Below are 57,671 nucleotides of genomic sequence, written 5' to 3'. Positions count from 1 at the left end.
CTTCTTGAGCGACTGCGACGCCGTGGCCATGGTGGCCTTGCCCACGCGGGTCGAGCCTGTGAAGGAGACCATGTCGACGCCGGGATGGCTGACCATGGGCGCCCCCACGTCCGGGCCGGTACCCATGAGTATGTTGACCACGCCGGCAGGGAAGCCCGCCTGCATCAGGATCTCTCCGAGCACCACCGTCGATGCCGACGTCATCTCGGACGGCTTCACGACCGCGGTACATCCGGCAGCCAGCGCGAAAGGCAGCTTCTGCGCGATGATCAGGAAGGGGAAGTTCCAGGGGGTGATCAGCGACACCACGCCGATCGGCTCGCGCAGCACCAGCCCCAGCATGTCGTCGCCGAGGTTGGCATAGCTCTCGCCGTGCAGCGTCCTGGCCAGCGCCGCGGCATAGCGCCAGATGTCGGCGGCACCGGCCACCTCGCCCTGCGCCTGGCTGATGGGCTTGCCGGACTCGATGGCGTCCAGCCGGGCAATCTCGTCCCGCCGGCTGTCGATCAGGTCGGCGGCCTTGAGAAGCAGAGCGGCGCGGTCGCCGGCCTTCATGCGCGCCCAGGCTCCCGCCTCGAAGGCCCGGCGCGCGGCGGCCACTGCCAGCTCCACATCAGCGGCGGTCCCGAAGGCATAGCGGCTGACTTCGACGCCATGGCCCGGCGAAACGCGACCGCCCGCCTTACCCTCGACGCCATCGACGAAGCGTCCGTCGATCAACATCCGGTAAGTGGTTGGCCCGGCGGCGGCTTCCTTCAGTCTGCTGAGATCGACATGCACGGTCATCACCTGATCCTCCAAGACCGGACCCTGACTCTCCGCATCAGGATAACGGACATGTTCCAGACTCTTTGTCTCAAGCTCAGCGCGGCTGCCGAAGCAGATTCAAAACAGCAAGTGCCTGAATCCACATGAGAGAGAAGAGAGTTTTATTTTTGATATCAGTTACTTAGTAGACAGACCGGAATCAGCCACACAGGCAGTTGAATCCGGATTTTCACGCCCCGAACCAAAGCTGCACCAGGCTTCACCAAAGGCTTCAACCGAGCGTGAGACCCATGACTTCGTCCCGGAACAGCACCGCAGGCATCTCCCTGAGATCGTCGGCGACCTGCAAGGCGTAGGCGGATTGGCCGAGAATGTCGCGCTCGAGATCGATCCCCGGTGCGATCTCGGTGACCGTCACCCCCTCCGGCTTCAACTTCATCACGCAGCGTTCGGTCACATAGGTGACGTCCTGCCCCTGTGCGGTACCCCGGCGACCGGAGAAGGACACATGATCGACCTCCTCCACCATCTTCAGCACCTTGCCTTCCTTCTCGATCACCACCTTGCCGTCGCGCACGGCAATCTTGGCCCCGGCATTGAAGAAGCCGGAAAAGACGATCTTGCGCGCCCGTGCGGTGATGTCGACAAAGCCGCCCGCCCCCGCCGTCACATGCGGACGCACGGCGAGCTTCGACACATTCACAGAACCATATTTGTCGATCTGCAGGAAGGACAGCAGCGAGCAGTCGAAGCCACCACCCTGGAAATAGTTGAACATGTAAGGGCTTGGCAGGAAGCTCTCAGCATTCGATGCGCAGCCGAACTGGAAATCGAGAAGCGGAACGCCGCCGACGGCGCCCTGCTCGATCACCCAGGTCACCGCGCCATGCAGCCCCTCTTCCAGAAGGATGCGCGGCACATTGGCCGAGATGCCGAAGCCGATGTTGCAGGCCATGCCGTCCTTGAGTTCCATGGCAACGCGCCGGGCGATAACCTTGGAAATGTCGAAAGCTGGCACCTCGAAGCTCGACAACGGCCGGAAGATCTCGCCGGAAATCGCCGGCTCATAGACGGTCTGCGTCGTCTGCTTCTGGTCCGGCGCCACCACTACATAGTCGACGAGGATGCCCGGCACATGCACCTGCTGCGGTTTGAACGACCCCGCCTTCGCCAGCCGCTTCACCTGCGCGATGACGATGCCGCCATTGTTGCGCGCCGCCAGTGCCTGGTCGAGTGGGCCGAGATAGGCGCCTTCGTGTTCATAGGTGAGATTGCCGCGCTCGTCGGCGGTGGTGGCGCGGATGATCGCCACCTGCGGCGCAATGGCCTTGAAGTAGAGCCACTCCTCACCGTCGAATTGCCGCGCCTCGACAATGGGTTGCGCCGCCGCCTTCGCATTCATGGCGCAGCCCTGCCGACGCGGATCGACGAAGGTATCGAGGCCCACCTTGGTGAGCACGCCAGGCCGCTTGGCGGCGGCTTCGCGCGTCATGTCGAACATGATGCCGGAGGGCACATTATAGGCGGCGACGCGGTCGTCGCCGATCATCTTCCAGATCTCCGGCGGCTCTGCCGAGGACGGCCCGGACGGATAGGAGCCGGCCAGAACGGTATCCAGCAAACCGTCGCGGGCGATATGATCGATACCCCGCACACCCCACATGTCGCCGGCGGCGATCGGGTGCAATGTGGTGAGACCACGGGGATGCCCCTCCGCCTCGAAGCGGGCACCAATGGCCGCAAGCACGGCATCGGGACAGCCCAGCGCCGACGACGAGGACACGGTGACCACCGCCCGATCCTGGATAAGTTTCGCCACCTCGGCAGCGGAGACCACACCACGCATGAAGATCGACCCAAGCTGAATCTGAGGATGAATTTGGAACGTTCCAGAACGATAATCGCGACTTCAGACGCCGTCAAGTCACCATCAGACAGCCAGTTGAATCAGATTCACAACATCAAAGGTCGGAATCCAATTTTCAGGATATACGCCTAATTCATTGTTTTATCATAATTTTATGGGTCATCAGACCCCGTTCAAGCGCTTCCACCCCACTTTCCAGACGATCTCATCGTCTTCCAGCAGATTGACAAATTTGGAACGATCCAACATCTTCACGCAAATTCCCGTAGATGGAGACGCCCATGCCGGCCACCATCCGCCTTCCAGATTCAGGCGGTCGCCTCGCAGACTTCACCCTGCCGAAGCCGTCTGCCTTCCCTGCCACCTGTGCCCCCAGTCGCAGCCGCATCGCCTATGCGGCGGCACATGTGGTGGCCGATCCCCTGCGCACCGTCGACCCGTGGCAGACAACCGCGATCAACTGGGACGCCACCATGGCCTTCCGCCATCACCTCTGGGGTCTCGGCTTCCGGATCGCCGAAGCCATGGACACCGCCCAGCGCGGCATGGGCTTCGACTGGGCGGGAGCCAAGGAGCTGATCACCCGGTCCATCGCAGAAGCTCGCACCGTTCCGGGTGCCGACCTCGCCTCGGGAGCCGGCACGGACCACCTAGCCCCCGCCGACGCCAAGACGCTCGCCGACGTCATCGCCGCCTATGAGGAACAGGTCGGATTCATCGAGGGGCTTGGGGGACGGGCCATCGTCATGGCCAGCCGGGCGCTGGCCAAACTCGGGCGCGGGCCGGACGACTATCTGCGCGTCTACGACCGGATCCTCGACCAATGCCGGGGACCGGTGGTGCTGCACTGGCTCGGCGACATGTTCGATCCGGCACTCGCCGGCTATTGGGGATCAAGCGATTTTTCCGAGCAACTTGAGACGGTTGTCTGGCTGATCCAGCGCCACCGTGAGAAGGTGGAAGGCATCAAGATCTCGCTGCTCGACGCCGACAAGGAAGTGGCGCTGCGCGATCGTCTGCCCGAGGGCGTGCGCATGTATACCGGCGACGACTTCAACTACGCCGACCTGATCGCCGGCGATGACCGGCGGCACAGCCACGCGCTGCTCGGCATCTTCGACGCCATCGCCCCGGCGGCCGCTGCGGCGCTGGCCGCCCTGGACCATGGCGACGAAGCGACCTTCCACGCCATCCTCGCCCCCACCGTGCCGCTCTCCCGGCGCATCTTCGAGGCGCCGACCCGCTACTACAAATCCGGAGTGATCTTCATGGCTTGGCTCAACGGCCACCAGGATCACTTCACCATGATCGGCGGCCAGCAGTCGGCCCGTTCGATCCTGCACTATGCGGACATCTTCCGCCTCGCCGCTGGCGCCGGCCTGATCGTCGACCCCGAGCAAGCCGCCGCCCGCATGAGCGCGCTACTGACACTGAATGGCATCAGCCAGGCCTGATTTTGGTGTGACAAGGGCGGCGCCAATGTCGCCCTTTCGTCGCTTCAGCCTCGATGAAGTCGCCCTTCAATGTCGCGCTTGTGTCGCCTGAGGCGTGATCAGCTCCTTGTCGGGCAACAGCGGGGATAACCGACGGCCACGACCGGCGGCAAACTCCACTCAGCCCTCGCCCGCCGGCACCGGCGGCGCATGTCCGCGCAGAGGCTTTTCCTCCATGCGCAGCAGCAGTGCCAGCGACACCAGTTGCGACAGGGCCGCTGCGAAGAACAGCCAGCGGAAGGCTTCCACCGTCTGCAGCCGGGCGGCGTCGACAAGCGCGCCATGCGCCTCGCCGATGTGCGAGGAGACGCCGGCCGTGCCGAGGATGGCGCCGAGCACGGCAATGCCGATCACCGAGCCCAGCGAGCGCAGGAAGCCGAGCGTCGCGGTGGCCACGCCGAGGTCGCGCGGTTCGGCCGCATTCTGCACCGACACCATGACCACCGGGAACAGCGTGCCGAGGCCGAAGCCGGCGGCCGCGACGATCGCCTCGATCACCAGGAAGGGCACCGTATCGGCCAGCACGCCGAGCAGCGCCAGCGACACCGAGGCAATGAAGCTGCCGAGCACGGCTATCCGCTTGTAGTGGGCCGAGCGGCGCATGTGCCGGCCGGAGACGTTGGCACCCGCAACCGTGCCGCCCATCAGCGCCACCAGCGCCAGACCGGACGCCGCCGCCCCCAGCCCCTCGACCAGTTCAAGATAGACGGGGAAGAACACCGACAGGCCGACGAAGCCGGCCATGGAGAAGAAGATGGCCGAGCAGGCCTGCGCCACCACCGGATTGGCCAGCACACGCGGCGGCAGCAACGGCTCCTCGGGCTGCAGCTGGTACCAGCCGAAGAAGCCGAACAGGAAGAGTGACAGCCAGATCAGCACGATGATGACGAGCGAGTTCCACGGATAGACCGTGCCACCCCAGGTGAGCGCCAGGAGCAGCAGCACCGTGGCCACCATCACCATCAGCGCGCCGAGCACGTCGAGCTTGTGCGGCCGCCGCACGTCGGGCAGCTTCTGCAGGGCCCGCGAGCTCATGAGATAGCCGACCAATCCGATCGGCAGGTTGATCCAGAAGATCATCGACCAGTGCACATGCTGCGCCAGCACCCCGCCGAGCACCGGCCCGGCCAGGCTGGACACCGCCCACAGAGTCGAGATGTAGATCATGTAGCGCGCCCGCTCGCGCGGCGGCGCCACGTCGCCGATGATGGTCTGCACCACCGCCATCAGCCCGCCGCCGCCGATCCCCTGGATCGCCCGCCCGCCGATCAGCACGGCCATGGACGGCGCCAGCGCACAGACCACCGACCCCACAAGGAAGATGCCGATCGAGGCATAGAGCACCGGCCGCCGCCCCTTGAGATCGGCCAGCTTGCCGAACAGCGGCGTCACCGCCGTCGAGGTGAGAAAATAGGCCGACACGATCCAGCTCAGCCACAACCCGCCCCCCAGCGCCGCCCCGATGGTGGGCATGGCCGGCGTGACAATGGTCTGGTCCAGCGCCGCCAGGAACATGGCGATCAACACACCAATGACAATGCGCACCCGATCGGGCTCGGTCAGCGCGGCAGACGGGGGAGGAGGAAGAGACGACATGGCAAGACCTGTCCGGAAAACTGCGTGGAACAGGACATAGCGCAGGCGTGGGGATGTGGGAAGGGAGGGGAACTGGTAGGCAGGGAGTCATCGTCACACAACACCCCAACCGTTACCTCAGCTATCCCCGAGAAATAAATCAGAACAGCAGGCTTTCAAATTTGAGCGCCGCTCTGCTGGATATAAGAGGATTTGGCGTTGCCGCCAAAGATCTCAACGTCAATCGCTAGCAGCCTACAATAAATCATAGACTAACACCCAAATATGAGTTAGATTATGTATAGACTAAATTTTAAGCCACATATCAAATATAGTTCAAATATCAATTTTTTCTCGAATTACAAAATAGATAAAAATATGTAAAAGATAAATATTTTCAAGATCGAGCATCAGTTTATTTATATTAAACTATACAAAATCACTAAGAACATAAAGTGAGTGAATACATATTCAAAACAAGTTATACTAAATAAAATCCGCGAAAGACAATTCTCGTTCCTTTGTAAAGACCTTAAATTTTGCATTATACTCTCTCTTTGCTTTTTGCGCAGCAATTTGCGATGTCGTAGTAGCACTCGGAACTTTTGAGCATATTACCAAAAACCCAAGTCTATTACGAATAAACCCCTTCATCTTCTCGTTATTAGCAGTAGCGAATAATTGATCCCGTGCGTGCGCTATGTTTTTACCTTTTAGTTCGATTAAAATAGAAACTTCTTCATTTGATATGAAGAAATCAGACCTTATGCCCTCTGTAATAATACATCCATCTATTCTCCCCTTTGTACACAAGGATCTATCCTCATTGTTAAATATTACCTTTCTGCCGTTTTCTTCGAACCTAATTCGACTTACATTTGTTAATTCAACGCAATTTTTCATTTATCTCACCCTTCAATATCTAAAAGTTTTGAGAAATCTTCGGATATAACATCCGAAATATAGTCCAAAAACCTTGCATCTATGAGCCCCTCCTCTTCGTCAATAATGGAATTTACCTTTCCATTTGAAATACTAAACACAGATATCTCCTCAGTTGTGACCCAAGATTCTTTCGGAATCACGTCTCCTATCTCTTTTATCCGTCGCCTTCTTTTACCGAGCTGCCCCGCTTTAAGTAAAACATTTAGGCGCGACATTATATATGGACTATGTGTCGTGAGAATAAGGCGTCTCTGAGCACCTGCACTTGCTCCAATAACGCGCGCAATTAACATATCAAGCAGCAGAGCTTGAGAAGACGGGAAAAGGTGAGCCTCTGGCTCCTCTATATATATAGTTGACTTCTCCGGTGCGCTATTTTTATTCATCCTTGACGATCTAAGCGCATCTACGGTCATCAGGTTGTCAAGAAAATACCAAATAGGCAGCATCTCTTGCTGTCCGCTCGAGAGAGATGCAAACGGAACCTTCCTTCCATCGGCCATTTCAATATATTCTGCATCCCTTTTATTTTGAATTGTGCCGTTAAACAGACCGAGCATAGCGGACTTTCTGGCTTCGGCTAGGTCCTTTATCCCGGCCGCCCCAAAGTATGTATTGGCATGGTCACGCCAGCCCGCAAAAAGCCGCGCAAACTTCATGGTTGCAGGGTCGAGACTACCGGCATGCTCGATTCCAGCCACTAACCTGCCAATACTAGTGAAAAAGGCTCGACCAGCAGGGATAAAGGTCTGGTTGAAGCCAGCGTATCCATCCACCCGACGCTCCAAATCCCGCTCGATCTTGCTTCGAACACGTAGGGCGAACTCCCACTCGTAAGGTGCCCCCCCCAGTTCCGCCGATTTGAGACCAGTCGCCTGCATGCGAGCATCGTGGAAAGACTCACTTGAGCTGTCGTAGAATTCTTTAACCCAGGCGCTCAGCGTAATTCCAACTTCATCCGAAAGCTTTCCTGTCTTTATTCTTCTCATCACTCTACAGTTGAAGTCTCCATCCATATAGTTGATTAGTAGCTTTTTGCTACCCCACGCTTGAGGCGGGAACCAAGAGCAGAATGATTTTTCCAATGATTTTATGAACTCGTTATAATTCACCTCATCTTCCGTAGAAGATAGTATATTTCTAAGAATATCTGAAAAGAAATATAGTAATTTCGTAATAACACTCTTCCCAGAGCCTTGTGGGCCGATAAACACCGTAAGCCTATTTATTTCAAAATCGGCTTGCTCAATGCATGAAAAATCTTTAACACTCAAGAATTGCATGGCCGTGTATATCCATAATCTGAGTTAGGCAGTCAGTTCTCTTCTTTGAGTCTTCAGGCAGTTACTATATATAGAAATTGTGGATTTATTTGTCCAGTTGCGCATGTTTCTCTTTACCAGACAATTTGCGGCTTGGTCATGTCACAGATTTTTACACGTATAAGATACATTTGTTGTGGATAGTTGATTGACTGGATGCGAGACACGGCATTTTTTGAACTCCGCTGGCTGGCCAGCTTCGTCTGGAACTTACCACGGTCCGCACCTGCGCTGAGTTCTCCCCCATGACGGCTGCTCGTATCTACCATTTCCCATCCTATGCTCCTACCTCACCAATGGCTCCCCTCCTAAAAAACAAGAAAATAGAAGCTCCATAATTTTTCCTTACCCTTCGCATCCTTGGCTAGCCCGTGAAAATCGGGCACTCGACCGGTGTCGGCCGAGCTCCTACGACTTCCTGTGAATGGAACAACGTTCCAGCCAGTCCTGAGGCAAGACATTCACGGCGGCATCTACCGGCAACTCATAGAATGCCATCCTCCCATAACTCCAACCATAGGGCTTGCAGTCCTTCAATGCGGCCGCATGGAGAGCGAACTGGAAGTCGGCCGGTGCATGCAGGAGCGACGAGACGAAGGCATAGGGGACATAGACATCCGGCTGGAACTCAGCGACGGCAATCGCCCTAAGATGGGCGGCGTAGAGGCCGACCGACGTCACCGACAGACACATCCAGAAGGCAACAAACCACGGCAGCCAATTGCGGCCCAAGCCCAAAAGACGACGGATCGTCAGACACCCTACGGCAGCACCCGCCGCACTGGCGACGACGAGCATTTCCCAATGAGGTGCGCCGAGATGGCTGCGATACAGCGTCAGCAACGCGATCGGCATCAGCGGACCGCCGCAAAACAGGAGGGAAAGGATCAGATAGACGAGGGCAGAGGAAACCAAGGATCGCCACATGACTGCTAGCCGATGAAAAAGTCGCCACCTAAGAAATATACGCCATCAAGACTATCATCTTGAATGGCGTCCCAAGCTCACTCCATTCCCTCAAATGGATCAACCACCTTCAGCCCGAACACTTCGAAATGTCTGACATTGCGGGTCAGCAATGTGAGGCCATGCACAGACGCAGTTGCGGCGATTGCTGTGTCGGCAAAGCCGGGGGAACGGCCGGCGGCGCGGGCCAGATCGTGGAACTCGCCAGCGTGACGCGCTTCCCTCAGCCCAAAGGCAAGAATGCGATCGCCGTAGAGATGTTCAACGGTGCGCCACCAGTCGTCGAGACGGCGAGCTTTCGTTGTTGCGCCGTCGCGGCGCGCTTTGGCGATGCCGGCGACAACCTCGGCGGCGGTGACCGACGACAGAAAAAGCACTTCGCTGTGTTGATCCAGCCAGTCGGAGAGATCCGGTCGGGGCTTGGGAGCGACGAGATCCGAGAGAACGTTGGTGTCGACGAGATACATCTCAAGTCTCAAATTCACGGAAAGACGCAGCATCCCGCTCCGGCAAGTCGCCGGGCTCAAGACCCGACGAGGCGAGCAGACGCCCAAAAGACGGCACGGCAGAAAGACGCTGCCAATCTTCCCAGGACAGCAGCACCGCCTCCCGGCGCCCGTGACGGGTGATGATCGCAGGCTCGCCCGCCACGGCCTGATCGACCATCGCCGACAGGCTGGCCTTGGCATCCCGCAGTTGAACTTCGCGCATGACAGACTCCAGCTGTGACTACAGTAGTCATCTTTAGCGCTGGACTTGTGCACGTTCAAGCGAGGACGAGCGACAGACTAATGAGGGCGCCGGCCTTTGCTGTGGCGCCCCTGATGCCGGTGACTGGATAACGCATCATCTGAAGGCACATTCGGTAAAGAAGCCATACAGTGCACAAATGCTATTCGCTATAGATTAAATATAGATAAAAAATGACATAATACGATAAAAGATATTTTCCGATACACAAAATCTATGATTTTCCTCTTCCAAGATATTGAAAAATTACGCTTAGCAAGAAGAAGAATATGCCCGAGAACATCAAACTATACAAATAGAAATGCTCATCAGATGTTAGATACACAATAATACCATGGTTACTCAACGGATACGTCCGACCACCGTCAGGATCCGGCATTCTAGCCCCATGATCAATGAAATAATTCCAGACATAACTAAAGTATAACAAAAAGCACAAAGCCAAAATTCCAGATATAGTCTTAAGAATATTCAATATATTCTTAAACATGATATTTCACCTTATACTCTGGTGGTGCGCTTCCTATTTCACAATGGCCTTACCCAAGTGTATGTATTACCAGCAAATCCAGAAAAGGGAGTGCTCATTCCCCCACCGATATATATCAGCCTTGCGAAGAGCCGGCACCGCCGGCGTTTCCTGCAACCTTTTGCACAGGATACAACGGGGCGATCCGGTTTTCCGTCTCAGGAAGGTGACGGTTACCCCTTCGGGGAAACAGTCACCGGCCTTCGTCTCAACCGCCTTAGCCCATGGGAACTTGCCGCATGCGGAGACCGGCGAACAGCCCCTACCCGCCGTAGCTCAGCTCCATGATCTTGGCCTTCACCCGATCGATCTCGTCATGCGGCAGCACCGGCGGGGTGCCGATCTGCAGGCAGCCGTGGTATTGGCGGGCGAGGGTTTCCACCTCTTCGGCGATCGTGATGGCGCGGCGGATGTTTTCGCCGATGGCGATCAGGCCGTGGTGGCGGAGCAGGCAGGCCTTGCGGCCTTCGAGGGCTTTCAGCGCCATCTTCGACAGCTCCTCGGTGCCGAAGGTGGCATAGTCGGAGACGCGGATGCGGTCGCCGCCGGTCAGCGCGATCATGTAGTGGATGGCCGGGATCTCCATCCCCATGATGGCGAGGATGGTGGCATAGGTGGAATGGGCGTGCACCACGGCATTCTGCTCGGGCCGCGCCTGCAGGATGTCGCGGTGGAAGCGCCATTCGCTCGACGGCTTGCGCTTGCCTTCGGCGCGGCCGTCCATATGCAGGAAGACGATGTCCTCGGGCTGCATCACGTCGTAATCGAGGGAGGTGGGCGTGATCAGCAGGCCATCGCGCCAGCGCAGCGACACATTGCCGGTGGAGCCCTCGTTGAAGCGCTTGGCGGAAAGATCGCGACAGGCGGCGATGATCTCGCGGCGGGCTTCGAGTTCTTCGGGAGCAATCTGCATGGTCGGGCCTCCTCGGCTGGCGGAACCCGTGAGAGGCGCCGTCGTCTGCGGCAATGCTGACAAAGGCGCGGCGGATTTTGAATGCGCTAGGTCAAGGGGTATGGCTTGCGCGCGTGAAAATCATGCCGAGCCCCCTTTCGAAATCGAGAATGAGTGCGATAGGCTGCGGACAACGCGACCGCCGCGACAGGGGAGCCGCCGGCGCCGGAGGAGTTCAGCCTTGACCATCGACCTGACAAACTGGCGCCAGTTCCCGCACAGCCGCTGGGCCTTTTCCAACATCGACCAGCTGCTGCCGGTGGCGACGATCGAACGCGGCCCGTCCGTGAGCCGGCTGGAGCGTGGTGCCGCGCTGGACATCGCCAGCGTGACGCTCGAAGGCCACGGCAACATCTCCGCCGCCGAGGCGCTGGACAGGACGAATGCCGACGCGCTCCTGGTGATGCGCAACGGCTTCATCATTGCCGAGCATTACTGGAACGACTGCACCGACATCTCGCGCCATCTGGTGTTCTCGGTGTCGAAGTCCATCACCTCGGCGCTCGCCGGCATCCTGGTGGGACGCGACCTCCTGTCGCCCACCGACCGCGTCTCGCTGTTCGTGCCGGAAGTGGCCGGCAGCGCCTATGCCGACTGCACGGTCCGCCACCTGCTCGACATGACCGTCGACATCACCTTCGAGGAAGACTATCTCGACCCCAACGGCGACATCGCCCGCTATCGCGCCGCTGTCGGCTGGGATCTGCCCAAGGTGGTGGAGAGCGACGACGGCCTGCGCGACTATCTCTGCCGCCTGCGCCGCAACGACGGCCAGCATGGCGACCGCTTCCACTATGTCTCGCCCAACACCGACATGCTCGGCTGGGTGCTGGAGCGGGCGACCATGGATCAATATGCCGACCTGCTGTCGCGCCATATCTGGCAGCCGATCGGCGCCGAGGCCGACGCCTTCGTCGCCACCGACCCTTACGGCGTGCAGCGCCCGGCCGGCGGCGTCTGCGCCAGCTTGCGCGACCTCGGCCGCTTCGGCGAGATGATGCGCCGCCGCGGCCGCGTCGGCGACCGCCAGGTTGTGCCGGCCGGCTGGATCGACGACATCGTCCAGAATGGCGACCGGCAGGCCTGGGCCAGGGGCGAGTTCTTCGACGGCCTGCCCAAGGGCTGCTACCGGTCGAAATGGTATGTGACGGGCGAAGTGCCAGGCGCCTATTGCGCCATCGGCATCCACGGCCAGTGGATCTACATCGATCCGGCAGCCGGCACGGTGATCGTCAAGCTGTCGTCGCAGCCGATCCCTTCCGACGCCGACGTGGACCGCATGGAGCTCGACATCTTCCGCTCGCTGGCGGCGGCGCGCTGAGGCGATCGCCGCAGCCTGTCCGCGACAGAAGCAGACGCATCCGTGCATTGAGGCGAGGCCGGTTTCTCATGTGCATCCGTGCCGTGGGAAATCGGCACGCGGGATGCCCCGCGGCCGTCTCAAGGCTGCCAGGTCTCAGCCCTTCACCTTGTAGGTGATCACGTCCGACGAGGTGCCGTCGTACCAGTCGATCTGCACCGACACGCGCTTGGTGCCCTTGGGAATGTTGAAATAGGGCTCGAAGTCCTCGGGAATGGCGTTGGGATCGTCCGTGTTGCAGTCGGGCAGCGGGATCGCCTCGGTGGGATCTTCGCCATCGAGGCCGTAGTAGACATTCTCGATGGCGCAATTGTAGCTCGCCAGCGTGGTGGAATAGACCAGCAGCTTGCCGCCCGAATTCTTGGTCTCGATCCAGGCATTGCGCAGCTGTTCCAGCGTCTTCTTCTGCTGGGCGTAGAGTTCGTCATCGGGCTTGAAGTCGATGTCGAACGGGCCGACGCTGATGCCGGCGGCATCACGATAGCTCACCTCGATCTGGCTCTCGGCAAAATCGCCGGGCAGCTCGATATTGCTGTTGGGCATCGGCTTGCCGGTCTGCGGATCCTTGGTATCGGAGAGGCCGAGATCGGTCATCTCGCCGGTGTCGGGATTGCGCCAGTAGATGGCCGTCGCCGGTTCCGGCGTCTGCACGGTGACCGTCCAGCCGGCATTGGAGCGCATGAAGGAGGCGGTCACCCCGTCGGTGCCGGCGTCGACGATCGCCTTGACGGCGGTCTGCTGGCCGCGCGCCGTGTCGATCCACTCGCCCAGCATAGACTGATCGAGGAAATGGCCGGTCAGCTTGCCGTCCGCTTCGTCCTGCAGGAAGCCGTCGAGCAATTCGAGCTGGCGCTGGCGCTCGCTATAGGTGGGCGCCCGGCCGAGACGGTCCTCACCATATTCCTGCGCCGCAAGATAGAGCGCCGGGCCATAGCCGGCATGGGCCTTGAGGAAGTCGCGCAGGCGGTTCGCCCGCTCGCGCCCGTCGAACTGCAGCGCATAGGCAAGCTCCAGCGCCGGCGACTTCAGCCGCCCGATCAGCGCCGACAGCACCTCGCGCGCGCCCGACTGCCCGTCCTGCACGCGCAACAGCGTGGCAAAGCGCAGATAGGGATCGATCACATCGAGATCGGCCTCGGCGACAGCGAGATAGGCCTTGCGTGCGCCGAGCGCATCGCCCTTGGCTTCCAGCTGGCGCGCATTCTGATAGGCCGTGCGCGCCGCATCGAGCTTGTCGGCGCCCGACAAGAGGTTCGGCGGCAGCGACAGCGAGGCATAGAGGCTCTGGTTGTCCTGCGGCTTGTCGGCGGGCGGCGCCGTGTTCGCGGGGACGTTGGTGGCCACCGGAACCTGTTGCGCCGGGGCAGTCGGCTCGGGATTGAGCACGATGTCGCCGACGATCTGGTCGTAATAGGCCGGCGTCTGCTCATGGCCCACCTGCAGGGCGAGCGAGCGAACGGCCAGCTGGGTCTCCTTGGCGAGCCGCACCAGCGTCAGGCCGGGCGTATCCAGCGTCTTCAGGAGCACGCGGGTGAAGACCGAGTTGGTGGCCGGCTCCTCGTCCGACAGGCGATCGAGTGCCGTCTGCCCCACACCGGCCGAATAGAGCACGAAGACGCCCTGCGGCGCATCCATGCGCACGAGGCCGCGCTGGCCCGGCAGGCTGCGCTTGCCCTCCTGCTCGAAGGGATTGTCGCGGCAGGCGTCGATCACCAGGATGGCCGAGCCGACGCCGCGCCGCTGCAGCCGCTCGATGATGCGCGACATGGGGAAGGAGGCGTCGCGGATCAGTTCGGAATCGTCGGGGCCGGGCTCGGGCACGTCGGTGGGCAGGAGATAATTCTCGCCGTCGATGGCAAAGCCGTGGCCGGAATAGAAGAACAGCGCCGTATCGCCCGGCTCGAGCGAGGCTTCGAAGCGCGACATGGCCTTGCTCATCTGCGGCCGATTCTGGTCGACCGCGCGGAACACCTTGAAGCCCAGCCGCTCGAGCTCGTCGCCCATGGACTGGGCGTCGCCCACCGCCTTCATCAGCTTGGGCACTTCCTCGTAATCATTGTTGCCGATGACCAGCGCCACCGACTTCGCTTCGGCGGCAACAGGCAAGACGACAAACACAAAGACAGCCAGCCAACGCAGCAGCATCTGAAAATGCCCTAGAGAAAATATGAGCCTACCCCGCACTTACGGGATCATTTGAGGCCATGTTTAGCGGATATTGGCAAGGAGAGCGAGAGCAAGGCTTGGGCAGACGCAGGCCCAAGCCGATCGTCCATGGCCGACCAACCCACTGAAGCGCAAATCCTTCTGCCGGGAGCGAGCCAGCAGGACCGCCCTGCCCTGCCGAAAGGCGCAAATTCTGTCGCCGCCACCAACCGGACCGGCGCAGACAGGCGGCTAGCTATCCTTCCTCTCACATTCCCCAAAAAGCCGCCTTCGAAAAAATCCCGCAATTCCGCCATATTTTCAAAGACCTGCGAGATTTTTCACAAAAATTCCAAAAGGGGCTTGCGCAGCTCCCGCCCCGTGGTTATAAGCCCGCCATCCCAAGCGGACGGCGCCACTGCCGAACGCTGTGAGGGGCGCGTAGCTCAGTCGGTAGAGCAGCTGACTCTTAATCAGCGGGTCACAGGTTCGATCCCTGTCGCGCCCACCACTTCTCTAAATAAAATCAACGATTTAGATATTTGCACACCTCATGTTTATGAGGTGTTTGAGGCGGCAGTGCCTCACATGATGCGTGCGTTGTCGGCTCGCAGCCTGAGGCCGAGCCTCTCGCAACTCCCCTCGTGATGCCTCATCCCCACGCCCCGCCTCCAGCGGCGGCATCGACATCACCTGGGCCATTTCCAATCTACTTTGCTGCTGTAGGCATTTTCCTTGAATGGCTGTAAATGCTCACGCACGACCCCAACCAACAGCCGAGGCAAAAGTAAAATTAGTTAAAAATTCGTTAAATATTTTGCATTCGATATTGAAAGTTTCAAAAATGAGAATAAAATTTGTATTTATATTATGAGTAAGCAGATCAAAAATAAAGAATGACAGAATGCACCCACGTATTGAGTGCAAATGAACTTGCCTGCTTCGTATAATTACATATATGGGAGGCTATCTTGTCAAATGGAACGATAGTCAGATTGGCGATGTTGGCCGCGATCCTGATCGCGCCCTTCCCGGCTGCTGCCGCTCAGCAGCCCGCTGCAACAGCGACGGTGACGATCAAGACCTATTACGACGCCGTATCGGACCCTGCGGGGGCAGGTCTGCAGATTCTGGTCGATGACAAGGCGGTAGGCGTCACCAACGCCAGTGGGCAGCGGAAGGTGACAGTTCCCGTCGGGGAGCACCGCTTCTCGGTGTTCGACCCCAGTCTGGCAGGCGCCAGCAAGACCACGACAATCAAGGCCGGCAGTACATCATTGCCCTTGATGATGACAGGCGAGGGTCTGGATGATGTCATCAAGGTCAAGCTGGTTCCCAAGTTCGGAATGGTCCTGTCGTCCACGGCCAGCACCTTTCCGGTGACTTTCCTGGATCGGGCCAACAAGAAGATCCCGCTGGCTGCGGTTCGCGCCGCGATGCTGACACAGGTCAACCTCGGAACGACGCTCGACATCACCGATCGGCTGACGACCAATGCCGCCGGGGACATAAAGCTTGTGTCCGGAGCGTCGATTGGCGACGTGCAGGCGATGGACGGCGTGCAGACCCTGGAAATTTGGGCCGACTCGCCGAAAGGATATGGCGTTTGGGGCAAGACCGACTTCGTTGTCGGGCGCTATGCCGTGACCGGCAAGCTGAAGGCGCCTCCCTCCATGGCGTCGCTGCCGGTCGGGTCCCTGACGGTCAAGGTGTCGCTGCTCGGCACCAGTTTCAGCCGCTCTGTGAAGGCAAACGCCTCCGGCAGCTTCAGCTTTGCGGATGTACCCAAGGGAAACATCAAGTTCGAAGCGTCCACCAAGCTGAACGGCAAGGCCTATTCGCTGGCCGGGTCGGTGTTCGTGGACGGCACAACCAATGTCAACGCCTTCCTGCTGGGCTCCGCTGACGTGTTGAATGGCGTGCCCTCGATCGTCGTTCTGTCCCAGGCGGTCGCCAAGCAAGAGGTGGCGGCGTCCGTTGCTGCAGACCGCGTTGCCCGCAATGCCGGCCTCCGCAACCGTGCTCCGACCTTGCAGTCGGACACGGCCGGCCCGTCGGCTATCGCTCCCGTCACGATCTCGGCCACCGCAGCCGCTCAGGATATGCCGCAGACAGCGTCTGAAGATCTCGTGATCCCCAAGGGAACCAAGAAGGTCCGCCTCGTCTACGAGGTTCACTCCTTCGAGTATCCCTACTACGTACTTCAGAACTCGATCTTCAATGATGTCTGGTCTTTGAAGATCGTGACCTCGACCAAGGTGCTCTTTGACATCACCAACAACGTCAATGCACAGGTCAGCGTCCCGCCGATCTGGCAAAGCGACGGTTCCACAGGTGAAATCGTCGAAGTGCTGGACGTGTCTGCGCTGACAAAGACCGGTGCCGTGACGCTTGCCTTGTTTGGTTCGACCACAAACATCGGCGATTCTCTTCTGGCGACTTCGTTCACCGCTTCGCTCGGGCCGATCGACTCCGACTTTTCAGTCAGCTACGTGGGCGTGACGAGCGCCACCAGTGGCCCGAAGGATGTCGTTTCGATCCCGCGCCCGACCAAGAAGAACGCGTTCGAAAAGCTGGCGGTATTCGACATTGATTCACCGGCCGCCGCCAAGACGTCGGATATCACGAACGTCAAGGTGCAACTGTTGCTTGGCGCATCCGCCACTTCCGGAACTGAGATCTATTCCGGCGCGGTCAAGAAGATCTCCGACAGGCGCTTTGCTGTACCGGTCACCTTCACGCGTTCGGAAGCCTCTACGGTTGGCTCAACTCCGCCGGCCTATGGACGCGTGGGCTATCTGGTCAATGTCACGGCGAAGATTGCCAGTGTGACGACGACCACCACATCCCAACCGGCGCTGGATCTGCCGCTGTGGCGCATGCCGGACGCGATCCCTCGTTTTGGCTGGCGCGAGGCCGGGGGAGATAGTTGGCTTGCCAGGGGGACCTACACCTGGCTGGAGACCAACGCATCTGCCATCACGCGTGTGGATGACATCTCGGGCGAACATGGCAGCAACCTCGGGCATGTCACGCACCAGCGCGGGACGGATATCGATATCTTCCAGTTCTACAGCCTGAACTCGAGCCGCGGCCTGAGCAACTACATTGCCCTGGAAGCCGCTGCCCGCAAGGCCGTGACGGGCACTCCGTCCGAGGTGACGGCCGCCGTTGCCAAACTGACGACAGCAATCACCGCCGAGCGCACCGGCCTGACGACGCTGGCGTCCAACTGGTCGGTCACCCAGTTGTTCACCGGCATGGGCCGCAAGGTACCCAACGTGTTGCCGGCCGGCTGGCTGAAGGCCCTGATGACCACCGGAACCTTCACCGGGGCCAACACGGCACACACGGTCGTCACCATCGACAGTGGCGCAACGATAAGCTCCAAGGTGCATTTCAACGACAGCCACAACAGCCTTGACCATATCACGCTCAATGCGGCGTCAATGACCATGCCCTGACGGCCCATGCCGGAGCACAGCTGCCTGTGCGCATCGCCAGCACCTGCACATCCTCTTCGGTGCCCCTTCCAAGGGGCACCGTTGTCTTGTGCTCTTCTCCGCCTGCCCGGAGCCATGACTTGCCAACCGCCGATCGCCAACATGGTCCATGGCACATTCAGCCTTGGCCGCGTTCGCCCCCCCTGCCCTCCAGTGCGCAAAGGCCAGACTCAAGCCCCCTCACGTGCGGGGCGGGGCAGACGGGGATTGAGCGGCGCCGGTCCGCAGTGGCCAGGGGCGAGGCGTTCCGGCCGGGACCATAGGCGGCGGGCCTCTTCCGACAGCACAAGTCCGTGGCCCGATCGGTCGGGGGCGTAGGCGTAGCCGTTACGGATCTCGATGGGCTTCTCGACCAGGTGGTCGAAGTTCTGGAAGGAATATTCGAGCCACTCCACCTCGGGCAGTGCGACGGCCATGTGGACGCCGATCTCCAGGAAGGTGTTGCCGAGGCTGACGGGGACGCCGAGCTCGCTCGCCAGCCAGCCGATGCGCATGACGTCGGTGACCTGGCCGTGGACGTTGAGAATGTCGGTGCCATGGGCGTCCAGCAAGGCGCGCTTGCCTGGGAGATCGAGATACTCGCCGCTGTTGATCATCGTCCAGTTGATTGCCGCGCGCAGGCTGCGCAGACCCTCGAAGTCGCTGCGCAGGATGGGATCCTCGACCCAGAGAAGCTTGAAGCCGGCGTCGCGGATGGCGGTAAGCTTGACGATGGCCTCTTTCGGCGACCAGGCCTCGTTGGCGTCGATCATCACCTGCGAGCCGGCGGGTATGCAGCCCTGCAGCAGGTCCAGGCGGCGCAGGTCACGGTCAAAGTCCGGATGGCCGACCTTGATCTTGAAGGCGGTGTAGCCGAGTGAAGCGGCATGGGTGAACAGCGCGACATAGTCGTCGTCGCTCAGATGAAAATCGAGCCCGCTGGCATAGGCGCGCACGCGATCGCGACGACTGCCGAGCAGGCGATGCAAGGGCAAGCCGACCTGCTTGGCAGCAAGATCCCACAACGCCACCTGCACCGCCTCGTGGAACGGCAGCGAGTAGGGGCGCTGGTTGCCGCCACGCGGCCGGCTGACCCGGTGCACGAGACCGATGGCCGGCTGGCCATCGAGTTGCGCCCAGACTTCGCGCGCAAAGACGGCGGTGATTTCGCGCTCGTCGGGCAACGGCTCGAACAGGGTCTGGACAAAGCCGAGCCCGACATGACCGTCGCCGGACATAAGTTCAAGGGCGGCAACATTCACCTCGTCGCTGCGCACCTGGCTGTCCCCCACGGTCCGGTCGCGCGCGAACTGGAAACGTGTGAGGCGGAAGCCGGCCAGGGACTGGCGGGAGCTATCGTCAGCGCTGGACATGGGCACGGTCTCCCTCGGCAGGGCTGGCAGACGGGGGACTGGTCAACGACGCGCCGCTGGCCAGGAAGAGATGCGCCCTGTGCAGATCGAAGGTCAGGCCGACCTCCTCGCCATGGCGGACGTCGATATCGCCTTGCAGGAGGGCCATGGCCGTCGCACCCGATGGCAGACGAACATGGAGGACGGTTTCGTCGCCGAGATGCTCGACGACCTCGACGGTCCCGGCAAGACGACCGTTGATCGGCGGACAGAGCGTGATCTGCTGCGGCCGAATGCCGAGAACGAGGTCGCGTTCGGCAATCGGACCGCCGGCAAACGGCAGGGCAAGTTCGCGGACATCCAGCGAACCGATGCGGACTTCACCGGCCGCGCTGGACTTCAGCTCCACCGGCAGAAGGTTCATCTTCGGCGCCCCGATGAAGCCCGCGACAAACAGGTTGCCCGGGTGGCCGTAGAGCTCCAGCGGCGCGCCGATCTGCTGCACGACACCGCCATCGAGAACGACGATCTTGTCCGCCAGCGTCATTGCCTCGACCTGATCATGGGTGACGTAGACCATGGTGGCGCCCAGTTCGTGATGCAGCCGGGCAATTTCCATGCGCATCTCGCCGCGCAAGGCGGCGTCGAGATTGCTGAGCGGTTCGTCGAACAGGAAGACGTCCGGCTGGCGGACGATGGCACGACCGATGGCGACGCGCTGACGCTGACCGCCGGAGAGCTGGGCTGGCTTGCGGTCGAGCAGTTGTTCCATCTTCAGAATGCGGGCGGCCTCGCGGATCTTCCGGTCGCGCAGGTTCCGGTCGACCTTTGCCAGCTTCAGCGAAAAGCCGACGTTGTCGTAGACGGTCATGTGCGGATAAAGCGCGTAGGACTGGAACACCATCGCGATGCCCCGGTCGCGCGGCGCGACATCGTTGCAGAGGCGGCCGGCGATGTGGATCTCGCCGGAACTGATCGGTTCGAGCCCGGCGATCATGCGCAGCAAGGTCGACTTGCCGCAGCCGGATGGGCCGACGAAGACGACGAACTCGCCATGGGCGATCTCAAGGTCGATCCCCTTGATGATCTGCAACGCGCCAAAGCGTTTGGTGACCCCTCGTAGCTCCAGACGCGCCATCGTTTTCCTCCCGAATGTCGCATTGTAAGCGCTTACATAGCCTTTACGGGGTGAAGTTGCAACTGGCCCCGTTCGGCTGGCGGACCGCAATGCAGTCTGCCGGAGCCGCAGGATGGGGCATGCGCGGCACGGGAAAGCTGTGAGGAGGGAAAAGCTGCAGAGCGGGAAAGTTCTGAAGCGGGCGCAAGGCTTCTCAAGCACGGATGCTGAGCGGCGCCCGTTGGAAGGGTGGGAGCGGCGCGTTGGAGCACGGGGAATCGGCTTCCCCAGCGATGACGAGCGGTGGCTTCTTCCCTGCGGCCGACTTGTCTGCACTGTCGCGCTCAACCGTCAGACATGGACCGCTAGCCGATGCGCGGCCCGTCGCTCTTGCCGGGCACGAGGGTCAAGGGCATGCGCTGCTGCACATGCTCGACCGGTTCGCGCCGCGCAGAAGACGGGAGCTGGGCAAGCAGCGCCCGCGCTGCCGCCGAACCAAGGTCTTGCAGCGACAGGTGAAAACAGGTGATTTCCGGCGCGAGGAAGCGGACGGCATCTTCGGAGCGGCAGCCGATGATCGACAAGTCCCGGCCCGGCTGAAGGCGGAGCTGGTCCAGTCGGCGATAAACCCCGATGGCGGTGACTTCGTGGAACAGGATCACGGCAGTGGCCGGATCGGGCCGGCTGAGCAGATGATCGACGATGGCGTCGCCCTCGTCTTCACGGCGGCCGGCTTTCAGCACGATATCGGGATCGTAGGGCAACCCGTGCCGGGCAAGATTGTCGCGATAGGCCTGTTCGAAGATCGGTCCGTAGTTGGCGTCGCCGGTCGGTACCGTCACGGCGATGCGCCGATGCCCGAAGCCCACAAGGCGGTCGACCGCCGTGGCAACAACGCCTTCGAAGTCGAGGTCGATCCAGGAATAGTCCCGGCCGCTGTCGCTCCGCCCCAGCGTCACGAAGGGGATATGGGAGGATTGCAGGAGCTCGATGCGCTGGTCGATGCGCCGGGTTTCCGCCAGAATCATGCCGTCGACGACGCCGCGCGAGGCAATGCGCTGCAGGAAGACGAAGTTGTCCTGCGCCCGGGCGCAAGGCAGGACGAACAGATCGAGACCCTGCCCGACAAGGACATTCTGCATGCCTTCCAGCACGCCCATGAAGAAATAGTCGGTGCCGGCGGTATTCTCCGGATCCAGCTCGATCATGAAGCCGACCGAGCGGGTGACGCCCTGGGCAAGCGACCGCGCCGCCTGGTTGGGTGCATATCCTTGCCGGTGCGCCGCCTCGAGAACCTTCTGCCGCGTTTCCGCGTTGACGTTGGGGTTGCCGTTGAGGGCCCGGGAAACGGTTGCCGTGGATACGCCGAGTTCACGCGCCAGTCGGGCGATGCCTCTCATGTTTTTCTCCGTCGCTTCCATCTACCCATTGACAGACCGTCGTCAACGAAACTAGCATTGTAAGCGCTTACAACATTGCGATAGCTATCTCAAGTCCGGCCAAAGAGGAGCACGTGGGAGGACTGAATTTAGGTGCTACCGCAATTGTAAGCGCTTACAGTAGCCGGACACCGGTCGAGGGAGGACTCGAACGGGGCCGCATATGGCGAGGAATGCGCGGTCTCACGCGAGACGCTGCCATCGGGGCAAGGAGCCGGCGCAACGAGGATTTCAGACGGTCGCAATGCGACAGGCGCTCGAACCGGGCGCACAAGCGAGGGAGGAAACTAAAAATGACGATACGTGTCAAAGGCGCGTCTATCCCCGGCGCCCTGCGCCTCATGGGTCTGGCCGGCGCTTCGTCCTTGGCGCTGGTGATGGCAAGCGATGCCAGCCTTGCCGCACCCAAGCTGACACTGACCTACATGGCCAGCCAGGAATGGGTGAAGGATGCCGAACAGGATCTCGCCAAGAAATTCGAGGAGAAGACCGGAATCGCCATCGACTTCCAGATCCTCCCCTCCGACCAGTATTTCAACGTTCTGCAGACCAAGCTGAACTCCGGCGAGGGTCCCGACCTCTTTGGCGGGCAGAGCGGCGTCACGGACTTGAAGCTGCAGTACAATGTCGAGAAGAATGCCGTCGACCTCTCCAAGGAACCCTGGGCCAGCAAGGAAGACCCGCTGGTTGCCGCGCAGTCGACGGTCAATGGCAAGCTCTACGGCATGACCTATTGGGACATCGTCGGGAACACCTGGGTGGTCAGCTACAACAAGAAGCTGTTCGCTCAATATGGTCTCAGCGTTCCCACGACCTATGCCGAGTTCAAGGCCGATTGCCAGAAGCTCAAGGATGCCGGCGTCCAGCCGCTGTTCGAGCCGGTAGCCCCCGGATGGCACCATGTCCTGTGGTTCCTGGAACTCGGACCGCGTTATGAGGAGCTGACGCCAGGTCTCGCCGATAGCCTCAACGCCAACACGGCGACCTTTGCCGGCAACGCGGCCATGACGTCGGCCGTCACGCAGCTCAAGGAAGTGTTCGACAACGGCTACATGGGGCAAAACGCCCTCGCCGACGTCTATACGGACGCCTCGAAGGCCATGGCCAGCGGCAAGGTCGGCATGGTGCTGGCCAACACGGGCTTCGCCTCGCTGGTGGAACACGACTATCCCGACATGAAGGCCTCGGACATCGGCGTGTTCCTGATGCCGCTCGCCGACAATCAGAGGGTCAACATCAACCCGGCCGGGCCGACCCATTTCATCTACTCGGGGTCGCCCAACATCGATGCCGCCAAGCAGTATCTGGACTTCCTGGCCCAGCCGGAGAACATGGACTACTTCATCGATCACACGCCGACGGCCATGACGCTGCCGTTCGAGGGCACCAAGACCAAGTTCAGCGCCGACGCACAGGCGATGTTTGATACCCACAAGGATGCCCGTGGCACCGTCTATCAAACGGCGGTGACTTACGTGAACCCGCAATGGATGGACATCGGCGCCGACCTGACCGCGATGTTCACCGGCGCGCTGACGCCGGAAAAGGTGCTGTCCAACATCGACAAGCGTCGTGCCGATCTTGCCAAGGCCGCCAAGGACCCGGCCTGGAAGAAGTGACAAGCAAGCCGGAGCCGCGGCGCCCTTTTCGGGGACAGCGGCTCCGGCATCGCATGAGAGGATCGACCAGGCGGCAACACTCAGAACAAAGAGCCGCAGCGCCAGGATTTCAGACTGCAACCGATCAGCCCCATGCGGCGTGGAACAGCAGCGCGAGACGGATACGGACAATGAAGCCCATGAAACCATACCCGTTCTATTTCGTGATCGCCGCGCTCGCTCTCTATGTGACGTTCTTCATCATTCCGAGCCTTGCGGGTATCGCCTATTCCTTCACCGACTGGAGCAGCTATTCCGAAGAGGTGTCCTTCGTCGGGCTCGACAACTTCAGGACCATCCTGTCGCCTGATGAAAGCTACCTCTCCTTCATCGGCAACACGCTCGTCTTCACGTTCTGGACCATCATCCTGAAGACCGCCTTCGGCCTCGGACTGGCCCTGCTGCTCAACCGCGGCGTCCGCAGCTTCGTCAACGGCTACCGGGTGCTGATCTACCTGCCGGCGATCCTGCCGACCCTGGTGGTGGCGCTGATCTTCCGCTCGATCCTCAACCCGGCGACGGGCCTGCTCAACAGCCTGCTGCGGTCCGTCGGGCTGGATGGACTGGCCTTGTCCTGGCTTACCGATCCCGCCATCGCACTCTATGCCGTCATCGGCGTCGATAGCTGGAAGGGCATCGGCTACATCATGGTGATCCTGCTGGCCGGGTTGCAGACCATTCCGCGCGACTATTACGAGGCCGCCGAAATCGACGGCGCAGGGGCCTGGGCGAAGTTCCGCTACATCACCCTGCCCATGCTGGCACCGGCGCTGATGATCGTCACCGTGCTCAACGTCCTCTACGGGCTGCGCATCTTCGACATCGTCTATGCCCTGACCAACGGCGGGCCGGGATATGCCACCGAAGTCCTGTCGACGGAGATCTTCAAGGCCTTCTCCAAGGGGCAGTTCGGGCTCGGAACCGCCATTTCCAGCATCCTGTTCCTCATCCTGGTCGTGACCGGCTACCTGGTCATCCGGGTCATGGAACGCCAACCGGACCGCCAGTAGGGAGTGACTGCAATGTTCCGTGCACTGCGCGCGCCGCTGGCCCATATCGCCGCTTTCATCGCCAGCCTGGTGATGATCCTGCCGGTCTACCTCATCACCATCAACGCCTTGAAATCCTCACCGGAGGCAAGCTCGATGAGCGTTGAATGGCCGAGCGAGCTGCATTTTGAGAATTTCCTGATCGCCATCGAGAAAGGCAAGCTGGTCACAAGTTTCCTCAACAGCCTGCTCTATGCGTCGACAGCGACCGTCATTGCCACACTGGTGTCGGCGATGGCCGCCTTCGTGATGTCGCGGCACAGGACGAGGTTCAACCGCTTCCTCTACCTGTTCCTGATCATGGGCATTGCCCTGCCCGTCAATTTCTTCACGTTGACAACGATGATGCAGGTCACGCACCTCATCAACACCAAGATCGGCATCATCATCCTCTACGCCGCGCTGCAGGTGCCCTTCTCGGTGTTTCTGATCTACGGCTTCATCGAGACCATTCCGCGCGAGCTGGACGAAGCGGCGACGATCGACGGCTGCCGTCCGCTCCAGCTGTTCTTTCTGGTGGTGCTCCCGCTGCTGAAACCAGTGCTCGTCACCGCTGGCATCCTGAATTTCCTGAACATCTGGAATGATTTCATGATGCCGCTCTACTATCTCAACAGCAGCGCCAACTGGCCGATGACGCTCTCGGTCTACAATTTCTTCGGGCAATACCAGAGCAGTTGGAACCTGGTCTCGGCGGATATCCTGCTGACCATCATCCCGGTCATCGTCATCTACCTCCTCGGGCAGCGGTTCATCATCGCCGGCATGACCTCCGGTTCGGTGAAGGGGTGATCCATCAACGCGCCTGTCCCAACAACCAACCCAGTGCAGCAACGTATCATGACCCAGGGACTACCAGCGACCACAGGCACCCGGCCTGACCTTGCCCGCGCCACCGCGCAAGGCTTGCTCTGCATATCGGCCGTATCCGACCGCGCCTTCCGGGTGCGGATCACACCCGAAGGCACCGAAGACGAGCTGCCGGAAAGCGAGATCCTGCAACGAGGGCGACCGGCCGCTCCAGCGCCGCGCATCCAGGCGGCCGACGGCGTCATTCGTCTGGACCTGCCGCACATTCGCTGCGAGTTCAGCGAAGGGACGGGTCGTCTGCGCTTCTTTGATCGCAACGGTACCCTCCTGCTTGCCGAAGCCGAAGATGGCCGGCGGCTGGTCGCGGCCAAGCTGGGCGACGAGGATGTTCACGTGGCCGAGCAGGCGTTCGAGTCCCCGGTCGACGAGCGCCTCTATGGCACGGGCTGCTTCCAGGATGGCGCGCTCGACTTGCGCGGCCTGCCGCGCCGCCTGACGCAGGTCAACACCCAGATCAGCCTGCCCTTCCTCCTGTCGAGCCGCGGTTACGGCCTCCTCTGGCACCATCGCGGCCGCGCCGAACTCAACCCGCCTCCCGAGCAGGTCGTGCTGGCGAAGCGCTCGGTGGTGCGGGCAGAGGTGGCCACCGTCTCCACAACGTCCGGCGGCATCGAGGTCAAGCGGCAGATGGCCCTCTTCGAAGCGGAGATCGACGTTGCCGTTGCCGGCCGTCACGCACTGCTGCTCGATATCGGCAAGAAGATGGGGACCTTCTATCGGGTCGAGATCGATGGGCAGACGCTGGCCCATCACGACAATTTCTGGCTCCCGCCGACCACCAGCTTCCTCGCCGATCTGACTGCCGGCAAGCATGTGGTGAAAGTGGAGGCAAACGACACCGACGAGCCGGTGCTGCACTTTGGATTGGCGCATGACCGGACGGTCTGGCGCTCGCCGGTCGCGGCGGCCATCGACTATATGGTTATCGCCGGACCGAGTGCCGGCGAGGTCATGGGCGGCTATCGCGCGCTTCTGGGCACCACGCCGATGCTGCCGCTCTGGGCCTTCGGCTACATCCACTGCCGCGAGCGCTTCCATTCCTCCGCCGAGATTCTCGAGACGCTCGACGAGTTCCGCAAGCGCGACCTGCCTCTCGATGTCATCGTGCAGGACTGGCAATATTGGGGCGATCACGGCTGGAACGCGATGCGCTTCGATGAGGCGATGTATCCGGACCCGAAGGGGCTGCTTGACGAGGTTCACCGACGGGACGCCCGCCTGATGCTGTCTGTCTGGGCGCGCATCGATCCGAGTTCCGAGCTGGGCCAGGAGTTCGGGCGCCGGGGCTACTATATTGCAGGCACCGAATGGGTGGACTTCTTCAATCCGGAAGCGGCCGAATTCTATGCCAGCGAACAGGAAACGCGCCTGCGGCGCTTCGGCATCGATGCCTGGTGGCAGGACGCGACCGAACCGGAGAACGACGATCTGGCTGGCCGCATGACGGCCGTGGGACGCGGCGAGCATGTGCAGCTCGCCTATCCTCTTGAAGTGACGAAGGCCGTCGCCCGATCCTGGCGAGCCTCGGTGCCCGACCGGCGTGGTCTCATCCTGACCCGCAGCGCCTTTCCCGGACAGCAGCAATATCCGGCCATCACATGGTCTGGCGACATCGGCAACGACTGGGTGACTCTCCGAAACCAGATTCCGGCGGGTCTCAACATGGCCGCCGCCGGCTATGCCTATTGGACCGTCGACGCCGGCGGCTTCTTCCGCCCCGGCGCAGGGCAATATGCCAGTCCGGACTATTGGGAACGCCTGATCCGCTGGTTCCAATACGCGACCTTCCTGCCGATCCAGCGCGTCCACGGGTTCGAGAGCGACACCGAATTCTGGCGCTACGGTGTGCTGGTGGAGACCATTTGCCGGTCCTATCTCGAGCTGCGCTATCGCCTCCTGCCCTATATCTACAGCCTGGCGGCAGAGACAACCGCCACCGGCCTGCCGATGATGCGCCCTCTCGTCTTTGACTTCCCCGATGACGCGAAGGCCCTAGACGTAGCGCATAGCTACATGTTCGGAAGTTGCCTGCACATCGCCCCGGTATTCGCCCCGAGAACGGAATCCTGGCCGGTCTATCTGCCTGTCAGCGCGGGCGGTTGGATCGACCTGTGGAGCGGAGAGCGGCGCGCAGGCGGCGACGTCCACAAGGTGGCCTGCCCGATCGATCGCATCCCGGTTCATGTGAAGGCCGGCAGCATCCTGCCCTTCGGTCCCATCCGGCAATCGACGCAAGGGCAGTGCACCGATCAGATCGCGCTCTTCCTGTTCCCCGGCGACGACGGCCACTTTGATCTTTATGAAGATGACGGCGTCAGCCCGGCCTACGAGAACGGCGCGTGTACCCGGATTGCCTTGCACTGGGACGATGCGGCGCGGTGCCTGACGATCGGCGACCGCCAGGGCAGCTACCCGGACATGCCCCCGTCGCGCCGGTTCACTGTCATCTGCTGCGAAGGCGACGTGACGCCCTTCAGCGGCAGCACAGGCATCGTGGTTGACTATGCCGGCAAGGCCGTTACCCTTTTGCTCCGCTGACGGATTGTGCTGACGCGCCCGGCCTCGGCGGGGCGGGCAAAGGAGCCCCAAAGGCACGGCCAACACCATGGCGGTGCCGGTCTTTGCCTGCCCTGCAACAAGGGCGCAATCCGAGCCGGCGCGAGCCTCTTGTGAGGCGTCGGTCTTCAGACTGTCATCTTGCGGCCTCGGCCCCGCCAAAGTTACCTAGGAAATACGCTGTCTGGGCGTGAGTCTTCTGGCTGGGCCCAGTCCTGATCGAACCAGCAAGGCCGACCCTTTCATCGGTCGCCCAGTGACGTGATGCACCGGAGGCGGAGATGATCGCCTGCCTCCCTGCAGATCTCGGAAAGGCACAATGGCAGCGGACTCCAAAGCAAACATCCTCACGGTTCGGACTGTGATCACCGTAAGTGCAATTCTGATTGCGCTTTGCAGCCCCTGGACAACTGCGCAGGCGCAGGACGGCAAGCAACCTCCAAAGACCGGCACCCAAGCCTCGAAAGGGACGGGGACTCTCACCCCCAAGCCAGTTCCCGTTGCCGACGACAGTGTGGAAGCGGCGCTCAAGGCCGCGGGCTATCGGCAGCTTACTTTCGACACCACCGGATTGACGCCCGACCAGATCAACTTGGTCACACCGCAAAGATCCGGCAAGAAGTTGTATCTCAACAACTTTCTTTTCTACACCACGGACGCCACAAAGATTGGCCTGTCCAACGGCGAGCTGACCATCAACGGTTCGGCAAATCCCGGAAACTCGAACGCCCAGATCGCCAGCGCAGCACTGGAAGGGGACAGTTTTGTCGGCACCGTCTTTGGGGGCGGCGCCTATATCGAAGCCAAGATCAGGATGCCGCCGTCAACACTGGCAGCGCAATCCGATTGGGATGGCAGCGGTTCGCTGCGCCGCGGATGGCCTTCCTTTTGGCTGGAGCCGATCGAACTGATGTTGCTGCGCGCCAAGCAGAATGGCCCGCTCGCAGACGCGGCCCTGTGGCAGGGCGAAGGCAATGACTTCGTGCATTTCGTTGAGCCAGACATTTTCGAAATGTCCTACCCCCACGAGACCAACGACTTCGCCACCGAAATTCACGAATGGTACGGACCTCCGGCCAACGGCTGGTACACGCAGGCCCCGAGGCCCGGCATCGGACACAGGCACCCCGAACCGGCGGTGGACTGGGGCCAGTATCAAACGGTGGGCATGCTCTGGATTCCCGCCACCGATACGACCCCAGGCAGTCTGACCCGCTTCTTCAACGGTCGACGCGTGGGCCAGACCTTGACGTGGAAGAAGTACGAAAACGAGGCTCCGATCCCGGACAGGCAACCGTGGGCGTTTGGCGTCATGGACAGACACCACTATGTCCTGCTGCTCGGAACCGGCGACAACCTTCCCTTCAAGGTTCGCGACGTGAAGGTGTGGCAGGCAAGCGCGCGGGGAAACATCACCAAGTGAGGGCAGACCTGGAATGTCTCCTGCCGCGGCGAGGCATAGCCCCCGCAGGAGGCAGATCCCTCACATACCCGCGTGCACGCATCCCGTCTGCGCCGGCAGAGGCCGTCGCGGCCCCAGGCCGAGCGACGTCCACCAACGCTCCAAGGCGTTCGTCGACGGACACAGCCGCACGGCCATGCCGGCGGTGGTTTGGGTCCAGTGCGGGAACAGGGCCTCGGGGACGGCGATCAGGGTGGGGATGCCGGTGTCGGCCACGTGGGACAACAGGTCGATGAGGCCCTCGCCGCGGGTCTCGGCGCGGCCATAACGGCTCATCAGCAGAAGATCGGGGCGGCGGGGCAGCAGGTCGGCCAGACGACGGCCCAACTCGGGCAGAAGCGTCGAGGCGGGGCGGTCGTCCCGCAGCGCCGGCGCCGGTTCATCCCATTCGAAGGCAGGCATCAGGCGGAAGTCGACCTTGCCGGGGCCTGGACTGCTCCTATCGCGGCGGCGCTGCAGCAGGCCGAGCACATCATAGCCCTCGCCAAGGCGCAAACGGGCGAAATGGGCAAGCAATCCGTCCGGATCGTCACCCGGCTGGTAGACCACAGCGGCGATGTCGGTTTCAGAGGAGAAGAGTGGCGACGTCTCACACATGGCGCCTCGCAGGCAGTCGCGCCTATCGTTATGTAGCAAGGTATATAGCGATAGGCGATTGGACAAGGGCAAAATTTCGGCAATCGCGGTTGGAGGAGCCCTTCAGATGAGGCCAGGCGCAGGCCGAAAGTATCGTGGCCGGACTTCCCTGCGCATATTCCGAGCCTGCCCCGCGGCGCATTTCAGGAGCACAGTTGGAAACCGCTCCCACCCTCCCGAAAGGCCGTCACAATGACCATCGAAGAGCCGAAGTTCAGCCTTGTCCTCAAGGAGGGGGCCTTTGAGTTGCGCGATTACGCTCCGTGCATCGTTGCCGAGGTGGCCGTGACGGGAGATCAGCAGGCTGCCGGGGGCAAGGGATTCCGACCGTTGGCGAACTATATCTTCGGCGCCAACGCCAAGAGCCCGCATGTTGCGATGGCTACCCCGGTCGGCAACGGCGCGGGGGGCGAAAAGATCGCCATGACAGCGCCTGTGACGCTGATCGGCGCGCCAACCGGCCACTGGCTGGTGCGCTTTACCATGCCGAGCGCCTATGCGCTGGCCGACTTGCCGATCCCCAACGATCCGCAGGTGCAGTTGCGATCGATGCCCGCCGCCCGCTATGCGGTCTTGCGCTTCTCCGGCCTGACCAGCGTGGCGAAAGTGTCCGAACAGGCCTCCAAGCTGACGGCTCTGGTCCGGGCGCGCGGGCTGGTGCCGAGCGGGCGGGTTTCGCTTGCGCGCTACAATCCGCCATGGACGCTCTGGTTCATGCGCCGCAACGAGGTGATGTTTCCAGTGAAGCTGGGCTGATCACCATGCCGCGCGCTCATGGCGAAACGCATCTCGTAACCCGGATCGGCTGGCTGCGCGCTGCCGTGCTGGGGGCCAACGACGGCATTCTCTCGACCGCCAGCCTGATGATCGGCGTAGCCGCCGCGGCCCCCGACAAGGGCGCGGTCATGGTGGCCGGCATTGCCGGGCTCGTGGCCGGCGCCATGTCGATGGCGGCAGGAGAGTATGTCTACGTCAGCAGCCAGGCAGATACGGAAGCTGCAGACATGGCGCGGGAAGCGGCTGAACTCAAGGCAGATCCGCCCGGCGAGCTGGCAGAACTGGCGCAGATCTATCAAGACCGGGGCCTGTCGCCCGGACTGGCGCTGCAGGTGGCGCAGGAGATGATGGCCGGAGACGCTCTGACTGCCCACGCCCGCAACGAACTGGGCATCACCCCGTCCATGGCCGCGCGGCCAATCCAGGCCGGGCTGGTCTCGGCCGGCACGTTTGCCATCGGCGCAGCGCTGCCACTCATCGTGGCCGCCGTGATCCCGGCAACGGATCTGGTGATCGGCGTCGGGCTGGCAACCCTGCTGGCCCTGGTGGCACTCGGCGCCACAGGCGCGCGGATCGGCGGCGCTCCGATGGCGCGCGGTGCGCTTCGGGTGACCGTGTGGGGCGCGATCGCCATGCTGGCCACAGCCCTCGTCGGCTGGATCTTCGGGACAGTGGCCTGAGCTCCTGAGGCCGACCCACGCCGAAAGCGGCGGATCAGTGCCGCACGCAGGCCAAGCCGAGAGACGCCAGGGTTGCCGGCTTAGCCACTCAGGTCATTGTATCCGCCGATCCGCAGGTTTATGTAAGGGGTATGACGCACTGTCGCCACACCGCCGGGAGAGCGGCGGCGCAGGGCGCCAAAGCACATGGAGGACCGGCAGTCCGCTTGTCGCCGGCTCGGAGGACGCGGACAGCCAAACAGGCCAATCACGACCAACGCTTCTTGGGGAGGAAAGCGTGGACAAGTCAGATGGTCATCACGTCCAGCGCGTCATTGACGCCCTGCGCACCGGCGGCTCGGCCCGCTCTGCGCTGACCGCGTCCTGGCAACGCTCGTCCGCCCTGCACAAGCTCGACCCGGCAGCGCCGCGCGCGCCGGTCTGGCGGTTGACGGAAGAAGAGTTCAAGCAAGCCCGCCAGCGGATGGAACCGCTGATCGCCTGCGCCGAGACCGCCATGGACCGCCTGCATGCGGCCGTCGGAGGTGTCGGCTGCTGCGTACTGCTGGCCGATCGCAATGGCGTGCCGATCGAACGGCGCGGTGCAGCGGGCGACGACGCCACCTTCCGCGACTGGGGCCTCTGGGTCGGGACCCAATGGAGCGAGAGCGCCGAGGGGACCAACGGCATAGGCACGGCGCTGGCCGAACAGCGGCCGGTGACCATCCACCGCGACCAGCATTTCTTCAGCCGCAACGCGCTCCTGAGCTGCACCTCGTCGCCCATTCATGACGCCGATGGGCAACTGGCGGCGGTGATCGACGTTTCCTCCTGCCGCGCCGACCTGACGGAAGGCTTCCTGACGCTGATCGCCCAGTCGGTGACCGACGCGGCGCGCCGTATCGAATGCGACCTGTTCCGCCACGCCTTCCCCAAGGCGCGCGTGCTGCTGGCCCCCTCGCCCGAGGCGCGCGCCGATGCGCTGGTGGCCGTCGACAGCCACGACCTGATCGTCGGCGCCACCCGCGCCGCCCGGCAGCTGCTCGGCCTCACCGGCGCCGATCTCGACGGGCGCATTCCCGTCGGCGATCTGATCGCACAACAGCGGGAAGTGGAAGATCTGGCCGCCGGCGAGCGGGCCGTGGTGCAGCGGGCGCTGGCCCGCGCCAAGGGCAATGTTTCGCAAGCCGCTGAGCTGCTCGGCATCAGCCGCGCCACGCTGCACCGCAAGATCAACAAGCTCGGTCTGCACGGCCGGGCAGGCGCTACATCAATCGATTGAAATCGACATATGCAGTGTCGCAGATCTGCGACAGTGGGCACCGCAAAACCTGAGTGACGGACTAGAGTTCGGTTTTCACTTACGCAATCCTCCGGTCATCGCGATGAGGACGCGACACATCCGGGAGGACAACACCATGACTTACCAGAGCCCCATCAAGGCCACCGATCTGCCGTTCCGCACCAAGTATGGCAACTACATCAACGGCGACTGGCATGACGCCAAGAGCGGCAAGACCTTCGACAACATCTCGCCGATCAACGGCCAGAAGATTTGCGAAGTGGCCCGCTCGGAAGCCGCCGACATCGAATTCGCGCTCGACGCTGCCCATGCCGCCAAGGAGAAGTGGGGCAAGACCAACGTCGCCCAGCGCGCCTACATCCTGAACAAGATCGCCGACCGCATGGAAGAGAATCTCGCGGTTCTCGCCCTGGCCGAGACCTGGGACAACGGCAAGCCGATCCGTGAGACGACCGCCGCCGACCTGCCGCTGGCCATCGACCACTTCCGCTATTTCGCCGGCTGCGTCCGTGCCCAGGAAGGTACGCTGTCCGAGATCGACCACGACACCATCGCCTATCACTTCCATGAGCCGCTCGGCGTCGTCGGCCAGATCATTCCGTGGAACTTCCCGCTGCTGATGGCCGTGTGGAAGCTCGCCCCGGCGCTGGCCGCCGGCAACTGCATCGTGCTCAAGCCCGCCGAGCAGACCCCGGCCTCGATCCTGGTGCTGATGGACATCATCGGCGACCTCTTGCCGCCCGGCGTGCTCAACGTGGTCAACGGCTTCGGCCTCGAAGCGGGCAAGCCGCTCGCCTCCTCGCCGCGCATCGCCAAGATCGCCTTCACCGGCGAGACCTCGACCGGCCGGCTGATCATGCAGTATGCGTCTCAGAACCTGATCCCGGTGACGCTGGAACTCGGCGGCAAGTCGCCCAACATCTTCTTCTCGGACGTGCTGGCCGATGACGACGAGTTCTTCGACAAGGCGATCGAAGGCTTCGTGATGTTCGCCCTCAACCAGGGTGAAGTCTGCACCTGCCCGAGCCGCGCGCTGATCCAGGAGAACATCTACGACAAGTTCATGGACCGGGCTCTGGCCCGCGTGAAGGCGATCAAGCAGGGCAGCCCGCTCGATCCCTCCACCATGATCGGCGCCCAGGCCTCCGAAGAGCAGCTCAACAAGATCCTGAGCTACATCGACATCGGCCGCGGCGAAGGCGCCGAAGTGCTGACCGGCGGCTCGCGCGCCCATCTCGGCGGCGACCTCGAAGGCGGCTTCTACATCAACCCGACCGTCTTCCACGGCAACAACAAGATGCGCGTGTTCCAGGAAGAGATCTTCGGGCCGGTGGTGTCCGTTACCACCTTCAAGGACGAGGACGAGGCCCTGCACATCGCCAACGACACGCTCTACGGCCTCGGCGCCGGCGTGTGGAGCCGCGATGCCAACCGCCTCTACCGCTTCGGCCGCAACATCCAGGCCGGCCGCGTCTGGACCAACTGCTACCACGCCTACCCGGCCCACGCGGCCTTCGGTGGCTACAAGCAGTCCGGCATCGGCCGCGAGACCCACTCGATGATGCTCGACCACTATCAGCAGACCAAGAATCTCCTGGTCTCCTATAACCCGAAGAAGCTCGGCTTCTTCTGAGAACCTGACCGGAAATTCTGCTGGCGCGGGCGTCTGGCTCAGGTTTGCGCCGCACGCCAGCGAATTTCAAGGCAGGTTCCGATAACCCTGCTCCTCCCAACTTGCCGCCGGCTCCCCTCCGGCGGCATTTTCGTTTCCAAAGTTGAGCAAAGGCGTGAACTTCACCAGCCCATCGCCAAACCACCTCGGATTATACATTTCAGTTTCGTTTGCATTCGTATTCGAACCAAATAGACAAATTATCGCGCATCAACAGATATAGGGGCAGGACCGATCCGCGGGAGCGAACGCGGAGTCCAATAGGGACGGAACCGGCCATGGCCCAGAGCATTTCCCCTCGCACCTTGCCGGCTGAAGCCGATGTCGTCGTCATCGGCGGCGGCGTGGTCGGTGCGGCCATCCTGCGCGAGCTGACCAAATACCGCCTGTCGGCGGTGCTGATCGAAAAGGCGCCCGACGTGGCGACCGGCACCTCCAAGGCCAACAGCGGCATCCTGCACGCCGGCTTCGACGCAGAACCCGGCACCTGGAAGGCACGACTCAACGTGCGCGGCTCCAGGCTCTACAAGGATATCGCCGAAGGGCTCGGCATCGCGCGCCGCGAGATCGGCTCGCTGGTGGTGGCCAAGACCGACGAGCAGCTGCAGGAACTCGAGAGGCTTCTGGCCCGCGGCGCCATCAACGGCGTGCCCGGCCTCGAACTCTGGAGCGCCGACGAGACCATCGCCTTCGAGCCCGGCGTCGCCCGCGACGTCAAGGGCGCGCTCTGGGCGCCGAGCGCCGCCGTCGCCTGCCCCTTCCTCGCCACCACGGGCTTTGCCGACAACGCGGTGCGCAACGGCGGCAAGGTCGTCACCGAATGCGCCATCAACGGCTTCGTCACGGAGAACGGGACCCTGAAGGCGGTGGAGACCACCAAGGGCCGGATCGCCACACGCTTTGCCATCAACGCCGCCGGCGTGCATTCGGCCCAGGTGGCGCGCCTCGCCCAGGACGACAGCTTCTCGATCCGCCCGCGCAAGGGCGAATATGTGCTGCTCGACAAGTCGGTCGGCCATCTCGTCCGGACCGTGCTGTTCCCGACGCCGGACAAGGTGTCCAAGGGCATCCTGGTATCGCCGACGGTGCACGGCAACGTGTTCATCGGCCCCAACTCCTTCGCCGTCGACGATCCCGAGGATCACGAGACGACGCGCGACGGCCTCGCCGCCATCATCGCCGGCGCCCGCCAGATCGTGCCGGATGTGCCGGTGCAGGCGGCGATCACCGAGTTCTCCGGCCTGCGCGCCGATGGCGGCAAGGACTTCATCCTGGCCCCCTCCCCGGCTCTCGGCGGCCTGTTCCACGCCGCCGGCATCCAGTCGCCCGGTCTCACCGCCGCGCCGGCCATCGCCGAAGCCGTGGTGGAAATGCTGGCCGACGCCGGCCTCCGCCTGCAAGCCAACGCGAAGTTCATCCCGGAAAATCCCCGGCGGGCGCACTTCAGCGAGCTTGAACCCCATGAACAGGCGGCGCTGATCGCCGCCGATCCCCTGAATGGCCGCGTCATCTGCCGCTGCGAAACCGTGACGGAGGCGGAGATCGTTGCTGCGATCCATGCCCCCTGCGGAGCGCGAACGGTGGACGGGGTGAAGCGCCGGGTGCGCGCGGGTTCCGGACGCTGCCAGGGCGGCTTCTGTGGCCCGCGCGTCACCGCCATCCTGGCCCGCGAACTGGGCATTCCCATCACGGAGGTCCGCAAGGACTCAAGCGAGTCCTACCTGTTCTATCCGCGCGCGGAAACCATCGGCGAGGAGAGCGCTTATGTCTGAGCATGTCTACGACGTGGTGACCATCGGCGGCGGTCCGGCCGGCATGGCCGCGGCGCTGGCCGCCCGCAAGGCCGGCGCCGAGCGCGTGCTGATCATCGAGCGCGACCACGAGCTCGGCGGCATCCTGCAGCAGTGCATCCACAACGGCTTCGGCTTGCGCCGCTTCAAGACCGAGCTGACCGGTCCGGGTTACGCCCAGCGCTATGTGGACATGGTGGGCGAAACCGACATCGACATTTGGCTCGACACCACCGTGCTGGAAACAGCCGCCGGCGGCACGGTGCGCTGCGTCAGCCCCGACAAGGGCGTCTCGATCGTCAAGGCCAAGTCGGTCGTTCATTCCATGGGCTGCCGCGAACGCACGCGTGGCGCCATCCGCACCCCAGGCTCACGACCGGCTGGCGTGTTCACCGCCGGCGCGGCCCAGCGCATGGTCAACATGGAAGGCTATCTGCCCGGCCGCGAGGTGGTGATCGTCGGCTCCGGCGACATCGGCCTGATCATGGCGCGGCGCATGACGCTGGAAGGCGCCAAGGTGAAGGCGGTGTTCGAGATCATGCCCCACTCCAACGGGCTGACGCGCAACATCGTGCAATGCCTCGACGATTTCGGCATACCGCTCTATCTCAGCCATTCGGTGGTTTCCGTGCACGGCAACGACCGGGTGACCGGCATCACTGTCGCCAAGGTGGACGAGAAGCTGCAGCCGATCGCCGGGACGGAGTTCGACCTCGATTGCGACACGGTGTTGCTGTCGGTGGGGTTGATCCCCGAGAACGAACTTGGCCGCGGCGCCGGCGTCGCCATGGATCCGATCACCAGCGGCGCGTCGGTCGACCAGTTCCGTCGGACCTCGGTGCCCGGCTTCTTTGCCGCCGGCAATGTGCTGCACGTGCATGACCTCGTCGACTTCGTGAGCCAGGAGGCGGAAATCGCCGGCCGCGCCGCCGCGCTCAACGCGCTCGGCCTGCTGCCCGACGCCGGCACGCAAAAGCCGGTGCACGCCGGTCCCGGCCTGCGCACGGTGGTGCCGCAGCTGCTGTCGGCGCCCGAAGCCGGCAAGCTGACCGTCCGCTTCTATTTCCGCGGCAGCCAGCCGCTGGGACGCGCCGTGATCCAGCTCCGCGCCGACGGCGAGGTGGTGTGGGACCGCAAGCTGAAGGTGGTCAAGCCCAGCGAGATGATCGTCGCCGACATTCCGGTGTCGCTGCTCTATGGCGACGGGCAGCGTCTTGAATTTTCGATCGAACCCTTGCCGGAGAGCGCCGACGACGAGGCGCTCGAGGAGGAAGAGGCATGAGCCGCGTCACCCAACCCATCCAGTGCATCGGCTGCCCGATCGGCTGCGGCGGCGATGTCGTCCTCGAGGACGGCAAGGTCGTGGACATGCACGGCTTCAACTGCGACGTCGGCCAGGCCTATGCGGCGGAAGAAGTGATCGCCCCCAAACGCATGGTCACCACGACTGTGCGCCTGAAAGGCGGCGCGCTGGCGCTGCTGCCGGTGGTCTCCGCCAAGCCGATCCCCAAGGGACGCATCTTCGACTGCGTGAACGCCTTGAGAGCCGTCGAGGTGGCCGCCCCCATCAAGGCCGGCGACGTGATCCTGGCCGACGCCCTCGGTGTCGGGGTTGACATCGTGGCGGCGCGCAGCGTGGCGGCGGCCTGAAGCGGCCTTGGCCGGCACTACCGGCAGATCAATCCCCGGTGTCCCAGGTGCCGTCCCATGAAAAGCGGGACATGCCGCCGACGCGCGGATGGAGATGGTAGACGCCTGCGCGGGTTCGCTGGCGGAGCCAGAGCTCGGCCTGCGGGCCAATGAGCTGGATGTCGTCGTTTTCATAGAGCCGCCAGGCTGTCATGCCGGCGAGGAGCGGGAAAACGCGTTTGCAACGCGCAGGAATTTTCAGGGCATATCCGGGCGCTGCGGGCTCATCTGTCAGCGTGATGGCACATGGTGCCGCACGCGCCTTGCCGCTGATGACATAGACACCGGTATAGCCAGCCCGATCGCCATCGCGCAGATCTGCAAGACTCACAAGTCGATCCGGAGCAGCTTGGGCCGGAAGCTGCGCCAGCAAAATCACCGCAATGACAATTAATAAATGAAATCGAATATTATTCAGCATAGCAACCCCATCCTCCCTGGGAAGGTGCGCGCCACCTTTGGTTCAATTTACGGGATACTTTGCAACTAGACGAAAAGAATGGACAACAATAAATTACACATACAACTCTGGCAAAAATATTAGACAACATCCAAGCGCGCGACACGCAGAAGCAACGGAAAACAGAGACAATCCACGAAAGAAAATTATATACAGTTTTATTTATACTACAAATCACACTACAGTTAGATCAATGAAACAAAATCAATTCAACTATCTACGTTGAACTACTTATGTCAGAATTAAGCAATTATTATCCGAACCGACGTCTTATGGCAACAAAGTGGGGGATTTCTGGAACTGCGCATGGGCAGATTGCGCCGCGACTTGGAGAGATTGATGTTTAGCCTGTTTCGCTCGCGAAAGCCTGTTGACACTGAGCCGACGGTGATGGTGGACACCAAGGCGGCAGAACAGACACACATGAACACCGAGCCTCCCGTGCGATCATTGACAACGGACGACGGGCTGGCAGGCATCAAGGCAGACGACTTCCTCTTCAGCGGCAAAGCCGCCGCGCTGGTGCTGGCTTTCATATCGCCGCATGTGGACTTCGACGCCGTGGTTCGCAAGCTGAAGTCCATGATCGGCGGCGCTCGACTGGTTGCGTCCACTACGGCCGGCGAACTCTGTTCCAACGGCGCTTCCAAGCTCTATTGCGAGGCCAACGGCAGTTGGCGCAGCGTGGTGCTGCAGGTATTTTCGCCGGATCTGATCGATCGGGCCGAAGTGTTCAGCGTACCGCTTTTCAGCGAGGACCTGCACGCCGGCCGGCCCAGCATGGATCGCGACACACGCGTTCACAAGATCTCGCAGGCGCTGAACGCGGTGACCCCGTCCTTCCAGCTCGACAGCCGCACCGCCTTTGCGCTGACCTTTGTCGACGGCCTCTCCAACTCGGAGAGCTATTTCATGGAAGCCGTCTATGAGAACGGCCGCTTCCCCTGCCTGTTCGTCGGCGGCTCGGCCGGCGGCAAGCTGGACTTCAAGAAGACCTGCCTGTCCGATGGCAATCGCACGCTGGAAAACCATGCCATCGTCGTCTTCGTGCGCATGGCACCCGGCAACCGCTACGGCGTGATGAAGAGCCACAATTTCCGCAAGACGGGCCCAAGCTTCGTGGTCGTTGACGCCGACATCGACCGCCGCACGGTCAGCGCCGTGATGGATCCGAAAACCGGCAAGGTTGTCTCGCTGGTTCGGGCGCTTGCGGATGCATTGCGCGTCGAGCCGCGCAACCTCATGACAGCGCTCGGCAACAAGACCTTCGGCATCGAGATCAACAGCGAGGTCTTCGTCCGGTCGGTTTCCGGCATCGACGTCGATCGCGAGATCATCTCCTTCTATTGCGACGTGGGCTCGGGCGACGAACTGTCGCTGCTGGAGAGCACCGACTTCGTCGAGCAGACCAAGCGCGATGTCGCCAAGTTCCTGACCGGCAAACCCAAGCCGGCGGCCGTGCTGATGAATGACTGCATCCTGCGCCGCCTGTCCAATGGCTCGGCGCTCGGCAACACCGGCGGGATCTTCCCCGTGCAGGCAGCCGGCTTCTCGACCTTCGGCGAACTGTTCGGCATCAACATCAACCAGACGCTCTCGGCCATCGTGTTCTTCGCCGACGTGGAGAAGGACTACAAGGACGACTTCATCGACAACTTCCCGATCCACTACGCCCGCTTCGTCAACTATTTCACCGGCCGCCGCCTTAAGCGCGTCGAGATCCTCAACAAGCTGCGCTCGGGTGTCATCGAGCAGATCGCCGAACATCTGGGCGTCACCGCCAAGATCGAGAACGTGCTGGCGGAAGTGAGCGGTGTCGGCCAGGTGATGGACGGCATCCGTGGCGCCATGAGCCGCGGCCTGCGCCAGGAGGGAAATGGCGAAGTGTCCCATACGGACGAGCTGGCGGAGAGGTTCGGCAGTCTCAGCCAGTCACTGACCGCACTCCGGCAGGTGCTGGCGGTGATCGACAACATCACCGGCCAGACCAACCTGCTCGCGCTCAACGCAACCATCGAGGCCGCACGGGCCGGTGAAGCCGGTCGCGGCTTCGGCGTGGTGGCGGGCGAAGTCAAGAAGCTCGCCAACGACACCAAGGCCACGCTCGGCCAGACCCAGGCGGCGATCGGCTCCATCGAGGAGTCGCTGACGCACCTCGGCACCATCATCGAGGCGACCAAGGCGCAATTCTCCCGCGAGGGCGAGCGCTACAAGGATGTGGTGACCAAGGTGGAGGAGATCTTCGCCCAGTCCGGCAACATCGACCGCTCCATGAACGGCCTGTCGGCGATCGTCTCCATGCACCGCGACGGCCTCAGCCAGGTGAACGACCGCATCGAGTTCCTGCGGCGTCTGGACAGCGAACGCAACGCCGCCTGAGCCATCGGGCGACAGCCACAAACATCAAAGGCCGTCTGGAGCACTCCAGACGGCCTTTTCATTTTGGCGCAAACGGGAAAAGTCCGTCAGACGTAGAGCTCGCCGCGGGCGATGATCTTGGCGTTGCCGCCCAGGCGCCCACCGGTGAGCTTGCCCTTTTCAAGGATGATCTCAAGTTCGATCAGGCTGGGACGGCCCATCTCGTAGCCCTGCTCGATCACGATCTTCCGCTCGCCATCGGACGGGCGATCGAAGCGCTTGATGACGCCGGCGAAGGCTGCGGCGGCCGAACCGGTGGCCGGGTCCTCACCGAGGCCGAGGTCGGGGGCGAACATGCGAGCGTGGAAATCATGGCCCTTGTTCACGCATTCGCGGGTATAGGCGAAGATGTTGGTGCTCGGCTCGCCGAAGGCACCGGACCAGACCGACATGTCGCGGCGGATACGGCGCATGGCATCAAGGCCGGACAGCGGCACGAAGACGAAGGTCGGTCCACCCGCGTTGAACACGGACGGGGCGTGGTTCTCAAAGCCGATGTCGCCGCGATTGAGGCCGAGGGCGGAAGCCGCAAGGCCGACATCGCCGTGGAAGGCCTGCTCTTCCGGCAGTCGGGGCAGATCGAACACGGCCTTGCCCGAGCCATCCGGCTTGACCACGGCGCCGCAGCGCACGGTGCCGACCTGCTCTTCCAGCACCACCATGGCGTCGGTGTCGCGCTCGACGCCCTTGAGGCGTTCATGCGCCAGAAGCACGGCCGTGCCGACCGTGGGATGGCCGGCGAAGGGCAGTTCCTTGTTCAGCGTGAAGATGCGGATCTTGGCGGACGTGCCGGGGCGCGAAGGCGCTTCGACGAACACGGTCTCCGACAGGTTGAACTCGCGCGTGATGGTCTGCATGGCCTCGGTATCGAGCCCCTCGCAATCCAGCACCACGGCGAGCGGATTGCCGCTCAGAGCATGCGAAGTGAAGACGTCCAGAACTGCATACCGACGAGCCACAAGCCCCTCCCATCAAACGCATAACACGGGGTGCCGACACCATAGTTGCACGTGTCCGAATAGTCCACGTACGAAATATCCTGAATTTTTCCTTAATCCGCCCTGCTTGCGGACAAATTCATCCCGTAAGCCGATTGCAGATCGCCGCGAACGACACATCACGGCGCCGGAACAACATATTTCAGGAGAGGACATATCATGTTCAAGGGCACCATTTCCGCCGTCGTGATTGCCACGTCGCTCGCCGCTCTGCCGGCGCCCGCCTTCGCCTCCCACAACCACCGCGACGCCTTCGTGGCTGGCGCCATCGGCATCGTTGGCGGCGCCCTGCTGGCCGGCGCGCTGATGCAGCCCTCTCAGCCCGAGCCTATGTATGTGCAGCCCGCCCCGCCGCCGCCGGTCTACATGCGCCCCGCTCCGGTCTACATGCAGCAGGCCGGCATGGACCCGCACGTCGCCTGGTGCTCGTCGCACTACCGCTCCTACAACTCCTATGACAACACCTGGGTCGACATGTACGGCCGCCTGCGCGTCTGCCAGTCGCCCTTCGACCAGTGATCCGACATTTCCCAAGGGCGCACTTCCCCCAGGCCGCGCTCTTCCCTGACCCCTGAACTTGGCCCGCTCCGACCCTCCGGAAGCGGGCCTTTCTTTATCCGAGAAGATATTCGGCGATGGACCGCGCATAGGGCATGATGGCCGGATTGGCGGCATCGGCAGCCGTGCGAATGGCGATGACCCGCTCAAGTTCGCGATGAGCCTGACCATCGAGGTTGCCGGCAATCACCTCCACCAGCTCGTCGGCCGGCGCGTCGAAGCGATAGACGCGACCGATCGAGATACGCGGGCCGTCGAAGGCCACGAGCATGGCTTCAAAGCGGCCGTCCGCCACCTTGAGGCCGGTCTCCTCATCAAGCTCGCGCTCGATGGACGCGATGACGTCGATGACATTGCCGTCGCGCACGTCGCTTGGCTCCAGGCTTCCCCCGGGCGGATAGATCTTGCCCGCATTGGCCGTGGTGCGATCCATCACGCCATAGATGAGCGCCCCGTCCCCGGAAAGCACGAGGGCGGAGCCGAACAGGTTGCGGATGCCGATCTCGGGAAATCCCCAGTCGCGCCAGGCTAGAAAGCTCGCGAAATCCCCTTCGACGGCCGTGCCGGTGAGGCGACCATTCTCGAGCGCGACGCCGCCGGGATAGCCCGGCGCGATCGAGCCCAGCACGCGACCGTTCCACATGTGCGGATTGAGCGCGAGCTGTGCCTGCCAATGATCATCGACCTTGCGCCTCAACTCGGCGGGCAACGGCCACTCGCCGGGAATGAAGCGCAGGTCGATATCGGCGATGGAATGGATCATGGGGGCGATTCTCCGGGAGACGATCCCGTGATAGCCCGCCCCCATGGCGAGCTGAAGACAAATCTGGCAGCAGGACCGATCAGGCGAAGGTGTCCGCCATCATCGCCTTGAACCACTTGGTGGCGTCAGACGCTTCCTTGCGCCGGTAGCTCGTCGACGCGCCGACCGGGCTCATGCCCGTCCCCGCGCCAGCCTCGCGCACGGCGATCTTGCCGGTGGCAGCGTCCACACCGAAGACCGAGGCGATGCCGATACCGTAATCGGGGGCCAGACGGCTGTAGCAGGTGTTGATGATCACCGGATCGGTCACAGACTTGCCCGTCAGGAGGTTGCCGATGGCTTCCGCTGCCGCCTTGGCTCCACCGCTGGCCGAGGTGCCAGACTTGGGCAGCCCGCTCGCCGCCGCGTCGCCGATCACATGCACGCCCGGCACCAGCTTGGATTCGAAGGAATGAACGTCCACCGGGCACCAGCCCGTGGCGTCGACCAGCCCGGCCGAAACCGCAAGCGCGCTGGCCTTCTGCGGCGGAATGACGTTGAGCACGCCGCCCTTGTAGGTGGCGTCGGCCGTCGTCGCAGACCGGTTGGCCGCATCGACCGCCGTGACATTGCCGACGATGCGACTGACCATGCCGGGATAGAGCTTGGCCCAGCCCTCTTCGAACAACGGCTGTTTTGGGAAGGTGGCGTTGGCGTCGAGGATCAGCACCTTGGCGGTGGGATTGTTCTTCTTGAGATACCAGGCCACCAGGCTGGCCCGCTCATAAGGTGCCGGCGGGCAGCGATAGGGCATCGGCGGCACGGTGATGATGAAGGTACCGCCCTTGGGCAGTGCCTTGAGCTGCGCGGCCAGCTTGGTGGTCTCGGGACCGGCATGCCAGGCCGACGGCAGCAGTGCCTCGGTGCTCTGGTTCCAGCCCTCGATGGCATCATAGCGGAACTCGATGCCGGTGGAGAGCACCAACCGGTCGTAGGGCAGAATGGCGCCCGAGGCGAGGCGGACGGTCTTGTTCACCGCATCGATGGACTGGGCCGGCGACAGTGCCTGCGTGACGCCGTAGAGCGACTTCAGCTTGGTATAGGTGAACGACAGCTTCTGCAGGGTGGAAATGCCCACCAGCGCCTCGTTGGAACCGACACAGCTAATGAAGGTGGTTTTGGGCTCCACCAAGGTGATCTTGGCCGAAGCGGACGCCTTGCGCATGTACTTGGCGAAGGTGGCGCCGCCAAAGCCACCACCGATCACCACCACGCGCGGCGCGGTGGCGGCGGACGCCTTGATATTGAATAGCGGCAAGAGCAGCGACGCGCCGGCAAGGGCGGCGAACTGACGGCGATTGAAATCGGTCATGGTCTTGGTCCTCGTTGAGGCGTTGCGATCACTTCTTGAGCGTGGCGATATAGGCACCCATGGCCTTGATCTCGGCATCGGAGAAGCCCTTGGCGATGACCGCCATCAGCCGCCCCTCCCCGGGCTCACGCTTCATTTCGCTCATCTCCTCGACGAGTTCCTTCTGGCTCATGCCAACAAGGCTCTCGTGACCGCCGGGGCCGTGGCAGATGAAACAGGTGTTGGCCATGGCCTTGGCGCTCGGGCCGGCAAAGGCCGTCGTGGGCGCAAGGGCCACAAGGCCGGCGAGCAAGACATTGATCGGTCGCATGCGCGTCCCTCCGTTGCTTTCAGTATATTCGCAAAAGCTGAAATACAAAGGAGATAACGTGGACGTGGTTTCCTTATTCCATCCGGCATCCAAAATGAGTGTTTGTACTTAAGAGATCATTCCTAGGAGGCCTTGGCCACAAGATCGTGCAGGCGGCCCCCCCTCGCCCATGCGTTTCTTGTTGCACGATCAAGGCGATAAGCTGCAGTCTCGACGCCATGCAGCCGCCCCTGGACCACAAGGCCGAAGCGAGGCGCAGAGGGCTGCCTCGCGCTCGGGCCGTCACAATCCACAGGCTGTGCATGCCTGCTGCCAGCGAAAGCGATTGTCGCAATACACTGGTAGAAGTTACAAGAAGCAGTGAGAAACAGGCTGGAGATTCCGTCTTTGCGCTTTCTGATTTTTGTAGCTTGGCTACTCGCGACACTCCTCACACCGGCCCTGGCCGCGACGCCCCCGGCCGTGACCGAGGGTTCCTACCGTTTCACCGGGCGCGATGAACCCGACGTCCTCAAGACCGCCAAGGTCGACTTGTGGGCCCAGGTGTACCGTCCGACCAACCTTGGCAAGGCCGCCCACCCGCTTCTCATCTTGCTGCACGGCAACCATGGCACGTGCGGCCGCATGGACCCGAACCTCGGCATCCGCGTCGATGACAATGCCGAGTACACGATCGACGGCACCTGTCCCGACGGCTACACGGTGACGCCCAACCATCTGGGATACGCCTATCTCGCTCGCGCACTCGCCGCGGAAGGATATGTGGTCGTCTCCATCAACGCCAACCGCGGCATCACCGCCGGTGAGGGCGACCAGAACGATTCCGGCCTCAACCTGGCACGCGGTCGACTGATCCTGCGCCATCTTGCCCTGCTGTCGGACTGGAACCGCGGCATCGGCACCATTGCCGTTCCCAAGTCGCTCGGCTTCAATCCGAAGGGCATGCTGGACTTCGCTCAGGTCGGCCTGTTCGGTCACAGCCGCGGCGGCGAAGGCACCCGCGCGGCTCTCGCCCAATGGCGCGATCCCGGCAGCGTCTTCCCTGCGAAGATCGGCAAGATGACGATCCGCTCGATCTTCGAGATCGGCCCCGTCGATGGCCAGACATCGCGCGTGCTCGACTCCTATGGGGTCGCCAGCATGATCCTGCTGCCGAGCTGCGACGGTGACGTCTCGACGCTCGAAGGCGTCAACGTGTTCGACCGCGCCTTCACCTTCAAGGGCGACAAGCAGCACGCCATACATGGCACATTCGAAGTGTGGGGCGCCGATCACAACGCCTACAACACCGAATGGCTCGAAGCCGACAGTGCCTCCTGCTCGGGAACGCCGGTGCTGTTCCCGCAGGCAGGCCGCTCGAAGGCGCAGCAACAGACCGCGCTCGTCCCGGTTCTGAACTTCTTCAAGGCGACCGTCGGCCCCCACGCAAATCCGGCGGACGCAAACCTGTTCGACCCGTCCTATGACCTGCCCGCAACCATCACCAAGGTCACTCATGTGCAGCGCGGCTATCTGCCGGCCGCCCCTGGCGATACGGTCAAGCTGCTGGAGACCTTCTCCAAGGAAGGCGAGACAAGCGACGCAGGCCTCCCCTATGGAGCGGTTGGCCTCACGGTCACAAACGGGCCGGACCTCGACCATCCGACCAACCCGCGCATTGCGCATGTGACATGGTCTGGTGGCCTGTCGGATCGCCATTTCGATGTCAAGCTGGTGCGCAAGGGCGCCGTTGACCTCTCCCACTTTGCCACCTTGTCACTGCGCACCGCCATCGGCTGCACAAAGTCTACCTGCGACCAGGCCATGGACCCCAGCGGCGAGATGGAGTTCAAGGTCCGTCTGATCGGCAAGGACGGCAAGCTGTCGGCTCCCGTGTCGACCAAGGGCCGTATCGCCCTGACCCGGCCGGTGGGCACCGAGTTCGGCCTGCACCGTGAACTGGCAACGGTCTCCTTCGACCTCGCCTCCTTCCACCTGCCGCTCAACTCCGTGACCGGATTGCGCTTCGTCTTCGACAGCCGCCCCGAGGGCGATGTCGATATCGGCACCATCGCGGTGACCACCAAGCCGGTGAAGAAGCAAGGACCGGTCGCGGCCTCGGCTCTGGCGCTTGCGGGCTCGGAAAATGCACCGGCTGCGGTCGCCCGCCAGCAGACGATCGGCGCCGAAGCCGGCAACACGCTGCGCTTCCTGCCCGCCGAGGCATCAGCTGCGCGCCGGGCGCCCGAGACAGTTCGCATCGAGCTGACCTCGCAGCGCCGCTTCCCCTTCACGGACTCGCTGCCTGAACTCTCGATCGGCGACCTTGCGATCCGCAACGTTGCCGTCGTGGGTGATGGGCGCCGGGCGATCGCCCAACTTACGGCAGACCAGGCCAAAGCCCTGGTCACCGGCAGTGCGGTCTCCCTGCAGGTGGGGTCTGCCCCACTCTGGCGGTTCGGCACACTGCCGGCGCACTGACGGGATAAGGTAGAGATACCGCCGACGACGAGGCGGTCAAAAGCAAAGGGCGCCGCGGATTGACCCGCGGCGCCCTTTTGATTGGGTCCAGGACTTGGCGAACCGTCAGGCGGCGCGCACGTGCTGCACGAAGGCGGCCATCTTGTCGCTGAGCATGCGCGAGTTGCGGTCGAGGTCCTTGGCCGCGGACAGCAGTTCCTTCGAGGTATGCCCCCCCTTCTCCGCCGTGGCGCGAACGCCGACGATGGTGCTGGCAACCTCGGCGGCACCCACAGCCGCTTCGCTGATGTTGCGGGCGATCTCGATGGTGGCGGAGTTCTGCTGCGTGGTGGCATCGGCCACACGCGAGGTGATGGACTCAAGATCCTTGATGCGCTTGGAGATGTCCGCGATCTTCTCGACCGACTGCTGGGTCGCCGACTGGATCGTGCCCATCTGCGCTTCGATATCCTGCGTCGCCTTGGCGGTCTGGCTGGCCAGCGCCTTGACTTCGGAGGCCACGACCGCGAAGCCGCGACCGGCCTCACCCGCACGCGCCGCCTCGATGGTGGCGTTGAGGGCAAGCAGGTTGGTCTGCTCGGCGATCGCCTGGATCATGGCGACAATGCTGCCCACCTTGGCAGCGCTGTCGGCCAGCGAGCGGACGTCCTGGTCGGTGCGCTGGGCCTGATCGACAGCGGCGCCGATCAGCGTTGCGGCTTCGTCGATGCGGCGGCCGATTTCGGAGATGGACGCCGACAGTTCTTCCGACGCGCCGGCCACCGCCTGCACGTTGGCCGAGGTCTGCTCGGAGGCAGACGCCACGGTGATCGAGCGCGAGGACGTCTCGTTGGCATCCGACGCCATGGTCTCGGCGGCCTTGAGAGTGGTGTTGGCTGCTGAGGTGACCGCCCCGATGATCTGCCCCATCTCGGCCTCGAAACGGTGGGCCAGGTCAGCCATCATGGCCTTCTGCTCGGCCTTGCGGTCGGCTTCAGTCTTGGCCTGCGCATCACGCAGATCCTGGGTTTCCTGCAGACTGTCGCGGAAGCCGGTGGCGACGGTCCAGAGGTGACCAATCTCATCCGACCGCGGCTTGGCGTGCTGGAAGGAGACGCCGAGATCGCCACGCGACAGGGCAGCGAACACGTTGGCGACCTGATGCAGCGGCCGCGAGATCATGGCCGTACCGATCCAGGTACCGATCACGACGCCGGCGACGATACCGGCAACAGCCAGCGAAACGAGAATGGTGAAACCTTCGCTGAAGTAGGACTTGATGTCCGCCTGCACCTTGACGAGGTCAGCCTGATCAAGCGTGACGAGGTCATCCAAGTCGGCCTGCAGCTGCTTGCGATTGGCGCGATTGGCGTCGTTGTTGCCCTTCTCGTTGGCCGCAGCCGGCGAGACGTTGGCGCCGAGATCGGCCAGTTCGGTGCGGAAGGCGATGAACTCCTTGGCCTTGGACACGACCGCATCGAAGGCCGACTTGCGATCGGCCGGAACGGTGCTGGACCAGGAGGTCAGGAGGTCGTCCATTTCCTTGAGGTTCTTGCGAATGCCTTCGGCGAAGGGCTTGGCCTTCTCCGTGTCGGCAGCGGCATAGATACCGCGCGAGTCCATGACCACCGCCGTGATCAGCCGGTTGAGGTGCTCGCCGTTGAAAGCGCGCTGGGAAGCAAGATCAAAGGCGGCGACCTGCTGGTTGTAGCCACGCATGGTCTGGATACCCGTCAGGGCAATCGCAATCGTAATCAGGCTGAGAACCGCGACGATTGCATAAATCTTGAACTGGATCTTCATCTTACCCTCAATCGGTCACGATTTGACCGTGAAAACGATTTTAGGAAAAGCTTTCTCATGCCAAAATTAAAAAGTAATAAATACGACAACTAAACAAAATACAACCAAGATTTACTGAGGACAACTAGGCGGATTATATTCTAAAAATATTTCGTGCATCGTCATTTTTTACGAGTCAATTTAGAGATATTATTCAAATCAAATAGGGATATGTGCGGAGCATAGAAAGTAATACACACAGACAATCTCAGGCAAGCATATGTAGTTTACATTTAATTTCTTATATATATAGACTTTGATACTAAAATCCGCATGAGAATTGTAGAAAAAGAAAGAAAGCCGGAGCGACGGCGTCGCCCCGGCTTCGCAAACTTGAAAAACGCGCATTTCTTTTATTTTGGCCGGTTGAGAGAAAAAAATACTCTCGTTTTACGCGACGCAAGCTTTCAGCGACGGACTTCGTCTTCGCTCGGCGGCGATCCCCGCGACCGGGCGGCGAGAGCCGTCCGGCGCAAGGAAAGAACACTGGATCGCCGAAGCGATCAGTTGCGGTCCTTGTTCACCAGCTTGTTCCTGGCGATCCCCGCGACCGGGCGGCGAGAGCCGTCCGGCGCAAGGAAAGAACACTGGATCGCCGAAGCGATCAGTTGCGGTCCTTGTTCACCAGCTTGTTCTTGGCGATCCAAGGCATCATGGCGCGCAGCTTGGCGCCGACGTCTTCGATCTGGTGGCTGTCGTTGAGGCGGCGGATACCCTTGAAGCGGGCGGCGCCGGCCTTGTATTCCTGCATCCAGTCGGAGGTGAACTTGCCGGTCTGAATGTCGGTCAGCACCTTCTTCATCTCGGCCTTGGTCTCGGACGTGATGATGCGCGGGCCGGTGACATACTCGCCCCACTCGGCAGTGTTGGAGATCGAGTAGTTCATGTTGGCAATGCCGCCCTCGTAGATGAGGTCGACGATCAGCTTCACTTCATGCAGGCACTCGAAATAGGCCATTTCCGGAGCGTAGCCCGCCTCGACCAGCGTCTCGAAGCCGGCGCGGATCAGCTCGACCAGACCGCCGCAGAGGACGACCTGCTCGCCGAACAGGTCGGTCTCGCATTCTTCCTTGAACGAGGTCTCGATGATGCCCGAACGGCCGCCACCAACGCCCGAGGCGTAGGAGAGCGCCAGATCGAGGGCATTGCCGGAAGCATCGTGATGCACGGCAACGAGGCAGGGCACGCCGCCGCCCTTCTCATATTCGCCACGAACGGTGTGGCCGGGGCCCTTGGGGGCGATCATGACGACGTCGACGGTCGACTTCGGCTCGATCAGGGCGAAGTGGACGTTGAGGCCGTGGGCGAAGGCAATGGCAGCGCCGTCACGGATGTTCGGGGCGATGTCCTTGTTGTAGATCTCGGCCTGCAGCTCGTCGGGCGTGGCCATCATCATGAAGTCGGCCCAGGCGGCAGCCTCGGCAACGCTCATGACCTTGAGGCCGTCGGCCTCGACCTTCTTGGCGGTGGTGGAACCCGGACGCAGGGCGACGACGATGTCCTTGACGCCGGAGTCGCGCAGGTTGAGCGTGTGGGCGCGGCCCTGCGAGCCGTAGCCGATGATGGCAACCTTCTTGCCCTTGATCAGGTTGAGATCAGCGTCGCGATCGTAATAAACGCGCATTTCGTCTTCCTTTCCTCGCCGTTGCCGGCCGTTACCGTCGACCGGTTCCTCCCGGCCCATGGGGTTCAATCCTTCAGAAGCTTCCGCCCGTAGAGGCGGAAGAACTGGTCCACCGCGAGCTCGGCACGCGCCGAGAGCTCGTGTTCGTTGTCCGGCGCATCGCCGAGCAGATAGCGCAAATGCGCGTCGCGTACCACCAGGCCATAGAGCGTTTCGAAGGCCTGGCGCGTGTCTGAGAAAGCCAGATAGCCGTGCCGGCGCCCAAGCTCAAGCAGGGCGCGTGCGCGCTGCTCGATCGGCTGGCGGCCCTGCTCGATCAGAAGATGTCCGAGGCCGGTGTTTCCGGGGCCGGCCTGGCCGATGGCGAGCCGGTTGAGCGCCAGCGACACCTCGCCACCCAGCACCGTCAGAAGGTCGACGGCGAAGGTGCGCAGATTGTGGGTGAAATCCTCAAGGCTCGGCGCGCCATGGCGCGGCGCGGGCGTACGGACCTTCGACGACTGGAAGGCAATCATCGCCGCCAGCATGCCGTCGCGGTCACCAAACCACTTGTAGAGACTTTCCTTGGAGCAGTTGGCCGCCCGGGCGATTCCGGCCGTGGTCAGCGCCTTTTCGCCGCCCGCCACAAGCAGCTTCAGCGCGCATTCCAGAACGGCATTCTGGCGCGGCGAGAAGGTCTCGGTCTCAAGCGGGGCAACGGCAGTCATCGGGGCACCAAGGCATGTACCGTACGGTACGGTTCGTGCCGTGGTGATAGCGCGGGGCAGACGGGCTGTCAAGCGGAGCCCCCGCGAAAGATGGCGACGTGGCGCGGGACATGGGGTGCATCCCCCTATCCGCGTCGAGGCGGTCACATGCCAGTCGAGGTCTTGTGCCCGGCAATCAATGATGAGACCCTGGCGCTTCAGGCAATCTCCATTTCTGCAGAACGATATGGATGAGATCGACGTCCCCCTGGTCCAGCGCCTCGTGGCTGCCCAGTTTCCGCACTGGGCGGCCACGAGGCGACGAGTGGCTGGGACAATCGCACCTTCCATCTCGGCGACCACATGTCCGTGCGATTGCCGAGCGCCGAGTGCTACGCCCCGCAGGTCGAACGGGAACAGCTCTGGTTGCCGGTTCTTGCGCCGCAGCTGCCGTTCGCCATCCCCTGTCCCCTGGCTGAGGGCAGGCCGAGTGCGGACCATCCCTGGCCCTGGTCCATCTACGAGTGGATCCCCGGACAACGCGCCGATGAAGCCGCCATCGCCGACATAACGACCTTTGCCACGGACCTCGCCGGCTTTCTCACCCGCCTCTGGCGCATCGGCACGGATGGAGCGCCACACGCCGGCCAGCAGACCTTTCATCGAGGCGGCGACCTGCGGGTCTACGATGGCGAAGCCCGGCAAGTGCTGGGGGAACTGGCGGACGAGGCCGATGTCCCCCTGATGACCGACCTATGGGACCTGGCCCTAGCCTCAACCTGGCAGGACAAACCGGTCTGGGTGCACGGCGATATGGCGGTCGGAAACCTGCTGGTGCGCGAGGGCAAGCTCGCGGCGGTGATCGACTTCGGCTGTTGCTGCATCGGCGACCCAGCGTGTGACCTGGTGATCGCCTGGACGCTGTTCGACCAACCGGCACGGCGGGCCTTTCGCCGCGAGATCGGCGTGGACCGGCACACATGGGAACGCGCCCGTGGCTGGTGCCTGTGGAAGGCGCTCATCAGCATCGCCGGAGCGAGAGGTCGTGACGAGGGGCTTGCCGATCGCCACCGCCGCTGGATCGCCGAGATCCTCGCCGACGATGGCGCCGACATGTGATTTCGCACACTGAATCGGCGGCGAGGCGTTGCGTCGTGGAGCCGATCGGAAGCCAGCCTTGTTGCCTCTTCACAAGCGCCTCAAAGTCCATTATAAGAACCATATGACCATTTTAGTTGACGATACCACCACCCAGATCGCCCGCCGCATCCGCCTTGAGCGGGAAGTACGCGGCTGGTCGCAAGGCGACCTTGCCGAGCGTGCCGATGTGGCCAAGGCCTCCATCAGCAAGATCGAGCGGGAGGAGATGAGCCCGACCGCCGCGCTGCTGGTCCGCATCGCCGCCGCCTTCGACCTGACGCTCGCCGGCCTGCTGATCCGGGCGGAAGGTGGCCAGGAGCGGGTAACGCGCGCCGTCGATCAGCCGCTGTGGCATGATCCCGCCACCGGCTACCGGCGCCGACAGCTCTATGCCCGGGCCGAACATCCGGTCGAGCTTGTGGAAGTGACCATGCCGGCGGGGCAATCGGTGACGCTGCCGGCGGCATCCTACGCCCGCATCCGCCAGGTACTCTGGGTGCGCGAGGGCCATCTGGTGATCACCGAGGGCGCCCAGCGACACGACCTTGCCCCCGGCGACTGCCTGGGATTTGGCCCGCCCGCCGATACCATCTTCGCCAACGAATCCGCCCTGCCCTGCACTTATGTCGTCGCGCTCGCAAGGAGCTGACCCATGACCGACATCCGCATCCACCCGCTTGACGCCTCCAGCGACACGATCGAGCAGCTGGCCACGCTGATCGTCGAAACCGTGGCGGGCGGTGGCTCGGTCAGCTTCATGCATCCGATGGAACTGGAGCGTGCCCGCGACTTCTGGTGGGGCAGCCTCGAAGCGGCAGCGCGCGGCGATCGCGTGGTGCTGGGCGCAATCGACAATGGGCGGATCGTCGGCACGGTGACGCTCATCACCAGCCTGCCGCCCAATCAACCGCACCGCGCCGAGATCAGCAAGATGATGACCGCCGCCTCCCATCGCGGCCGAGGCATCGCCATGGCGCTGCTGAAGGAAGCCGAACGGATCGCGATTGCGCTGGGCCGCCCCCATTTGATGCTCGACACCGCCAGCGACGGCGGTGCGGCAGGACTTTACGAAAAGGCCGGCTTCCACTTTGTCGGCGAGGTGCCGGACTTCGCCCTGAAGCCGCACGGCGGCCTGACGGGCACGAGGTTCTACTGGAAGCAGGTAGAACCGGCCTCCAGCCAAACATGAAGCATCGGGATGCCGCGCCAGGCACCCCGATGCATCGATCGGGCGCTGATTACTTCTCCGGTCCACCACTCGTCATGGACGCAAGAGGCATCATGCGGTTCTCAACGATCACTTCCGGCGCCTTGGAGGCCGTGATCTTGATGGAGAACGGGAACCAGACGTCGCCGTCGGACGGAACACCCGCGGTATTGGTCAAGGTTGCCGACTTCGTGCCGATCAGCTTGCCATTCTTGAAGTAATCCATGGTTGCGGTTGTCGCGCCATAGCCATGCGGTGAGTAGTAGTGGGCAAGAACCTTGTAGGTTCCGACCGTCGTCAGATCCGAAACCGTGATCTTCTCCATGGCGCAGGTGGAGATGCAGTCCTGATACAACAGCGGATCGTCCTCGGTTTCCGCAGGATCGTTCCAGTTTGGATTGCGGTTGTAGTAGGCCACATCAGAGGCATAGTTCCACGACAGGTTCGATGACCCGGACGGCGGCCGCAAGTGCAGGTCCACATCGGCCCCCACCTTGTTCCAGGTCAGGCGGAACCAGTAGCCACAGTCGCGCGTGCTGATGCCGCGATCGATGAACACGGCGCAGATGTCGTTCTTGTAGGCACCCGAAAAGAGCGCCGTATCCGCGTCGAGCAAGGCTGCAACGCCCTTGGTGAAGTTGGGTGACGTCGCGATCAGGAAATGGCTCTTCAGGATGATCTTGTCAGCCTTTTCCTTGCCGATCTTGAGATAGAGATCGCGCAGGCCACGCGACCAGATCTCGCCATCCTTGTGCACCTGCCCGACATAGTCGCGCGGATATTTCTTGTTCTTGTCGAGCCGACGCAGGCAGGTACCCTGGCTGTCCCAATCGGCAAAGCAGTTGCCCCAGGTTCCCGAGTGATAGGTGCTGTAGGCCCAGTAATCGCCGAAGCCCTCGCCCATGGCCCCCGCCTGACCACCCGAAAGGTAGCGCCCGCCGGAGGAAGCATCCTGCAACGCGTGACCATATTCATGCAGAATGACGTCGGCGTCCTCGGCGTCATCAACGCCACCGTCGCCGAAGGCAAGATAACCGGCCCCATGCGGCGAAGCGCAGTAGAAGGAATTGTCCGCCTTCATCGCGTGGGCGTCGACACGGATCGATGCATTCCACAGAGCCCCGAAGCCCAGCGACTGGATGTAGCGCTGGTTACGGTCGAGCGTGTAATAGGCCATGGTGTGCTCGAAGCCGGACTGAGAGCGATTGAACTTGAACTGGCTGGTCTTCTGCGACGGTGGCGCAAGCCGGACTTCGGTTTCCTGCGCAATGCAGGTTCCGGGCAAGCTCGCGACCCCGATGTCCATGGCCCGCGCGTAAGGACCAATCAGCTTGTAACGCAAGCCCGTGCCCGTGCCGGACTTCTGGATGCCATAGAGCGTCTTGGTCCTGTAGGCACTGGAAAGAGCGGCGTAATTGGCATTTGCCTGGTCGCGTAGCGTACCCTTGTTCAAGGTGTAGACCGGATTGGGATCGAAGACCGTCCCGGTTCCGTTGACCGACAGCTTGAGAATGCGCGTATCCAGAACTGCGCCGGTCACCGCATCAAGGATATACTCAACCGATCCCATCGAAATGCGCCAGGCCAGGACATCGCCATTGTCGGTTTCGAAATAGCCCAGTTCGCGTTCGCCGTTGGCCGGAAGCACAGGCGTCACCGGCGCGCCGGACTTGTCGTGCAGCACAGTCCGGGCCATTTCCCCCTTGGCCAGATCGAAAGCCTGCGCCGACGACATCGGCGCTCCCGCTGCGCGCGCAGAGCCTGCGTCGCCGGCGATCGAGTTGCTGTTGAGCAGATAGAGCTTGCCGCCAGCCGTCACATGCAGATCGATATAGACGTTGAACACGCGTTTGCCAGCGTAGACCTTCTGGAAGCTCAGGTGGATATCGCCATTGCTGTGCCGCTCCGACGCAAGCACGACCGAATAGCCGTCGAGACCGAAGACGGACTTGCCCCTGGAGAGAAAGTCCCTGGCCGATGCGGAAATATCCGGCGCAGCGAGCACCGGACCACCATGCAACTGCACGACGGCGCCCCCCGAAGGGGTCCATTCCACGCCCCACTCGCCGCCCTTGGTGGCGCCGAGGCGGTTCAGCGTTTCGATGGCGGCCTTGGACGGACTGCCGGCATAGGCAAACTGCACCGCGGTGGGCGCTAGAACAAAGGCTGCCGCAGAGAGCAACAGCAATTGTCGAACAAGTTTCTTCGCCATGATCATCTCCCTGTAAAGGGCGAATGAAGCCGGGATCACGATCGCCGAGATCGGGGACATTTCATCCACCGGATCAAAAGTTTGCGGGATAGCGCCTCGCAAGCACCTATCGCTGGGCGGTCCGACCAGACACACATGCGCCGGAGCGAGCGGCGGCCAGGCACTTACATGCAAAAGAAGAAGTTGGGAGGCTCCGCGGCGTTCGCGCAAATGCATGCATCGCGAACAGAACAGGTAACGCCACCACGTTATTTTTTATTTCGGCTTCGATTAAGAAGCACATTCAGCGCATGTAACAATCAAACTAACATATACAATAAAAGCAGATTATGAACAATGTTTATTTTATATAAGCATAACCACGACTCGTACACTACAAATCAGGACATAAGAACTCTACATTTCAAGATAATGTAATATACCAAAAGCAGACGTATGGCGTTTGCGGGCCGCTCCATTTCTTGCTGCCTTGCAGTTCAAAGCCGACCGACGTCTGCGGATGGAGCGGATCCTGGTTGATCACCTGCGGCACCTGAAAGGAAAGAGGCCGGCGAATGATCGCCGGCCTCCTTCATGCTGTCGAGGCTGTCGCCTGCTCAGTCGCAGGACGTGTCGCTGATGCCGCGCGCCGCAAAGACCGTGCAGATGGCCACCTTGTTGGCACCGCCATAGGCCTCTTCGTCGGCTGCAACGAGGGCCGCCAGACCGTCGGCGAACTGAGGCTGATCGGGGACGAAATAGTGGCTGTCGAGAATGATGGTGTCAGCCTTGGTCTTGCCGAGCTTCTTGAAGAGATCCCGCAATCCGCGCGACCAGATCTCGCCATCGGCATGGACCTCATTCCTGATGTCGTCGGGATAGACCTTGTTGGTGTTGAGATGGCGCAGACATTTGCCCTGACCATCCCAATCGGCAAAGCAATCGCCCCACTTGCCGGTGTGATAGGTGCTATAGGCCCAGTAATCGCCGAAGCCCTCGCCCATGGCCCCCGTCTCACCGCCGCCGGAATACTTGCCGTCGGACGCCGCGTCCTGAAGGGCGTGGCCATACTCGTGCAAAACCACGTCCGCGTCCTCGGCGTCATCGACGCCGCCATTGCCATAGACGATATAGCCAGCGCCGGTCGGGTCCGGGCAATAGAAGGAGTTGTCGTCGGTGATGCCATGGGCATCGATGCGGATGGGCTTGTTCCACAGATCAGGAAAGCCGAGCGACTTGATGTAGCGTTCGCTGCGATCGATGGTGAAATAAACCATCGCATGCTCGAAACCGGCCTGCGACCGATTGTAGTTGAAGGCGGAACCACTCTGCACCGGTGGTCCCTGACGGACTTCAGCATTTCCATTCATGCAGGAGTTGGGCACATTGGTGGCACTGATGTCCATCATCCGCACATAGGGACCGGACAACGAATAACTGGTCTTGCCACCCGAAACGGTCTTCTTGATGCTGGGCAGCTTCACCGACTTGTAGGCGGGCG

At 62.1% G+C, this 57,671-nt stretch carries 43 protein-coding genes, 1 tRNA gene and 1 pseudogene (2 of these 45 running past the window's edge); 22 read left to right on the top strand and 23 right to left on the bottom strand.

Annotation, left to right across the window (positions count from 1 at the left end):
- Positions 1-786, bottom strand: the 5' portion of a protein-coding gene (locus tag L2I41_RS05260; RefSeq protein WP_237152461.1) for an aldehyde dehydrogenase family protein. 732 nt of this gene lie to the left of the window's left edge; the window shows 786 of its 1,518 coding nt (coding positions 1-786); the start codon lies at positions 784-786; its stop codon lies off the left edge, out of view.
- Positions 787-1,039: 253 nt separating this feature from the next.
- A complete protein-coding gene (locus L2I41_RS05255) occupies positions 1,040-2,614 on the bottom strand; it encodes an acyl CoA:acetate/3-ketoacid CoA transferase (protein WP_237152460.1) in 1,575 nt (524 codons plus the stop codon).
- A 302-nt stretch (positions 2,615-2,916) separates the two neighbouring features.
- On the opposite strand from L2I41_RS05255, the gene L2I41_RS05250 reads away from it, so the two are divergent.
- Positions 2,917-4,089, top strand: coding sequence for a dihydrodipicolinate synthase family protein (locus L2I41_RS05250; RefSeq protein WP_237152459.1), 1,173 nt, complete (start codon positions 2,917-2,919; stop codon positions 4,087-4,089).
- 159 nt (positions 4,090-4,248) lie between these two features.
- On the opposite strand, the gene L2I41_RS05245 is transcribed toward L2I41_RS05250, so the two are convergent.
- From L2I41_RS05245 to L2I41_RS05220, 6 genes are all read right to left on the bottom strand, one after another.
- Positions 4,249-5,724: an MDR family MFS transporter gene (locus L2I41_RS05245; protein ID WP_237152458.1), complete on the bottom strand. Its 1,476-nt coding sequence runs from the start codon at positions 5,722-5,724 to the stop codon at positions 4,249-4,251.
- Between the two features lie 887 nt (positions 5,725-6,611).
- Entirely contained in the window at positions 6,612-7,931 is a 1,320-nt protein-coding gene (locus L2I41_RS05240; protein WP_237152457.1) for an AAA family ATPase, read from the bottom strand.
- A 447-nt stretch (positions 7,932-8,378) separates the two neighbouring features.
- A complete protein-coding gene (locus L2I41_RS05235; protein ID WP_237152456.1) occupies positions 8,379-8,885 on the bottom strand; it encodes a hypothetical protein in 507 nt (168 codons plus the stop codon).
- 89 nt (positions 8,886-8,974) lie between these two features.
- Positions 8,975-9,403, bottom strand: coding sequence for a type II toxin-antitoxin system VapC family toxin (locus L2I41_RS05230; protein WP_237152455.1), 429 nt, complete (start codon positions 9,401-9,403; stop codon positions 8,975-8,977).
- Position 9,404: 1 nt separating this feature from the next.
- Positions 9,405-9,647, bottom strand: coding sequence for a type II toxin-antitoxin system Phd/YefM family antitoxin (locus L2I41_RS05225; protein ID WP_237152454.1), 243 nt, complete (start codon positions 9,645-9,647; stop codon positions 9,405-9,407).
- 830 nt (positions 9,648-10,477) lie between these two features.
- The gene (locus L2I41_RS05220; protein ID WP_237152453.1) at positions 10,478-11,128 is read right to left on the bottom strand and encodes a class II aldolase/adducin family protein; all 651 of its coding nucleotides are present in this window, start codon (positions 11,126-11,128) and stop codon (positions 10,478-10,480) included.
- A gap of 220 nt (positions 11,129-11,348) precedes the next feature.
- Between L2I41_RS05220 and L2I41_RS05215 the strand changes: the two genes are divergently transcribed.
- On the top strand, positions 11,349-12,488 hold the full coding sequence (locus L2I41_RS05215) for a serine hydrolase domain-containing protein (RefSeq protein ID WP_237152452.1): 1,140 nt from the start codon (positions 11,349-11,351) through the stop codon (positions 12,486-12,488).
- 135 nt (positions 12,489-12,623) lie between these two features.
- On the opposite strand, the gene L2I41_RS05210 is transcribed toward L2I41_RS05215, so the two are convergent.
- Positions 12,624-14,672: a caspase family protein gene (locus L2I41_RS05210; protein ID WP_237152451.1), complete on the bottom strand. Its 2,049-nt coding sequence runs from the start codon at positions 14,670-14,672 to the stop codon at positions 12,624-12,626.
- Between the two features lie 435 nt (positions 14,673-15,107).
- On the opposite strand from L2I41_RS05210, the gene L2I41_RS05205 reads away from it, so the two are divergent.
- A tRNA-Lys gene (locus tag L2I41_RS05205) sits at positions 15,108-15,183 on the top strand.
- A 484-nt stretch (positions 15,184-15,667) separates the two neighbouring features.
- Positions 15,668-18,136: a hypothetical protein gene (locus L2I41_RS05200; protein ID WP_237152450.1), complete on the top strand. Its 2,469-nt coding sequence runs from the start codon at positions 15,668-15,670 to the stop codon at positions 18,134-18,136.
- Between the two features lie 209 nt (positions 18,137-18,345).
- Here the strand turns inward: L2I41_RS05200 and L2I41_RS05195 are convergent, their stop codons facing one another.
- From L2I41_RS05195 to L2I41_RS05185, 3 genes are all read right to left on the bottom strand, one after another.
- Positions 18,346-19,527 (bottom strand): enolase C-terminal domain-like protein, encoded by a 1,182-nt coding sequence (locus tag L2I41_RS05195; RefSeq protein ID WP_237152449.1) that lies wholly within the window; start codon positions 19,525-19,527, stop codon positions 18,346-18,348.
- A complete protein-coding gene (locus tag L2I41_RS05190; protein ID WP_237152448.1) occupies positions 19,514-20,644 on the bottom strand; it encodes an ABC transporter ATP-binding protein in 1,131 nt (376 codons plus the stop codon). The genes L2I41_RS05195 and L2I41_RS05190 overlap by 14 nt, the downstream gene beginning before the upstream one ends.
- A 344-nt stretch (positions 20,645-20,988) precedes the next feature.
- Positions 20,989-22,023, bottom strand: coding sequence for a LacI family DNA-binding transcriptional regulator (locus L2I41_RS05185; protein WP_237152447.1), 1,035 nt, complete (start codon positions 22,021-22,023; stop codon positions 20,989-20,991).
- A 332-nt stretch (positions 22,024-22,355) separates the two neighbouring features.
- On the opposite strand from L2I41_RS05185, the gene L2I41_RS05180 reads away from it, so the two are divergent.
- From L2I41_RS05180 to L2I41_RS05160, 5 genes are all read left to right on the top strand, one after another.
- On the top strand, positions 22,356-23,681 hold the full coding sequence (locus tag L2I41_RS05180; protein ID WP_237152446.1) for an ABC transporter substrate-binding protein: 1,326 nt from the start codon (positions 22,356-22,358) through the stop codon (positions 23,679-23,681).
- 179 nt (positions 23,682-23,860) lie between these two features.
- Complete coding sequence (locus tag L2I41_RS05175) at positions 23,861-24,730, top strand: carbohydrate ABC transporter permease (RefSeq protein WP_237152445.1); 870 nt, start codon at positions 23,861-23,863, stop codon at positions 24,728-24,730.
- 12 nt (positions 24,731-24,742) lie between these two features.
- Positions 24,743-25,561, top strand: a complete 819-nt coding sequence (locus tag L2I41_RS05170; protein WP_237152444.1) for a carbohydrate ABC transporter permease — start codon at positions 24,743-24,745, stop codon at positions 25,559-25,561.
- A 48-nt stretch (positions 25,562-25,609) separates the two neighbouring features.
- Positions 25,610-28,177 (top strand): glycoside hydrolase family 31 protein, encoded by a 2,568-nt coding sequence (locus tag L2I41_RS05165; protein ID WP_237152443.1) that lies wholly within the window; start codon positions 25,610-25,612, stop codon positions 28,175-28,177.
- A 337-nt stretch (positions 28,178-28,514) separates the two neighbouring features.
- Entirely contained in the window at positions 28,515-29,618 is a 1,104-nt protein-coding gene (locus L2I41_RS05160; protein ID WP_237152442.1) for a LamG domain-containing protein, read from the top strand.
- A 60-nt stretch (positions 29,619-29,678) separates the two neighbouring features.
- On the opposite strand, the gene L2I41_RS05155 is transcribed toward L2I41_RS05160, so the two are convergent.
- Positions 29,679-30,254 (bottom strand): DUF2478 domain-containing protein, encoded by a 576-nt coding sequence (locus tag L2I41_RS05155; protein ID WP_237152441.1) that lies wholly within the window; start codon positions 30,252-30,254, stop codon positions 29,679-29,681.
- A gap of 231 nt (positions 30,255-30,485) precedes the next feature.
- Between L2I41_RS05155 and L2I41_RS05150 the strand changes: the two genes are divergently transcribed.
- The 7 genes from L2I41_RS05150 to L2I41_RS05120 all read left to right on the top strand — a co-directional run bounded on the left by L2I41_RS05150 (position 30,486) and on the right by L2I41_RS05120 (position 38,144).
- Positions 30,486-31,049: an SOUL family heme-binding protein gene (locus tag L2I41_RS05150; RefSeq protein WP_237152440.1), complete on the top strand. Its 564-nt coding sequence runs from the start codon at positions 30,486-30,488 to the stop codon at positions 31,047-31,049.
- A gap of 5 nt (positions 31,050-31,054) precedes the next feature.
- Positions 31,055-31,750, top strand: coding sequence for a VIT1/CCC1 transporter family protein (locus L2I41_RS05145; RefSeq protein WP_237152439.1), 696 nt, complete (start codon positions 31,055-31,057; stop codon positions 31,748-31,750).
- A gap of 277 nt (positions 31,751-32,027) precedes the next feature.
- Positions 32,028-33,011 carry a GAF domain-containing protein gene (locus L2I41_RS05140; RefSeq protein WP_237152438.1) on the top strand — a complete coding sequence of 328 codons (984 nt, stop codon included), beginning with the start codon at positions 32,028-32,030 and terminating at the stop codon, positions 33,009-33,011.
- A gap of 136 nt (positions 33,012-33,147) precedes the next feature.
- Complete coding sequence (adh, locus tag L2I41_RS05135) at positions 33,148-34,665, top strand: aldehyde dehydrogenase (RefSeq protein WP_237152437.1); 1,518 nt, start codon at positions 33,148-33,150, stop codon at positions 34,663-34,665.
- A 317-nt stretch (positions 34,666-34,982) separates the two neighbouring features.
- Positions 34,983-36,476 (top strand): NAD(P)/FAD-dependent oxidoreductase, encoded by a 1,494-nt coding sequence (locus tag L2I41_RS05130; RefSeq protein WP_237152436.1) that lies wholly within the window; start codon positions 34,983-34,985, stop codon positions 36,474-36,476.
- A complete protein-coding gene (locus L2I41_RS05125) occupies positions 36,469-37,776 on the top strand; it encodes an NAD(P)/FAD-dependent oxidoreductase (protein WP_237152435.1) in 1,308 nt (435 codons plus the stop codon). Before L2I41_RS05130 ends, L2I41_RS05125 begins: the two co-directional genes overlap by 8 nt.
- Complete coding sequence (locus tag L2I41_RS05120; protein ID WP_237152434.1) at positions 37,773-38,144, top strand: DUF1667 domain-containing protein; 372 nt, start codon at positions 37,773-37,775, stop codon at positions 38,142-38,144. Before L2I41_RS05125 ends, L2I41_RS05120 begins: the two co-directional genes overlap by 4 nt.
- A 28-nt stretch (positions 38,145-38,172) precedes the next feature.
- Here L2I41_RS05120 and L2I41_RS05115 read toward each other — a convergent pair whose 3' ends face one another.
- Positions 38,173-38,604 (bottom strand): AprI/Inh family metalloprotease inhibitor, encoded by a 432-nt coding sequence (locus tag L2I41_RS05115; protein WP_237152433.1) that lies wholly within the window; start codon positions 38,602-38,604, stop codon positions 38,173-38,175.
- A 378-nt stretch (positions 38,605-38,982) separates the two neighbouring features.
- Here L2I41_RS05115 and L2I41_RS21520 point away from each other — a divergent pair, with 378 nt between their 5' ends.
- Entirely contained in the window at positions 38,983-41,022 is a 2,040-nt protein-coding gene (locus L2I41_RS21520) for a methyl-accepting chemotaxis protein (RefSeq protein WP_304610545.1), read from the top strand.
- A gap of 86 nt (positions 41,023-41,108) precedes the next feature.
- Here the strand turns inward: L2I41_RS21520 and L2I41_RS05100 are convergent, their stop codons facing one another.
- The gene (locus tag L2I41_RS05100) at positions 41,109-42,020 is read right to left on the bottom strand and encodes a PhzF family phenazine biosynthesis protein (protein ID WP_237152432.1); all 912 of its coding nucleotides are present in this window, start codon (positions 42,018-42,020) and stop codon (positions 41,109-41,111) included.
- Between the two features lie 198 nt (positions 42,021-42,218).
- On the opposite strand from L2I41_RS05100, the gene L2I41_RS05095 reads away from it, so the two are divergent.
- Positions 42,219-42,578, top strand: a complete 360-nt coding sequence (locus L2I41_RS05095) for a BA14K family protein (protein ID WP_237152431.1) — start codon at positions 42,219-42,221, stop codon at positions 42,576-42,578.
- A gap of 94 nt (positions 42,579-42,672) precedes the next feature.
- On the opposite strand, the gene L2I41_RS05090 is transcribed toward L2I41_RS05095, so the two are convergent.
- From L2I41_RS05090 to L2I41_RS05080, 3 genes are all read right to left on the bottom strand, one after another.
- On the bottom strand, positions 42,673-43,380 hold the full coding sequence (locus tag L2I41_RS05090; RefSeq protein ID WP_237152430.1) for an NUDIX hydrolase: 708 nt from the start codon (positions 43,378-43,380) through the stop codon (positions 42,673-42,675).
- A gap of 79 nt (positions 43,381-43,459) precedes the next feature.
- Positions 43,460-44,731: an NAD(P)/FAD-dependent oxidoreductase gene (locus L2I41_RS05085; protein WP_237152429.1), complete on the bottom strand. Its 1,272-nt coding sequence runs from the start codon at positions 44,729-44,731 to the stop codon at positions 43,460-43,462.
- Between the two features lie 28 nt (positions 44,732-44,759).
- Positions 44,760-45,041, bottom strand: coding sequence for a c-type cytochrome (locus L2I41_RS05080; RefSeq protein ID WP_237152428.1), 282 nt, complete (start codon positions 45,039-45,041; stop codon positions 44,760-44,762).
- Positions 45,042-45,503: 462 nt separating this feature from the next.
- Between L2I41_RS05080 and L2I41_RS05075 the strand changes: the two genes are divergently transcribed.
- A complete protein-coding gene (locus tag L2I41_RS05075; RefSeq protein WP_237152427.1) occupies positions 45,504-47,501 on the top strand; it encodes a hypothetical protein in 1,998 nt (665 codons plus the stop codon).
- 105 nt (positions 47,502-47,606) lie between these two features.
- Here L2I41_RS05075 and L2I41_RS05070 read toward each other — a convergent pair whose 3' ends face one another.
- From L2I41_RS05070 to L2I41_RS05060, 3 genes are all read right to left on the bottom strand, one after another.
- Complete coding sequence (locus L2I41_RS05070) at positions 47,607-49,283, bottom strand: methyl-accepting chemotaxis protein (protein ID WP_237152426.1); 1,677 nt, start codon at positions 49,281-49,283, stop codon at positions 47,607-47,609.
- Between the two features lie 643 nt (positions 49,284-49,926).
- Complete coding sequence (gene ilvC, locus L2I41_RS05065; RefSeq protein WP_237152425.1) at positions 49,927-50,946, bottom strand: ketol-acid reductoisomerase; 1,020 nt, start codon at positions 50,944-50,946, stop codon at positions 49,927-49,929.
- Between the two features lie 65 nt (positions 50,947-51,011).
- Entirely contained in the window at positions 51,012-51,653 is a 642-nt protein-coding gene (locus L2I41_RS05060) for a TetR/AcrR family transcriptional regulator (RefSeq protein ID WP_237152424.1), read from the bottom strand.
- 226 nt (positions 51,654-51,879) lie between these two features.
- Between L2I41_RS05060 and L2I41_RS05055 the strand changes: the two are divergent.
- From L2I41_RS05055 to L2I41_RS05045, 3 genes and pseudogenes are all read left to right on the top strand, one after another.
- A pseudogene (locus L2I41_RS05055) lies at positions 51,880-52,751 on the top strand (aminoglycoside phosphotransferase family protein).
- A 103-nt stretch (positions 52,752-52,854) separates the two neighbouring features.
- Positions 52,855-53,421 carry a helix-turn-helix domain-containing protein gene (locus L2I41_RS05050; RefSeq protein WP_237152422.1) on the top strand — a complete coding sequence of 189 codons (567 nt, stop codon included), beginning with the start codon at positions 52,855-52,857 and terminating at the stop codon, positions 53,419-53,421.
- Positions 53,422-53,424: 3 nt separating this feature from the next.
- Positions 53,425-53,961: a GNAT family N-acetyltransferase gene (locus tag L2I41_RS05045; protein WP_237152421.1), complete on the top strand. Its 537-nt coding sequence runs from the start codon at positions 53,425-53,427 to the stop codon at positions 53,959-53,961.
- Positions 53,962-54,010: 49 nt separating this feature from the next.
- Here the strand turns inward: L2I41_RS05045 and L2I41_RS05040 are convergent, their stop codons facing one another.
- Positions 54,011-56,191 carry a M36 family metallopeptidase gene (locus L2I41_RS05040; protein ID WP_237152420.1) on the bottom strand — a complete coding sequence of 727 codons (2,181 nt, stop codon included), beginning with the start codon at positions 56,189-56,191 and terminating at the stop codon, positions 54,011-54,013.
- Positions 56,192-56,787: 596 nt separating this feature from the next.
- A protein-coding gene (locus L2I41_RS05035; protein WP_237152419.1) for a M36 family metallopeptidase crosses the window boundary here: on the bottom strand, positions 56,788-57,671 show its 3' portion. It continues 820 nt past the right edge of the window; the window shows 884 of its 1,704 coding nt (coding positions 821-1,704); its start codon lies beyond the right edge, outside the window; the stop codon is at positions 56,788-56,790.

The organism is Oryzibacter oryziterrae (genome assembly GCF_021864535.1).
Classification (GTDB): Bacteria; Pseudomonadota; Alphaproteobacteria; order Rhizobiales; family Pleomorphomonadaceae; genus Pleomorphomonas; species Pleomorphomonas oryziterrae.
The sequence above is the reverse complement of the archived record's forward strand: the minus strand, read 5'-3'. Positions and strand labels throughout refer to the sequence as shown.

Coding starts and splice junctions, on each gene's coding strand:
- L2I41_RS05255 (WP_237152460.1), bottom strand. CDS start 2,614: ATGCGTGGTGTGGTCTCCGCTGCCGAGGTGGCGAAACTTATCCAGGAT.
- L2I41_RS05250 (WP_237152459.1), top strand. CDS start 2,917: ATGCCGGCCACCATCCGCCTTCCAGATTCAGGCGGTCGCCTCGCAGAC.
- L2I41_RS05245 (WP_237152458.1), bottom strand. CDS start 5,724: ATGTCGTCTCTTCCTCCTCCCCCGTCTGCCGCGCTGACCGAGCCCGAT.
- L2I41_RS05240 (WP_237152457.1), bottom strand. CDS start 7,931: ATGCAATTCTTGAGTGTTAAAGATTTTTCATGCATTGAGCAAGCCGAT.
- L2I41_RS05230 (WP_237152455.1), bottom strand. CDS start 9,403: ATGTATCTCGTCGACACCAACGTTCTCTCGGATCTCGTCGCTCCCAAG.
- L2I41_RS05225 (WP_237152454.1), bottom strand. CDS start 9,647: ATGCGCGAAGTTCAACTGCGGGATGCCAAGGCCAGCCTGTCGGCGATG.
- L2I41_RS05220 (WP_237152453.1), bottom strand. CDS start 11,128: ATGCAGATTGCTCCCGAAGAACTCGAAGCCCGCCGCGAGATCATCGCC.
- L2I41_RS05210 (WP_237152451.1), bottom strand. CDS start 14,672: ATGCTGCTGCGTTGGCTGGCTGTCTTTGTGTTTGTCGTCTTGCCTGTT.
- L2I41_RS05195 (WP_237152449.1), bottom strand. CDS start 19,527: ATGTCCAGCGCTGACGATAGCTCCCGCCAGTCCCTGGCCGGCTTCCGC.
- L2I41_RS05190 (WP_237152448.1), bottom strand. CDS start 20,644: ATGGCGCGTCTGGAGCTACGAGGGGTCACCAAACGCTTTGGCGCGTTG.
- L2I41_RS05185 (WP_237152447.1), bottom strand. CDS start 22,023: ATGAGAGGCATCGCCCGACTGGCGCGTGAACTCGGCGTATCCACGGCA.
- L2I41_RS05180 (WP_237152446.1), top strand. CDS start 22,356: ATGACGATACGTGTCAAAGGCGCGTCTATCCCCGGCGCCCTGCGCCTC.
- L2I41_RS05175 (WP_237152445.1), top strand. CDS start 23,861: ATGAAACCATACCCGTTCTATTTCGTGATCGCCGCGCTCGCTCTCTAT.
- L2I41_RS05170 (WP_237152444.1), top strand. CDS start 24,743: ATGTTCCGTGCACTGCGCGCGCCGCTGGCCCATATCGCCGCTTTCATC.
- L2I41_RS05165 (WP_237152443.1), top strand. CDS start 25,610: ATGACCCAGGGACTACCAGCGACCACAGGCACCCGGCCTGACCTTGCC.
- L2I41_RS05160 (WP_237152442.1), top strand. CDS start 28,515: ATGGCAGCGGACTCCAAAGCAAACATCCTCACGGTTCGGACTGTGATC.
- L2I41_RS05155 (WP_237152441.1), bottom strand. CDS start 30,254: ATGTGTGAGACGTCGCCACTCTTCTCCTCTGAAACCGACATCGCCGCT.
- L2I41_RS05150 (WP_237152440.1), top strand. CDS start 30,486: ATGACCATCGAAGAGCCGAAGTTCAGCCTTGTCCTCAAGGAGGGGGCC.
- L2I41_RS05145 (WP_237152439.1), top strand. CDS start 31,055: ATGCCGCGCGCTCATGGCGAAACGCATCTCGTAACCCGGATCGGCTGG.
- adh (WP_237152437.1), top strand. CDS start 33,148: ATGACTTACCAGAGCCCCATCAAGGCCACCGATCTGCCGTTCCGCACC.
- L2I41_RS05130 (WP_237152436.1), top strand. CDS start 34,983: ATGGCCCAGAGCATTTCCCCTCGCACCTTGCCGGCTGAAGCCGATGTC.
- L2I41_RS05125 (WP_237152435.1), top strand. CDS start 36,469: ATGTCTGAGCATGTCTACGACGTGGTGACCATCGGCGGCGGTCCGGCC.
- L2I41_RS05120 (WP_237152434.1), top strand. CDS start 37,773: ATGAGCCGCGTCACCCAACCCATCCAGTGCATCGGCTGCCCGATCGGC.
- L2I41_RS05115 (WP_237152433.1), bottom strand. CDS start 38,604: ATGCTGAATAATATTCGATTTCATTTATTAATTGTCATTGCGGTGATT.
- L2I41_RS21520 (WP_304610545.1), top strand. CDS start 38,983: ATGTTTAGCCTGTTTCGCTCGCGAAAGCCTGTTGACACTGAGCCGACG.
- L2I41_RS05095 (WP_237152431.1), top strand. CDS start 42,219: ATGTTCAAGGGCACCATTTCCGCCGTCGTGATTGCCACGTCGCTCGCC.
- L2I41_RS05090 (WP_237152430.1), bottom strand. CDS start 43,380: ATGATCCATTCCATCGCCGATATCGACCTGCGCTTCATTCCCGGCGAG.
- L2I41_RS05085 (WP_237152429.1), bottom strand. CDS start 44,731: ATGACCGATTTCAATCGCCGTCAGTTCGCCGCCCTTGCCGGCGCGTCG.
- L2I41_RS05080 (WP_237152428.1), bottom strand. CDS start 45,041: ATGCGACCGATCAATGTCTTGCTCGCCGGCCTTGTGGCCCTTGCGCCC.
- L2I41_RS05070 (WP_237152426.1), bottom strand. CDS start 49,283: ATGAAGATCCAGTTCAAGATTTATGCAATCGTCGCGGTTCTCAGCCTG.
- ilvC (WP_237152425.1), bottom strand. CDS start 50,946: ATGCGCGTTTATTACGATCGCGACGCTGATCTCAACCTGATCAAGGGC.
- L2I41_RS05060 (WP_237152424.1), bottom strand. CDS start 51,653: ATGACTGCCGTTGCCCCGCTTGAGACCGAGACCTTCTCGCCGCGCCAG.
- L2I41_RS05050 (WP_237152422.1), top strand. CDS start 52,855: ATGACCATTTTAGTTGACGATACCACCACCCAGATCGCCCGCCGCATC.
- L2I41_RS05045 (WP_237152421.1), top strand. CDS start 53,425: ATGACCGACATCCGCATCCACCCGCTTGACGCCTCCAGCGACACGATC.
- L2I41_RS05040 (WP_237152420.1), bottom strand. CDS start 56,191: ATGGCGAAGAAACTTGTTCGACAATTGCTGTTGCTCTCTGCGGCAGCC.